Here is a 57671-nt window from a genome sequence, read left to right as displayed (position 1 = left end):
GCTGCATACGGCTAATGGACAAACCCCATTTGTCACTTTTGGCTTTGGTCTTGGTACATCAAAAGAAGCGCGTTTAATTCAACGCTCTATTCTTGAAAACCGTATGGCAGGTTTAGGTAAAAACCGTAAAACGGCTGTTTTCCCTAAACTCGTTTTTGCCATTAAAGATGGCTTAAACCATAAGTTTGGTGATCCTAATTACGATATCAAACAACTTGCTCTTGAATGCGCAAGTAAACGCATGTATCCCGATATCTTAAATTATGATCAAGTTGTGAAAGTGACGGGATCATTTAAAACTCCAATGGGTTGCCGTAGTTTCTTAGGTGTTTACGAAGAAAATGGCGAAATGATCCACGAGGGTCGTAATAACTTAGGCGTTATCAGCCTGAACTTACCGCGTATTGCTATTGAAGCTCAAGGTGATGAAGCGACATTCTGGTCACTGCTTGATGACCGCCTTGAATTAGCGAAAAAAGCACTGATGACACGTATTGCTCGTTTAGAAAACGTCAAAGCGCGTGTTGCCCCTATCCTTTATATGGAAGGTGCTTGCGGTGTTCGCTTGAAAGCAGATGATAATGTGGCTGAAATCTTTAAAAATGGCAGAGCCTCGATTTCATTAGGTTATATCGGTGTACATGAAACGATTAATGCACTGTTTGGTACTCAAAAACACGTTTTTGACGACGAAACCTTAAGAGAAAAAGCAGTGGCGATTATTAATCGTCTACGTGAAGCCACAGATCAATGGAAAGCTGAAACAGGTTATGGCTTTAGCCTTTATAGCACACCAAGCGAAAACTTATGTGACCGTTTCTGTCGTTTAGATGCCGCAGAATTCGGTATTCTTCCTGGTGTTACCGACAAAGGTTATTACACCAACAGCTTCCACTTAGATGTTGAGAAAAAAGTAAACCCATACGATAAACTGGATTTTGAAGCGCCTTATCCTCCATTAGCAAGTGGCGGTTTTATCTGCTATGGCGAATATCCAAACTTACAGCATAACCTTAAAGCGTTAGAGGATGTGTGGGACTATAGCTATACCCGAGTTCCTTACTATGGAACAAACACTCCAATAGACGAATGTTACGACTGTGGTTATACCGGTGAATTCTCTTGCACCAGTAAAGGCTTTACTTGCCCGCGTTGTGGTAATCACAACCCTGCTAGAGTCTCTGTTATTCGCCGTGTGTGTGGATATTTAGGTAGCCCCGATTCACGTCCATTTAATGCGGGTAAACAGGAAGAAGTTAAACGTCGAGTTAAACATCTGGCAAATGGTCAGTTAGGCTAACAGAGTGAATTATCATCAATATTATCCTGTTGATGTGGTAAATGGTCCTGGTACTCGTTGCACCCTGTTTGTTGCAGGGTGCATACACCAATGCCGCGGCTGTTATAACAAATCAACCTGGTCATTAACGTCCGGCAAGCTATTTACACAAGAATTGGAAGATCAGATCATTGCTGATCTCCAAGACAGTCGGATTAAACGACAAGGATTATCACTTTCAGGTGGCGATCCACTACACCCTCAAAATCTTTCTGCTATATTAAAATTGGTAAAACGCGTTAAAACGGAATGCCCTGAGAAAGATATTTGGGTTTGGACTGGCTACTTACTGGCTGACTTAACCCCAGAGCAGCAAGAAGTCGTTAACTTTATTAACGTACTGATTGATGGGAAGTTCGTACAAGAACTTTATGATCCCGCATTACTGTGGCGTGGTAGTAGTAATCAGGTGATCCATAAATTGAAGTAATACACATTGAATTAACTGGAGGATGTATGCCTTTAAGTGATAATAAATATGTAAGCTTTTCTGAAGATCATGAACTGAACTACCATTTAAAAAAATGGGGTAAAAAGCAGTCTAAAGCGAATCGAGAACAACTCGTGAAGCTAGGCACCGAATTGAAAAAGAAACTCGGTGCTAAACATCTCCAGCATACTGAAATAGATGCTGAGATAGAAAAAAATCTTTCATCATTTGAGTGATCCCTAAAAGCCCATTTATATAATGGGCTTTTTTCTTACCATTCTTACTTAATCACACCTGTTATCAAATGCGAATCATTTTCAAAAAAGATGGTCAAAGTGATTAGTTTTGTTTTATTATTAACGCCCTTAACTATTCTTTTTATGATGATATTTGATATGAAATTAGCACTCTTCCCTTTATTTTCAATGATTTTACTTTCAGGTTGCAGTAGTACTTGGGAACCCAAAGGTGCATCAGATTACACATTACAAGAAGCAAAGCTAATTTGCGATCTCGATGCCAATACTCGTTACCCTATCCGCAAAGAAGTGCTACAACGTACTGTTTATCGTGATGTGCAAAAGACGTGTCGTAAAGATGATAAAGACCATTGTGGTGATAAAAAAACCTACACTGAACGCGTACCAATGACAGAAAGTTATGTTGAGGACATTAATCAAGAAGACAGAAGAACTTTCTATACTTCATGTATGTCTTTAAAAGGGTGGGAACAGAAAAATCATTATTTTTGGGAATAAAAGGAATTTGAGAAAAAATAACCAGCTTAATCACGCTGCCAATACAGCTTAGTCCCAAAACCTAACTGATTATTGACCATCTTAATTTCTTGTAATTGTAATTCCCATAAAGGCACATGGATGGCGGCTAATGCGACAGGAAAGCGTAAACAATAATGTTTTCTTGCGTTGATGTCGTCCTGACCTGCCAGTAAAGCAACAGAACCCGTGAATTGAATACCTTGTAGATCGGATACTGCAATTTCTTGCGTACTAATACCTCCTGCAACTAATAAATTTTCCTGCATCATTTGGGCATGACGCGTTTTCTTTTCAGAAAGAAAAACAAGCCTCATCTGGCTTTCATCGAACCAATAAAAACAATTTGCACACCAAACATCACCTAATGAACGAGTTGTACATAAGGTAAACACATGGTTGTTTCGAATGTATTGTTTAATTATTTTGATCGAGTCTAAAGAAGACATAATACACCTGTATAGATACAAAAAGAGACGCTGTTTAGCTGATAATTATATCATCAAAACGAGCGTCTTACCGCGTGTCTCTTATTACAGGTTATTTATCGAAAATAATTAAAATTAACGATAAATTTCAGCATTTACAGTGAGGTAATCGTCACCTGTTGCGCCAACAACTTTAAAACCTTTTGCACCTTCATCTTTTGCGATTTGGGCAATCTTAGTGGTTAAACCATCTAAAGTATCGCTACCTGTGATTGTGATATACTCACCATTAACAGAAGGGCTTTTTGATACGCTATCAGATGCGATTGAACCGAATGAAATAGCACTTAAAGCTAATGTTGCAGCGATTAATGTAGATTTTTTCATAATAAACTCCAATTAAATTCTAATTTTGTTAGGTATCGCGGAGTGTGTCTCTGTGATATGGATCATACTATGCGCTTTAATTTAACTTTAAAATTAGCAATAATTGCTGTTCATTTTCAAAAAAATTGAATGTTATTTTATAAATAACAAAGCTTTCTGTCACAAATATTTCACAACATATTGATATATCTAATAGATTTCATTTTGATAAAGCGATAAATTACTCAATTCAAAAATTGAGAAATATTATTTATCAAAAGAAAAAGTAGCACGAAAAGGAAAAAGTGATGGCTGATACAGTGTGGTCACTCTATATTGTCAGAAATCGTCTTGGCTATCTTTATACAGGGATAACGACAAACGTTGAGCGACGCTTTACTCAACACCAGAATGGAACCGGCGCTAAAGCACTGAAAGGAAAAGGACCTTTATTATTAGAGTTTCATTGCCAAATAGGCTCTCGGCAACGTGCTTCTCAACTTGAATACCAATTAAAACAATTGAAGAAAACGCAAAAAGAAAAGCTGATCAAAGACCAGCCTTCAGACATTGCGTTGTATTTAACACGATAGACAATCTGTTCGATTAAACCTCATCAAATAATGGCGAGAAATTCACTAAACCATGAATATTTTCAACATTACCATTATCGAGAGCATAGAACTGAAATGCCTCTTCGGTGTCAGGCCATTTGCAATGTAACCCTTGTGATTTTGCAGGAATAAAGCCTGACTTTTGATAGTACTCTGGCTCACCTAATACCACCACAGCGCCATAACCAAATTCATTTAGGCTATCTAATCCTTCATTAATCAGTTGGCGTCCAATACCTTGGCGCTGGAAATCAGGTGCAACAGCAAGAGGCGCAAGCCCTACCCATTGGCAATCGACACCATCAACATCAACTGGTGTAAAGCCAATGTAACCCATAACGTGGCCTTCATCATCGACTGCGACCATACCTAATGTCAGCAGTCCCTCTTCTCGTAAATGTCCCACTAAATCAGCTTCTGCACCTGTAGGAAACGCTTGACGTAAAAGGTTATCAATAGCTGGAATATCAACGGGAATTTCAACACGTATTAGCATGAAGTTGAGCTCAGTTCATGGCTGTGTAGAGTGTCTTCGGTTTCTTCTTGAAGCCCACTTTTTACAAACTCAGCCAGTTGTAATAAACCAAAACGCAACACAGATGGCATTGAGTCTAATTCAATTGCGTCCATCAGGTTCTTAACATATAACCCGAGTTCTGTATCACCCTCAATTTGTAGACGGCGTTGGAAAAATAAGGTGTCAGGATCTTCTTTGCGCGCAGCAATTAAAATAAGATCATTTGCATTTCCACTAAAGCTGACATCTTCTTTTTCTAAGCGACTGACCACTAATTTATCATCACAAACACTGATAAACCACTGTAAATGTAAGTCTCTTATCTCAACTTTTAGCCATTTATTTTCTAGAAAGTGTAAATCGCCTTCCGCTAACGATTCACGAAATTGCCAGCTTAAAAACTGTTCTAAAATATCGCGTTGCAGAGCAAATGGGGTAACTTGTAAAGGGTAACGTAAAAAACGAGGTCCCTCTTTAACCAAATGGGTACGAATTTTGTTAAACACGTTCGGACTCCTATAAATAAAATTACGGGCTATTGTGCCAGATATAGACAGATATTCTGCGATCCTATATCAATATTCGGTTAATCCGTTGCTCACATTTTGTGTTCTTTGATTTTACTTAAGCAAAAAACGAAGTTCTCTGCCCTAAATCAAAACCTTTTTTTATCCTGCTTATTACAATTCCTGATCATTCTTAATTTCTAAAGGGAAGTGAAGATGGAATTGCTGTGCCCAGCGGGTAATTTACCTGCCTTAAAAGCGGCCATAGATAATGGTGCGGATGCCGTTTATATCGGCTTAAAAGATGATACTAATGCAAGACATTTTGCTGGTTTAAATTTCACAGAAAAGAAGTTACAAGAAGCGGTTAATTATGTTCATCGCCACCAGCGAAAATTGCATATTGCAATAAACACCTTTGCTCACCCTGATGGATTTGAACGCTGGCAAAAAGCCGTTGATATGGCGGCATCTTTAGGGGCTGATGCTCTTATATTGGCGGATATCGCCATGTTAGAGTACGCTGCAGAGCGTTATCCTCATATTGAACGTCATGTTTCAGTACAAGCCTCAGCAACCAATACACAAGCTATTGAGTTTTATCAACGTAACTTCGATGTGGCTCGTATTGTTCTTCCTCGTGTTCTATCTATTCATCAAGTCAAACAATTAGCACAAACTAGCCCTGTACCTTTAGAAGTTTTTGCCTTTGGCAGTTTATGTATTATGGCTGAAGGTAGATGCTATCTCTCTTCTTATTTAACAGGTGAATCGCCAAATACGGTAGGTGCTTGCTCTCCTGCACGTTTTGTACGTTGGCAACAAACACCACAAGGGATGGAATCTCGCCTTAATGATGTCTTGATAGACCGCTATTCACCTGATGAAAATGCAGGCTACCCAACACTGTGTAAAGGTCGCTATTTTGTTGATGATCACTGTTATCACGCATTAGAAGAGCCGACGAGCCTCAATACTCTTTCACTCTTACCTGAATTAATGGCGATGAATATTGCGTCAGTTAAAATTGAAGGTCGTCAACGTAGCCCTGCCTATGTAACAGAAGTGGCGAGAGTTTGGCGTGCAGCCATTGATCAATGTAAGAAAGATCCTCAAGGTTTTAGTACTAATCCACGTTGGATGAACGCGCTAGGAAAGATTTCAGAAGGAACACAAACAACACTGGGTGCTTATCACCGTAAATGGCAATAATAAGGATACGAAAATGAAATATGCATTAGGATCTGTACTTTATTATTGGCAAAAAGAGACACTTGAAGCGTTCTACGAAAAAGCAAAACAATGCGACGCTGATATTATTTATTTAGGCGAAACAGTTTGCAGTAAACGCCGAGAAACCAAACCTCAAGATTGGATAAACCTCGCCAAAGAAGTCGCTAAAAGTGGCAAACAAGTGGTTCTTTCTACCTTAGCGTTATTACAAGCACCTTCTGAATTGAAAGAAATTGCTAAGCTGGTTGATAACGGTGAGTTTTTAGTTGAAGCACATGATTTTGGCGTGATTAATATGCTTTTCGAGCGCAATCTTCCTTTTGTTGCAGGCCACGGGCTTAACTGCTACAACGCTTATGCACTACGTTTGTTGCATAAACAAGGCATGATGCGTTGGTGTATGCCTGTTGAGCTTTCTCGCGAGTGGTTAAATAATCTTTTAAATCAATGTGAAAAATTAGGCATTCGCAATAAGTTTGAAGTTGAAGTATTGGCTTATGGGCATCTTCCTCTCGCTTATTCAGCACGTTGTTTTACTGCGCGTTCTGAAAATCGCTCTAAAGATGATTGTGAAACCTGTTGTCAAAAATACCCTCAAGGTCGTGAAGTATTATCACAAGAAAATCAGCAAGTATTTGTGCTTAATGGCATTCAAACACAAAGTGGTTATTGTTATAACTTGGGTAACGATCAAGCTTCAATGGCAGGTTTAGTGGATATTATTCGCCTTTCACCTGAATCTGACGCTATTTTTGATACCTTGCAACAATTTCGTCAAAATGAGCAAGGCCAACAACCTCTTACAACGATTCATCATCATGACTGTAATGGTTATTGGCGTAAGTTGGCAGGATTAGAATTGGTGGAGTAAAGATATATGATACACTTAAAAAAATGTTTATAGATAAATTAAATCATTATGGATGCGGTGTAAGCGGTATTATTCCTTGGAGTTACCACGGTCTTTCATTAATAGATATTTCAAAATGGGAACCAAGAAAATTATCAATGGAGTGTTGCCACCACATAGTGAATATTATTAGTAAAGATAAGATCTACAATATTGATAAATAAAAAGCCCTTAAGGGCTCTTTATTTTGACTCTCCACGATGATGTAACCAATGCTTAAACTGATGCGTAATATGTCTTAACTCACCATTACGTAGCATACCCACCAGCACACCTAATACCGTATAAATCACGCCTAAAACGAGCATCATCACGATATCACCCAATATACTTTGGAATGACAGACCCATTTGGTTAATTCCCGCCATGGCGTTTACTGCCCATGTAGAAGGTAATGCGGATGAAATGGCAAAGACCCAGTCAGGCATTGCTTGTAGTGGCCAGATCGTGCCAGAAATATAGAATACCGGCGTTGTCACAAAGGCTAGTGTCAGATAAATCATCTCAACACTGCGTAAGCATTCTGTAATTAACTTACCTAACCCTAAGACCGCCAATAAGAATGGGAAAGTCAGCATCCAAATCTGGTAAAGCGGCGCTTCTTGGCGGTAACCCAATACCCACGGCCACAATGCAAAGAATACCGCAGATAAAAATAACCAAATCGGAATAAGTGCAGATAATGCCCCTAGATAAACCGCTAAAGGTGGCTTTCCTTTCGGGGTACTTCTCACCGCGATACTGACGCGGACACAAGCTATTAAAAGTGAGTGCTGTAATAGCATCACTAATAAGCCAGGGAAAATAATCGCAGCAAAACTTACCCCAGGGTTATACATCGCAATGGTTTCACCCTGAATAGGCTTTAATAGGATTTTTGATTGTTCAACACTAAAGCCTGCATTTCTCAAAATACGTCCATTGTAAGCATCTAATAACTGCTGATAAGCCAACATCAACTCTTGTTGAATTTGCCCGCTAGCCAGACGGTTTGTCGCATCACCAAATACAGGCACAGTAACATCTTTACCATTGAGGAGTTTTTTCTCAAAATCGGTTGGAACAATAATAATGGCAAATAACTCTCGCATAATCATATCGTGACGAGCTTCATCTAAATTATCGTAGTTCTTAATGCTTAATTTAGGTGTCGAGTTTAATGACCGAACAAGTGAATAACTTGCTGGGCTATGATCTTGATTAATCACTGCCACAGGAAGATCCCACAGTACAGGCTTGGCATAAACCAAACTCATAATGCATAGAGAAACAATAAGTAACATCCACATGGGTTTTTCTAACATACCCAATAGAACACGCTTAAAGGTTTGGAAATACATTTGCATCATGCAACACCTACCTGTAATTCCAATCGTTTAAAAATACGTTTACGAACTAAGAAGGCGATAGCAAAAGGATAAATCAGCAAAAGTGAACACACATATAAAATGCCTTGTAGTGATACTTCTCTTAAGAAAATATCAAACATCGCATTTAAGGCGTGCGTTAATGGCTCTAAATTAGAAATAATCCGCGCAGGTAAGATCATCGAAAGTTCAGGTACAGCCATGCCTGAAAATGCCAAGGCAATACTCACCAACATACCTATCATACTGTATGCCGTTATCGCACTATTGGTAAACGCAAAGAGCAGCAATCCCACACTTTGAGCTGCAATAATATAGAAGAATCCCACTAACACCATGTATAGCGGATTACCGTTCACCTTTGCCCCTGAAAAATGCACTAATGCCGCGAGTTCGACAATTAATAAGGTTAAGAAAAACAGTGTATAAGGTGTAAGCTTCCCAATAAGCGCAAAAGTAAAAGGCTTAATATTCAGGAGCATATTCCCTCGTGACAAAGAATAAATAGTACAAGTCACGACGAACAGTTGGAGCATATGGATCGTAGCTGCAAATTGCTGGTAATAAATATAACTCCCGCTGGCATTAAACAAACTGTCATAAGAGAGCGTAACTTTTGCCAATGGTGGAACGGGCTTATTCATCTCTTGCGCTAAAACAGTGCGATATTGCGCATTAAGCTCTGCAATGAGTCCGCTAAAGTCCTGAATCGCATAGCTCCCCGCCGCATAATACAATCCGTTGTAATACATCCGTGTGGTCGGCTGCTTTCCTGCTAATACCTTACTTTCAAAGTGTCGAGGGATGGTCAGTATCGCGTAATCTTTTGCGCTACCTAATCGCTCCATTGCAGTGCGAGGATTACCGTCTAGCGTATTTAATTGCGCATGAGAGCCTGCATTTAGGTCTCTAATCAGGGTTCTTGATAATGGCCTATTGTCATTATTGATCACGGAAACAGGCAAGTTCAGCAATGTGCCTTCAGAAAAGTTAGCACTAATTAACGTAAACAACATCAATGGAAACAGCCAGCTTAGCCAGTGAAAAACGGGGCTACGAACTGCCATATGAGTTTCTCGTGAAAATGCGCTACTAAAGCCACGCCAAGCTGCCTTTACTCTCATTATTCGCCCTTATTTATCCCAGCGCCATAATGCGCTCATACCAGGACGTAGCCCTTCAATTGGCGTAACAGGATACAGTCGGATTTCAAATGTTTTTAAATCGAAATCACCTGTTGCTCTTGTTGCTCTTTTTGTTGCGTAGTCGCCCATTGGGGCGATATAGCGAATTTCAGCTTCTACTTCTTTATTGCCTAATGCGGGAACCGTGATAGTAATGCGATCACCTTTACGAATATCCGCTAAGATATCTTCGCGGAGGTTATAAACAAAATAGGCATCAGGAATTCGGATCAGTGTAGCAAGTGGGCTATTCGCGTTAAAAAGCTCACCAATTTCCGCAGGAATAGGACCAACTTCACCATCAACCGGAGCTTTCACTTGTAAGTCATCTTGCTGAATTTTCAGCTCAATTAATTGTTGTTCTGCTTGTTGCACCGCTGCCGTATATTTGTGGCGTAATTCAATACGATCACCATTTTGGGCTTCATCAAGCTCAGCTTGAGCGGCTCTTACACGTTGTGAAGCAACATCACGGCTACGGCGTGCATTATCAAGTTCTGTCGCTGATACATAGCCTTTATTCGCCACAGCACTGATACGCTGATAATCTCTTGTTGAATTTGCAGCTTCCACTTTTGCTTGAGATAACACGGCTTCTAGGTTACGAATACTCTCTTCTCTTGTGCCATGCAATGACAAATCTAATTGAGCTTGTGCTTGTGCTTTAGCGGCTTCAAGTGCGGCGACTTGTGCGTTGAGTTCAGGGCTTTCTAATGTGATCATCAATTGCCCCGCTTTTACATCATCACCTCGCTCTATATAGCGCTCAATCACACGACCTTTGGCTTTAGAGGCGACAATCACTTCCGGTGCATCCACTTCGCCTTGCAGTAATAAATATTGATTATGCGCGCGGAAAAGTATGGCTAATGCAATTAGTATTAGCATTAATAAAATAAGATAGATGGCTCTTTTTTTCATATAACGATTAGACCTTAATAGTGAAGTAGAACACTCACTGACGGAGTTATATTACACAATAACTCAGAATTTCTTTAAGAATTTTGTGCGCCAGATCACTGACGCAAAGGAATATTTTCTTTGAAAGTGCGATTAAGTTATTCTTATATCAAACTTTATCGCCTCATTAATAGCCCTGTTTTATCTGGTATTTTTATATTTATCAGATAGAAAAGAGAACGGTACTCAATACTTATGTACGAATTTGATCTTATTTTGCTGTTATTACAGCAAATGTGCGTTTATTTAATCATTGCTTGGTTTTTAAGCAAAACACCTTTATTTACGCCACTTCTACAGGTCACGATAAAGCTTCCGCATAAGTTGATGTGCTACGTCATTTTCTCTATTTTCTGCATTATGGGCACCTATTTTGGGCTACATATTAATGATTCTATTGCCAATACGCGCGCCATTGGTTCGGTATTAGGCGGATTACTAGGCGGCCCTTATGTCGGCTTCCTTGTCGGTTTTACGGGAGGCTTACACCGTTATTCTCTGGGCGGTATGACCGCATTTAGCTGTATGGTGTCTACCATTGTCGAGGGATTAATTGGCGGATTAGTTCACCGTTATTACGTCAAACGCGGGCAAATGCACCGCATATTTAATCCATGGACCGCAGCAGCCGTGACTTTCTTTGCCGAAATAATACAGATGAGCATTATCTTATTATTAGCTCGCCCATTTAATGAAGCGCTTGCCTTAGTGAAAGATATTGCTGCCCCAATGATTGTCGCAAATACCGTTGGTGCTGCGATGTTTATTCGAATATTACAAGATAGACGGGCAATATTTGAAAAATATACCAGTGCATTTTCAGCTCAAGCATTAAAAATTGCCGTTTGCACCGAAGGTATTTTGCGTAAAGGGTTTAATCAAGATAATAGCACTCGAGTGGCAAAAGTCATTTATCAAGAACTAAGAGTCAGTGCCGTTGCGATTACAGATAGAGAAAAACTCCTCGCCTTTATTGGTATTGGCGCTGATCATCATTTACCGGGTACACCTATTTCATCAGAACAATCCAAGCAAGCCATCAATAATAATGAAGTTGTTTATGCAGATGGTAATGAAACACCTTACCGTTGCACGCTTTCACCCCATTGCAAACTTGGCTCAACCTTAGTTATTCCATTGAGAGGCGAAAATAACCAAGTCATTGGCACAATAAAACTTTATGAAGCTAAAAATCGCCTATTTAGTTCTATTAACCGAACCCTAGGTGAAGGGATTGCAAGTCTATTATCTGCACAAATTCTGGCTGGACAATATGAGCGAAATAAGCAATCTCTTTTAGAATCAGAGATTAAACTTCTCCATGCGCAAGTGAATCCCCACTTTCTTTTTAATGCATTAAATACACTACAAGCAGTTATTCGACGTGATAGCGAACAAGCAAAGCAATTAGTGCAATTTCTCTCTGCTTTCTTTCGTAAAAATTTAAAAAGGCCTGAAGCAGTTGTGACATTAAGTGATGAAATTGAACATGTGAATGCATATTTGCAAATCGAAAAAGCCCGTTTTCAGGAACGATTACAGATTGATATTCAAATTCCTGAAAGCCTAGCTAATGCCCGTTTGCCTGCTTTTTCGCTTCAACCAATGGTCGAAAATGCAATTAAACATGGAACGTCACAGTTATTAGATACAGGAAAGATTACAATTAGAGCACACCAAGAGCACCATTTAATTATTATTGAAATCTGTGATAATGCGGGGCTTTATCAACCCCAATGCCCTTCTCATGAATTAGGCTTAGGAATGAGGCTGGTGGATAAGCGATTAAAATTACGCTATGGCGAACTTTATGGTGTTTTAGTGGAATGCCAAGCTGATGAATATACAAAGGTGAAAATTTGCTTACCTCTAGAAAAAAGCATGGATAACGTTGCATAACAATGAATATATTAATCGTTGACGATGAGCCGTTGGCTCGTGAAAATTTACGTTGTTTACTTGAAGTTGAAAAGGATATTCATATTGTTGGTGAATGCAGTAATGCAATTGAAGCCATAGGAGAGATACACCGTAAAAAGCCCGATGTTGTCTTTCTTGATATTCAAATGCCGCGCATTACAGGGCTTGAAATGGTCACAATGCTTGATCCTGAACATCGCCCGTATATCGTCTTTTTAACCGCATTTGAAGAGTATGCGATCCAAGCCTTTGAAGAGCACGCCTTTGATTATCTACTCAAACCTTTAGAGCAAGAGCGCCTAACAAAAACATTAAACCGTTTACGCCAAGGTAATAAGCAGAATATTGATCTCTTAACTCCCCCTGAAGAACGTTTAAAATGTATACCTTGTACAGGTCATAGCCGTATTTGGTTAATGCCCATTGATGAAGCGGTATTTGCAACATCAAGGCTCAGTGGGGTTTATGTAACCAATAATCAAGGTCAAGAAGGCTTTACAGAATTAACACTACGCACATTAGAAACACGAACACAACTGGTCCGTTGTCATCGCCAATATTTAGTGAATATGGATTATGTTAATGAGATTGTTTTTGGCGATAATGGGCAAGCAGAATTGATATTACACAATAACAGCCAAATTCCTGTCAGCCGTCGATATTTAAAGCCATTAAAAGAAGCGATTGGCTTAAGCTAATTTATTATAAATTAAAATCTGCACGTAAATCTAAGCGATTTACTTGAATAAGCTTTCCTATTATTTATATTGACAGAAATGTGTCGTAATAAATTTTATATTACTAATCAAATGATAAAAAAAACCAGCCAACTTTCATTGACTGGTTTTATTTTTTTGTCATCAACCCAATTAAAAATTAAGTTAATTACCAATTCTTATTGGTTATGAGAGCTGCTACGGCGGCGTGGTGTACCTTCGTTGTTACGACTGCGGAAGTTACCGCGCTCGCCACCACGATCGTTGCTACGCTCACCACCACGGTCGTTATTACCACGACGTTGTGGTTGATCACCATTGTTAAAACGACGACCACCTTGTGGCTGACCATCACGACGGCTGTTATTACGACGCTCACGGAAAGGCTGAGATTGAGCATCACCCACTAATTGCATATTCAGTGGTTTGTTCATAATACGCGTACGTGTGAAATGGCTTAATAAATCTGTTGGCATACCTTTTGGTAATTCGATGGTTGAGTGAGAACCATACAGTTTGATATTACCAATGTAACGGCTGCTGATATCGCCTTCGTTAGCAATCGCACCAACGATATGACGCACTTCAACACCATCATCACGACCCACTTCGATACGGTATAAATCCATCTCGCCAGCATCACGACGTTCACGACGAGGAGAACGCTCGCGATCGTTATCACCGCGACGGCGATCATCACCACGACGATCGTCACGATCGTTAAATTCACGACGAGGACGACGAACTGGATCTGGTGGCAGAATAAGTGCACGCTCACCTTGAGCTATTTTCAGTAATACCGCAGCCAGTGTTTCCATATCCAGCGCTTCTTCATCTTGTGGAGCTAATTTAGGTAACAGAGCACGGTATTGGTCAAGGTTGCTAGTTTCTAATTGTTGTGCGATTTGCTGTGCAAATTTTTCCTGACGACGTTGGCTGATAAGCTCTGCATTTGGCAGTTCTACTTCAGGAATAGTCATCTTCATTGTACGTTCGATATTGCGCAGTAAACGACGCTCACGGTTATCAACGAATAAAATTGCACGGCCAGCACGACCCGCACGACCAGTACGACCAATACGGTGAACATAAGATTCTGAATCCATTGGGATATCATAGTTCACAACAAGGCTGATACGGTCAACGTCAAGACCACGAGCAGCAACGTCAGTTGCAATTAAAATATCTAAACGACCATTTTTCAGACGCTCTAATGTTTGCTCACGCAGTGATTGGTTCATATCACCATTTAACGCTGCGCTGTTATAGCCGTTACGCTCTAAAGCTTCAGCAACTTCTAATGTTGCGTTTTTAGTACGAACGAAAATAATTGCCGCATCAAAATCTTCAGCTTCTAAGAAACGAATTAACGCTTCATTTTTACGTGCGCCGAATGTCATCCAATAGCTTTGGCTAATGTCTGGACGTGTCGTTACGCTACTTTGAATGCGCACTTCTTTAGGATCATTCATAAAGCGACGTGTAATACGACGAATTGCTTCTGGCATTGTTGCAGAGAACAGTGCAGTTTGGTGTTCTGCTGGGATCTTACTTAAAATGTTTTCAACATCTTCAATAAAGCCCATACGTAACATTTCATCAGCTTCATCTAATACTAAGCCCTTCAGTTTAGATAAATCTAATGTGCCACGGTTTAAATGGTCTAATAAACGACCTGGTGTACCCACAACAACTTGTGGACCTTGACGTAACGCGCGTAATTGCACGTCGTAACGCTGACCACCATACAGTGCAACAACATTTACTTTTGGTAAGTGTTTAGAAAAATCTTCAATTGCTTCAGCAACCTGAACCGCAAGTTCACGAGTAGGTGCTAAAACTAAAATTTGTGGTGCTTTTAATGATTCATCAAGATTGTGTAATAAAGGCAGGCTAAATGCGGCAGTTTTACCACTACCTGTCTGTGCCATACCTAAAACATCATTGCCGTTTAAAAGGAAAGGAATACATTGTTGCTGAATTGGAGAAGGCTTCTCGTAGCCTAAGTCATTCAGTGCAGTCAAAATAGGTGCTGATAAACCTAGATCAGCAAAAGTCATATCGGTTTCAGTAGTCATGTCACTGTGCCTCATTCATTATGGCAGCCAGTTGACATAACATACCGCATGGTTTGTCGGTCTTTATCATCTAAAATGTGAACTGGCTCAAATTATATTATTAAACGAACAAACAAGCCCTCATCCTATGTAGATGATGGCTTTCAAACTGATCAGAGAAATGTTCGTCAGCTATTGCTGGTCCGATTCCGCTAGGTCTTCTTGTTGGCCTAACAGTGCTAATTCCAACAATGCGTAGCGGTGCTCAACAAAGTTATGTGCGTTGTTGGCAACCGTCAGCTTGAATAACGCTTCTGCGCTATCCATGTCCCCCAGACTTAGGTAATACTTACCTAAATAGAAGTTAGTTTCACTAAGATGCTCAGCGAGCGAAGTGTTATCGGTTGAAGCCTCATTTAGTTTCAACATTAATGTTTTCTCATTAATATCGCCTAAATAAAACTCAACTATATTCCATCCCCATTGCCCCGTTTTATCCGCCTGCTGGTATCGCTGTTTTAGCTGTTGTTTAGCCAAATCAGTGTTTATCTCTTTTTCTACAAGATATAACCAAAGCGAACGAATGGGATCATTTGGATCGACCTGATAAAACGCCTGCAGATCATCCTGCGCCAATTTCAATCGGCCACCGTAGTACGAAGCGATACCACGATTAAAACGCGCATTATTGTAAGTTGGATCAAGCTCTAAAACAGAATCAAACGCTTCATAAGCAGCATCGTAATTCGCTGCCTGCGTAAAATAGATACCTAGAAAATTAAAAATTTCTAGCATATCTGGTCGTATTGATAGCGCCATTGAAAAATCATTGCGCGCTAAAGCTCGTAAACCGAGACTATCATACAGCACACCACGCTCATATAAAAGCTGTGCGTATTCATCTTCAGTTAATGAGCGGCTCGCTAAGATTTGTTCTATACGAGCCAATATCACTTCTTGTTGTAAAGAAGGCTGCAATGGTGTGGCAAAAATCGCATTCTGACGCCACTCTGGACTAGTGCTGCATCCGGAAATAAAGATGAAAACAGCAATAGAACAACTGCGCAGAAATGTTTTCATTTCTCACTCCCAAAGTCAGACCTTTCAACAAAAAGCGTTCTAGACGTCCTACTTGTCAATCATAATAAGTCTCTACCGATACCTATGTCTAGATATCGGTAGTAGAATATCATTAATTCGCAGAATCTTCAGAAGAAGTTTCTGTTGCTTCCTGCTGATTAGCTTGAGCTTCTTTCATGCTTAAGCGAATACGGCCTTGACGGTCAATTTCCAGTACTTTAACTGGAACTTCTTGACCCATTTCCAAGTAGTCACTCACTTTCTCAACGCGTTTGTCTGCGATTTGAGAAATATGAACCAGACCTTCTTTGCCGCCACCGATAGCAACGAATGCACCGAAATCTACAATACGAGTTACTTTACCGTTGTAGATACGACCCACTTCAACTTCAGCAGTAATTTCTTCGATACGAGCGATAGCTTGTTTTGCTTGATCGCCACTTGTTGCAGCAATCTTCACTGTACCATCATCTTCGATTTCGATAGTTGTGCCAGTTTCTTCCGTTAATGCACGGATAACAGAACCGCCTTTACCGATAACGTCTTTGATCTTGTCTGGATTAATTTTGATAGTGTGAATGCGCGGTGCGAATTCAGAAATATCAGCACGAGGCTGGCTAATTGCATCTTCCATTACGCCTAAAATGTGTAGACGTGCGCTTTTCGCTTGGTTTAATGCAACTTGCATGATTTCACGAGTGATACCTTCGATTTTGATATCCATCTGTAATGCGCTGACACCGTTACGGCTACCCGCAACTTTAAAGTCCATATCGCCTAAATGGTCTTCATCACCCAGAATATCGGAAAGAACAACAAAGTTGTCGCCTTCTTTTACTAGACCCATTGCAATACCTGCAACAGATTCTTTAATTGGTACACCTGCATCCATCAGTGCTAAAGAAGCACCACAAACAGATGCCATTGAAGATGAACCATTTGATTCAGTGATTTCAGAAACCACACGAACGGTATATGGGAATTCTTCAATTGTTGGCATTACTGCTAACACACCACGTTTTGCTAAACGGCCATGACCGATTTCGCGACGTTTTGGTGAACCCATCATGCCTGTTTCACCAACAGAGTATGGAGGGAAGTTATAGTGCAGTAAGAATGTATCAGTGTGCTCACCCATGATGTCATCAATAGTTTGAGCATCACGCGCAGTACCTAATGTTGCAGTTACCAGAGCCTGAGTTTCACCACGAGTAAACAGTGCTGAACCGTGAGTACGTGGTAATAAGCCAGTGCGAATGTCTAATGCACGTACCATGTCTTTTTCACGGCCATCAATACGTGGTTCGCCAGCTAATACGCGAGCACGAACGATGTTTTTCTCAAGACCAGAGAAGATTTCGCTGATTTCAGCTTCATCTAAAGTTTCATCTTCAGCTACTAACGTCGCAATAACTTCATCACGGATAGCTTCGATTTGTTCATAACGCTCTTGTTTCTCAGTGATACGGTAAGCATCACCAATACGAGCTTGTGCTAATTGTGCAATACGGTCATGTAAAGTTTGGTTGATGGCTTCTGGCGCCCAATCCCATTTCTCTTTACCCACTTCTGCAACTAATGCATTGATGTTTTCGATCACAACTTGTTGTTGATCATGACCAAATACTACTGCACCTAACATTTCTTCTTCTGATAATAAATCAGCTTCTGATTCTACCATCAGTACCGCACCCGCAGTACCTGCAACCACTAAGTCTAATTTGCTAACTTTCAGCTCATCAACAGTTGGGTTTAGAACATATTGTCCATCGATAAAACCAACACGCGCACCACCGATAGGACCATTAAACGGAACACCTGACAGCGCTAATACCGCAGAAGCACCAATCATTGCAACGATATCTGGGTTAACTTGTGGGTTAACTGAAACAACGGTAGCAACGATTTGAATTTCGTTTAAGAAACCTTCTGGGAATAATGGGCGTAAAGGGCGGTCAATTAAACGTGCAATCAACGTTTCGCCTTCACCAGGACGACCTTCACGACGGAAGAAGCTACCAGGGATACGACCAGCAGCGTATGAACGCTCTTGGTAGTTAACAGTTAATGGGAAGAAATCTTGTCCAGCTTTAACTTTTTTCTTTGCAACAACGGTGACAAAAACAGCAGTGCCGTCCATGTCAACCATAACAGCGGCTGTTGCTTGACGAGCCATCATGCCTGTTTCTAACGAAACAGTATGTTGACCGTATTGAAATTTACGAACTGTAGGATTCAGCAAAATAATATCCTTTATCTTATTGTCGCCAGATGTTTAGCGACGATGAATGATCTTTTCTCCGCTACGTCCCCTCGCGACTAATGAAAATATTGACCATTGAGTGATAAATACTTTCATTAGCCGCGCGAATTGTCGTAACTAGAGAGACTAAATAACAATCACCACATTAAAACATAACGACTAATATTAAAAATAGCACTTTTTAGTAGAAAAGGGGCCAACAGGCCCCTTTCCACTGAAACTCGCTTGATTAGCGACGCAGACCTAAACGTTCAATCAGTGCAGAGTAACGAGCAACATCTTTACGTTTCAGGTAGTCCAGCAGATTACGACGGCTGGAAACTTTACGCAGCAGACCACGACGGCTGTGGTGATCTTTTTTGTGCTCTGAAAAGTGACCTTGCAGGTGGTTGATTTCTGCAGTCAGCAGTGCAATCTGAACTTCGCTTGAGCCAGTATCGTTAGCATCACGACCAAATTCAGCAACGATTTGTGCTTTCGCTTCAGTACTTAGAGACATAATAAACTCCAAATTAAGTAAAATTTTCAGATAGCCAATCTCTAATTCAGCTATCCAACTCAGCCACCTAAACAGATAGCCGCATTATTCTACGCTTCAAACACTTTTAGCGCAAGATTGCTATTAAGTGTTATCTTGTGCGCTATAGTCTACAACCACTCTTTTCGGAGCAACGAGGCCATCTTTAATGATAGCAAGGCCAATGAATTTTTTTTCATCGCCTTCAGTTACTCTTACCCATTCGCCTTCATTAATGTCATGATTAACACGAACAGGTTGCCCCAACTTGAGATAGCTCGCAATAATCGTGGTCAAATTCACAACAGGAAAATGTGCAACAGCGGTATCCATAGGCAATAACAGTGCATCAAGCGCTAAGAAAGGATCTTCTTGCGCAGTTTGTGCATTCTCTATCATCGCGCTTAATTGCGCTAACGTTACCATTCGTTCTTTAGGATAATCTGCGACTTCTAATCGACGTAAGAAAATAACGTGAGCGCCACATTGTAATTTCTCACCAAGATCATCAATAATTGTTCGAATGTAAGTACCTTTAGAACAATGAATTTCCAGCTCTAGCTCATCACCTTCCCAGCGAATAAACTGAAGTTCATAAACCGTGATAGGTCTTGCTTCACGCTCAACTTCAATACCTTGTCGGGCATATTCGTAAAGCGGTTTACCTTGATGTTTTAAAGCGGAGTACATTGAAGGGACTTGCAATGTTTCGCCGCGAAAACTATCTAGGGCATCATCTAAAGCCTGTTGTGTAAATTGTACTGGGCGCTCTTGAATAACCTCACCATGTGCATCAGAGGTATCTGTTCGTTGCCCTAAACGTGCAATAACACGATAACGCTTATCAGAATCCAATAGAAACTGTGAAAATTTTGTTGCTTCACCTAAACAAATAGGGAGCATACCTGTTGCTAAAGGATCCAATGCCCCAGTATGCCCTGCCTTACTGGCATTAAACATACGGCGGACTTTTTGGAGTGCATCGTTAGAGGAAATATCTTGGGGTTTATCGAGTAGCAATACGCCGTTAATCTCACGCCCCTTACGACGACGCCCCATTATTTATCCTCTTTATGACGACGCTCTTCATCGCTTTTAACGACGTTAGAAACTAAGTTAGACATACGCATACCTTCAACTAATGAGTTGTCATAAGCAAATGTCAGTTCAGGCACAATACGTAAACGCATCGCTTTACCTAATAAAGAACGAATAAAACCAGCGGCTTCATTAAGTGCAGTTAAACCATCTGCAACCATCTCTTCTTCGCTTTTTTCACCACCTGATAAGTTTAAAAAGGTGACAAATACTTTGGCATAAGCCAAATCACGAGAAATTTCAACGCCAGAAACCGTTGCCATTCCAATACGGGGATCTTTGACTTCGCGTTGTAAAATGATAGCGATTTCTTTTTGCATTTCCTGAGAAACACGCTGACTACGGCTAAAATCTCTTGCCATTTTATCTCTCCCTGACAATAGGGTATCGCCCTGATTGTCATTATTAATTCAAATCTAAAATCAATGATATCTAAAGAGTATACATGAAGTGATATTTAACAACCGCTTTCTCTGATTTCTTTCTTTAGAAATAAAATGTTTCTTTGGTGCTATTTTACCCTGTTATTTCACTTTCATAAATTACTGAAAGGCAATCTATTTCGGTTATGTTGAAAAATGGAGAGGAAATAAGAGGAGAATACAGCAAAGACAGGAATAAGAAGGGAGCCCTTGAGCTCCCTTTTAAAACAAGACGGACTAAATTAATCAATAGAACGTTTGATTTCGATAACTTGGAAGACTTCAATCATGTCGCCAACACGAACATCGTTGTAGTTTTTCACACCGATACCACATTCCATGCCGTTACGTACTTCGTTGACGTCATCTTTAAAGCGACGCAGTGACTCCAGCTCGCCTTCATAGATAACCACGTTATCACGTAGAACACGAATTGGGTTATTACGTTTGATGTTACCTTCAACCACCATACAGCCCGCAATCGCGCCAAATTTAGGTGATTTAAACACATCACGGACTTCTGCAAGACCCATGATTTCTTGTTTATATTCAGGTGCCAACATACCGCTCATTGCCAGTTTGATTTCGTCAATCAGGCTATAGATAACGGAGTAGTAACGTAAATCAACGCTTTCTTGTTCAATGATACGGCGAGCAGATGCATCAGCACGAACGTTAAAGCCAAGAATGATTGCGTTAGAAGCCGCTGCTAATGTTGCGTCAGTTTCGGTGATACCACCTACGCCTGAACCGATGATTTTCAGTTTAACTTCATTAGTAGACAGTTTAACCAAGGCATCAGTAATCGCTTCACAAGTACCTTGAACGTCTGTTTTCAGAACGATGTTCAGTTCAGAAGTTTTACCTTCTTCCATGTTAGCGAACATGTTTTCCAGTTTAGATTTCTGCTGACGAGCCAGTTTAACATCGCGGAATTTACCTTGACGGTATAATGCAACTTCACGCGCTTTCTTCTCGTCACGAACAACCGTTGCTTCATCACCCGCAGAAGGAACGTTAGACAGACCTAAGATCTCAACTGGCATTGATGGACCAGCAGATTGAACGTCTTGACCTAATTCGTTACGCATCGCACGAATACGACCGTATTCGAAACCACACAGAACGATGTCACCCTTATTCAGTGTACCTTCACGGACAAGAATAGTTGCAACTGGGCCACGGCCTTTATCAAGGTAAGATTCGATAACAACCCCGCTTGCCATACCTTCTTTAACTGCTTTCAGTTCAAGAACTTCAGCTTGTAAAAGAATAGCATCCAGCAGTTCGTCAATACCTAAACCTTGTTTTGCAGATACGTGCATAAACTGAGTTTCGCCGCCCCACTCTTCTGGCAAGATGCCATATTGAGACAGTTCAGTTTTAACGCGATCTGGATCAGCTTCGTGTTTATCAATTTTGTTCACTGCAACAACAACGGGTACGTTTGCAGCTTTTGCGTGTTGGATTGCTTCGATAGTTTGTGGCATTACACCATCATCTGCCGCAACAACCAGAACAACGATATCCGTTACCTGAGCACCACGAGCACGCATTGAAGTAAACGCGGCGTGACCTGGAGTATCTAGGAAGGTGATTTCACCTTTGTCAGTCTTAACGTGGTAAGCACCGATATGCTGGGTGATACCACCCGCTTCGCCTGATGCTACTTTCGTTGAACGAATGTAGTCCAGTAATGATGTTTTACCGTGGTCAACGTGACCCATGATAGTTACAACTGGTGCACGAGATACTGCGCTTTCTTCGCCAGTATCACGATCGCTCATGACTTGTTCTTCTAACTCGTTTTCACGACGTAAGATAACTTTATGACCCATTTCTTCAGCAACAAGCTGTGCAGTTTCTTGGTCTAAAACCTGATTAATGGTCGCCATAGCACCCATTTTCATCATAGTTTTGATAACTTCAGATCCTTTTACTGCCATTTTGTTAGCAAGTTCGGCAACAGAAATAGTCTCACCGATGATAACATCACGGTTTACAACAGCAGCTGGCTTATTGAAGCCTTGCTGTAATGAGCTACCTTTACGTTTACCTTTCTTGTTAGTACGGCCAGCAGCACGTGCTTCTTCACGATCTGCTTTTTCAGAATGGCGGTTGTTTTTCTTAGGACGAGGAGCCTTAGCGTTGCGACCACGACCGCGGCCACCTTCAACCTCAGCATCACTTTCATCTTCTGCATCACGAGCATAACGTGATGTTGTTACATGATAGTCTGAGCCTTCAGTTTCTGGCGCTTTAGGTTCAGCAGTCCATTTTTCAGCATTTTCTTCAGCTAAACGACGTGCTTTTTCTGCTGCAACTCGTGCTTCTTCTTCCGCTTTACGGCGCTGTGTTTCTTCCGTTTTACGCTTCAGTTCAGCCTGTTCAGCATTGCGACGTGCTTTTTCCTGATCTGCTGCTTTATCAGCTTTTGGTTTATCGTTTTGTTTCACTTTATCTTTTTCCGCTGCTTCGCGCTTAGCTAATTCCGCTGCTTCACGTTTTGCTTCTTCAGCTTCACGTTTCGCTTTTTCTTCGGCGTCTTTCTTTGCCTTTTCAGCTTCACGTTTTGCTTTTTCTTCAGCTTCGCGCTGTGCTTTCTCTTGTGCTTCGCGCTGTGCTTTTTCTTCGGCTTCGCGATGCGCCTTTTCTTCCGCTTCACGCTGAGCTTGCTCATCCGCTTGCGCTTTTTCAATGGCGTCACGGTTCACATAAGTGCGTTTTTTGCGGACTTCGATGGCTACTGATTTACTTTTGCCACCTGTACCAGGAACACTTAACGTACTACGCACTTTGCGTTGTAACGTTAATTTTTCTGGTTGGTTGGTTGATACGTCTTTATCACGATTCAACCAAGCCAGTAAGGTTTCTTTCTCTTTTTGGGAGACAGAATCAGAGACGGTCTTCTTAATACCGGCATCAGCAAACTGCTGTACCAAACGTTCAACCGGTGTCTGAATCTCTTCTGCCAGTGATTTTACTGTTTCATCTGTCATTCTGTTCCTTCCTGCTCAGTTGTTACGCATCATTCCCAAACCAGCAGATATTACGTGCGGCCATAATGAGTTCGCCTGCGCGCTCACTATTTAAACCTTCAATATCAGTTAGGTCGTCGATACCCTGTTCGGCAAGATCTTCCAGTGTGCAGATACCACGGGCAGCTAGATCAAATGCTAAAGAGCGCTCCAATCCTTCGAGAGCTAATAAGTCCTCGGCTGGCTGGTTATCGCCTAGGCTTTCTTTTTGAGCCAACTCAATCGTTGTTAGTGCAGCTTTTGCTCTTTCACGTAGAGCTTCAACGGTATCTTCATCTAATCCGTCAATAGCCAGCAGTTCACTGATTGGCACATAAACTAACTCTTCAAGGGTAGAGAAACCTTCTTCAACTAAAACAGTTGCGAAGTCTTCATCAATGTCGAGATGCTTAGTAAATATTTCAATGGCTGCGTTTGCTTCTGCCTGATGTTTTGCATTCAGCTCATCAGCAGTCATGACGTTTAATTCCCACTTGTCATCACCACGATGTTTTTTCAGTAACTGTGCTGCCAGACGAACGTTTTGACCATTACGGCCGATTGCCTGTGCAAGGTTACTGCTTTCAACTGCAACATCCATTGTACATTTGTCTTCATCGACAACAATAGAAGCAACATCTGCCGGAGCCATTGCATTAATGACGAATTGTGCAGGATTATCATCCCACAGAACAATATCAATTCGCTCGCCGCCCAATTCGCTGGAAACGGCTTGTACACGCGCACCACGCATACCAACACAAGCACCCACAGGGTCAATACGCTTGTCGTTAGTTTTTACTGCGATTTTGGCACGAGAACCTGGATCACGCGCTGCAGCTTTAATTTCAATGATTTCTTCGCCAATTTCTGGTACTTCAATACGGAAAAGTTCAACCAGCATTTCAGGGCGAGAGCGTGTCACGAAAAGTTGTGCACCACGGGTTTCTGTACGTACGTCGTATAAAACACCACGTAAACGGTCACCTGGACGGAAGTTTTCACGCGGTAACATATCTTCACGTAAAATAACCGCTTCAGCGTTGTTGCCTAAGTCTAAAGTGATATTTTCACGGTTCACTTTCTTCACAACACCCGTGATAATTTCGCCGAGTTGTTCGCGGAATTGATCAACAACCATTGCTCTTTCAGCTTCACGTACTTTTTGTACGATAACTTGTTTAGCGGTTTGTGTTGTAATACGGTCGAAAGTGACAGATTCAATCTGATCTTCAATATAACCACCTAGTTCAATACTAGGATCTTCATATTGAGCAGCTTCAAGTGTAATTTCACGAGTAGGTTGAGTGACTTCATCAACGGCAACCCAACGACGGAATGTATCAAAGTCACCCGTTTTACGGTCGATACATACACGAACGTCAATTTCTTGCTCGTATTTTTTCTTAGTTGCTGTCGCTAGTGCGGTTTCCAGTGCTTCAAAAATCTTTTCACGAGGAAGAGATTTTTCGTTAGAGACCGCTTCCACAACAGCCAGAATCTCTTTGTTCATCCTAGTTGCCTCTTCAAAACTTAAAAGTGGGGTACCAGGTTAGCTTTCTGGATGTTGCTCAGTGCGAACACTTCGTCTTTACCATCCACAGTAACCGTGATCATTTCGCCAGCGACAGACTTAATAATGCCCTGCCATTTACGGCGGTTTTGCATTGCAATTCGTAATACGATAGCGGCTTCTTCGCCGATAAATTGCTCATAATGCGTTGCAGTGAATAAAGGTCGTTCTAAACCAGGAGAAGAAATCTCAAGGTTATAAACTGTTTGAATTGGATCTTCAACATCCAGCACAGCACTGACCTGGTGGCTAACATCAGCACAATCATCAACAGTGATACCGTCTTCACTATCAATATAGATGCGCAATGTTGATTCTCGGCCACGAATAAACTCAAGACCGACAAATTCAAAGCCTAATGCTTCTACTGGTGCTGAAACCATCGCTGTTAATTTTTGCTCTAATGTGGACAAACCCACCCCCAAGGCATAAAAAAAGGGCCTATAGCCCAGTATTCTATTCTCTGATAACAAAAAACCCCGAAATTCGGGGCTTTATGCAACTGGACCCTGTAACTTGCCATTCGAGAATAACCTCTTCTTACGGCACATTCCACTCAGGATCATAATCGGTTCAACAAGATGATTAATGAGAAAAGTGCTGTATTGTTAGAAGTGGTTGCGGGGGCCGGATTTGAACCGACGACCTTCGGGTTATGAGCCCGACGAGCTACCAAGCTGCTCCACCCCGCGTTCGAAAAACGTGGCAAATTTTACGCTGATAACAAGCAAAACGCAAGCTATCTGGAATAATGGTGCCGAGAACGGGACTTGAACCCGTACGCCCGTTTTATAGGCACTACCACCTCAAGGTAGCGTGTATACCAATTTCACCACCTCGGCACTTAATGAGACTGTTACTGCGTAAAAATTAACAATCTCATTTAAATCTTTACTTAGTTTACTGCGGAATATCTGTATTTGCTGGCGCTACAGGCGCTGCTAATTGCTCAGCTTTTTTAGCTTCTTCTGTAGTCTGCTCGATAGACATCCATTTGCTGTCTTCACGCACAGTTTTATTGGCACTTAGATTACCTAAAATAAGGGCAAGTACAATAAAAGCTGTCGCTAAAACAGCGGTCATACGGGTCATAAAGTTAGCTGAACCGCTTGAACCAAATACTGTACCGGAAGCACCTGCACCAAAAGAAGCGCCCATATCAGCACCTTTACCCTGCTGTAACAGGATCAGACCAACTAGCCCTGTTGCTACAATGATAAGAATAACAATGAGTGCCGTATACATTTGCGTTACCTTTTCTATGGAACTTATCGTCTTAACGATAACCTTCGATTGCTTCACCCGCTTTAGTTCAAGACCTTACTAAGCGGGTGTGAATACTAACCAAAGCTGAACTGACAAGCAAGGTTATTTTTCTACAAAGTGATTGATTGAAGAAAAAAGCATCAATTAACCAACGTGCTTCACAGCGTCAGCAATACGATTTGCCATCGCAGTGACTTGCTCTTCATTTTCACCTTCAACCATGACACGAATTAAAGGTTCTGTTCCTGATTTACGCAGCAATACACGACCTTTACCAGCCAGTTCTTCTTCAACCGCTTTAGCGACTTTCTGAACTTCAGGTGTTTGTAGCGGATCGTGGCTACCGGTAAAGCGAACATTCACTAAAATTTGTGGTAATAGTTTCATGCCACTACATAGATCATGCAGACTCATATGGTTACGCACCATTGCACTTAAAACTTGTAAACCTGCAACAATACCATCACCTGTAGTCGTTTTATCTAATAAAATAATGTGGCCTGAGTTTTCAGCACCTAAACGCCAGCCTTTCTCTTGTAATTTTTCAAGCACATAGCGGTCGCCCACTTTTGCTCTTACAAAAGGAATACCCAGTTGTTTAAGTGCAATCTCTAATCCCATATTGCTCATTAGAGTCCCAACTGCACCACCGCGTAATTGACCTTGGCGTAACGCTTCTCTCGCAATAATGTAGAGAATTTGGTCACCATCAACTTTTAGGCCTTGATGGTCAACCATGATGATACGGTCGCCGTCACCATCAAAAGCTAAACCAACATCAGCGCCTTCTTCTAATACGCGTTTTTGCAACATACGAACATCTGTTGCGCCACACTCTTCGTTGATATTGATACCCGTTGGATCACAGCCAATAGTGATCACTTCAGCACCTAATTCACGAAATACGTTTGGTGCAATATGGTATGTTGCACCATGAGCACAATCGACAACCACTTTTAGACCATTAAGATTGTTTTCATTTGGGAAAGTCCCTTTACAGAATTCAATATAACGACCTGCCGCATCCACGATACGATTTGCACGACCAAGCTCTGCTGATTCAACACAGGTAATTGGCTTTTCCATTTCAGCTTCAATGGCTTCTTCTACTTCATCTGGTAATTTTGTACCATCAATAGAGAAGAATTTGATCCCGTTATCGTAATAAGGGTTATGAGAGGCTGAAATAACAATCCCAGCTTCAGCACGGAATGTACGCGTTAAATAAGCAACAGCAGGTGTTGGCATGGGCCCTGTAAATGAGGCGGATAAACCTGCCGCTGCTAAACCAGCTTCTAATGCAGATTCCAGCATATAGCCTGAGATACGTGTATCTTTACCAATAATGATTTTACGAGAGCCATGACGTGCTAATACTTTGCCCGCAGCCCAACCCAGCTTTAATACAAAATCAGGTGTAATTGGACTGTCACCTACTTTTCCACGGATACCATCTGTTCCAAAGTATTTACGTTCGCTCATTCATTATTTTCCTTTGCAGAAAGAGTCGCTTGTACGATTTTCATCGCATCAACCGTCTCTTTAACATCGTGTACACGAATAATTTGTGCGCCTTGCATCGCTGCAATAACTGCGCATGCCACGCTACCAGCAACACGCTCTTGTGGTGGTACATTCAATAGTTGTCCAACCATTGATTTGCGTGACATTCCGGCAAGTATGGGTAAACCAAAGTGATGAAGTTCACTTAGGTGTGCTAATAATTGGTAATTATGCGCTAAATTTTTACCAAAGCCGAATCCTGGATCAAGAATAATTTGATTTTTTTCGATCCCAGCATCAACACAGCGTTGAATATTTTCTTGTAAAAAACGCTCAACATCCATCATCACATTCTCATAATGTGGTGACTGTTGCATGGTTTTAGGGTCACCCTGCATATGCATAATACACACTGGCAAACCTGTTTTAGCGGCTGCTTCAAGTGCTCCCGGCTCTTGTAAGGAGCGAATATCATTGATAATTGAAGCACCTACATTTGCTGATTCAGTAATGACTTGAGCTTTAGATGTATCAACGGAGATCCAAACATCAAAACGCTGACGAATAGCCTCAACAACAGGAACAACACGCTGTAACTCTTCATCAATAGAGACGTCACTTGCACCAGGTCTGGTAGACTCGCCACCAATATCGATGATAGAAGCCCCTTCGGCGATTAATTTTGCTGCATGATCAACTGCATCATTAAGTGAATTATGAGTGCCTCCATCAGAGAAAGAGTCTGGAGTGACATTCAAAATCCCCATAACTTGAGGTGTTGATAAGTTAAGTTCTGTTCCTCTAGCCATTAATTTCATTTCATTGATACCTTCATAAAAAAACCCCAGAAGCCTGGGGTTTGTATTTATAGCTTACTCAATATGCGTAACCCGATAAGGATTAATGAGTATTGTTATCAGAAGGTGTATCACTTTCTGACTCAGGCTTGTCTTTTGGCTCACTCGCTACATTCGTTTGTGCTGGCTGAGCAGTAGTCGTTGCACCACTATTGCCATTATTGCCTTCCCAACCCGCAGGTGGACGAACATCACGACGATTCATTAAATCATCAATTTGAGGCGCATCGATAGTTTCATAAGTCATCAGTGCATCTTTCATTGAGTGCAGAATATCAAGGTTGTCCATTAAGATCTGACGAGCACGAACATAGTTACGATCAACGATAGCTTTAATTTCTTCGTCAATTGTACGAGCTGTTTCATCAGACATATGTTGCGCTTTAGCAACAGAACGACCTAAGAACACTTCACCTTCTTCTTCTGCGTACAGCAATGGCCCTAATTTTTCAGAGAAGCCCCACTGTGTCACCATGTTACGTGCAATATTGGTTGCAACTTTGATGTCATTAGAAGCACCCGTAGAAACATGCTCTACACCATAGATAATTTCTTCAGCTAAACGGCCACCGTAAAGTGTTGAAATTTGGCTCTCTAACTTCTGACGGCTCGCACTAATTTGGTCGCCCTCAGGTAAGAAGAAAGTCACACCTAATGCACGTCCACGAGGAATAATCGTCACTTTATGCACAGGATCATGTTCAGGTACTAAACGACCAATAATTGCGTGACCAGCTTCATGATAAGCGGTTGATGCTTTTTGTTCTTCAGTCATCACCATTGAACGGCGCTCTGCGCCCATCATTATCTTATCTTTCGCTTTCTCAAACTCGACCATTGAGACAACACGTTTATTACCACGAGCAGCAAATAAAGCCGCTTCGTTAACTAAGTTAGCTAAGTCAGCACCAGAGAAACCTGGAGTACCACGCGCTAAAATTGCTGGATCAACATCTGGTGATAAAGGTACGCGACGCATATGGACTTTAAGTATTTGCTCACGTCCACGCACATCAGGTAAACCAACAACCACTTGACGGTCAAAACGACCTGGGCGAAGTAATGCTGGGTCTAACACATCTGGACGGTTAGTTGCCGCGATAACGATAATTCCTTCATTACCTTCAAAACCATCCATTTCAACTAGCATTTGGTTCAGTGTTTGTTCACGTTCATCATGACCACCGCCTAAACCAGCACCACGTTGACGACCAACCGCATCGATTTCATCGATAAAGATGATACAAGGTGCTGCTTTTTTAGCTTGTTCAAACATATCACGAACACGAGAAGCACCCACACCCACGAACATTTCAACGAAATCAGAACCTGAAATGGTAAAGAATGGGACTTTAGCTTCACCCGCGATGGCTTTTGCTAATAATGTTTTACCTGTACCTGGAGGTCCTACCATCAGAATACCTTTAGGGATTTTACCCCCTAACTTCTGGAAACGACCTGGATCACGTAAATACTCAACTAATTCGCTTACTTCTTCTTTCGCTTCATCACAACCCGCTACATCAGCAAAGGTTGTTTTGATTTGGTCTTCTGTCAACATGCGCGCCTTGCTTTTACCGAAAGACATCGCACCTTTACCGCCACCACCTTGCATTTGGCGCATAAAGAAAATCCAAAGACCAATCAGTAATAGCATTGGGAACCAAGACACAAAAATTTGAGTCAGAAGGCTTTGGCCTTCAAGTGGTTCGCCCGTTACTTTTACATTACGGTTCATTAAAGTGGTCAGCAGGTTATCATCACGCATAGGCATATACGTGCTGTACTTTGAGTTATCTGTTTTAGTTACATTAATATCATAACCACTTATGCTGACCTCGCGTAATTGGTTATTAGTTAACTCATTGATAAAGGTAGAGTAATCCACCTTACGACTATTCGAATCGCTGGGTCCGAAGCTCTGGAATAATGACATCAAAACGACTGCAATAACTAGCCAGAGGATCAGGTTTTTCGCCATGTCACTCAAGGGATTAACCTCATATTACAACTGTGTTAACAAATAGCTTTAGGGTACTAAAGTTTACGCCCTGTGGCTACAATATATACCTCACGAGAACGAGACCGCGAAGCGTCTGGTTTACGAACTTTCACTTTCGTAAACAGGGAGCGTATTTGCCCCAGGTATTCATCAAAGCCTTCTCCCTGAAACACTTTGACAATAAAACTTCCCCCGGGAGCCAGTACATCACGACACATATCAAGCGCTAACTCTACTAAATACATGGATCGAGGGATATCGACCGCGGGTGTACCGCTCATGTTTGGAGCCATGTCAGACATGACAACCTGGACTTTGTTTTCACCTACTCTATCAAGCAACGCCTTCAACACAAGTTCATCACGAAAATCGCCTTGAAGGAAATCGACTCCAACAATAGGATCCATAGGTAAAAGGTCACATGCGATAATTCGACCTTTGCTTCCTAACTGCTGTACAACATATTGAGACCACCCACCTGGGGCTGCTCCTAAATCGACAACGGTCATACCTGGTTTAAAGATATTGTCGCTTTGCTGAATTTCTTCCAGTTTAAACCAAGCACGAGAGCGAAACCCTTTTTTCTTTGCTTGCTGAACATATTTATCACTAAAATGTTCTTGTAACCAGCGGCTAGAGCTTGCCGAACGTTTCTTATTGGCCATTGCGTTTTCCAACTATCATACACTTAGCTATCAAAATTTTTACTCTTTCACTCATTTAACCTCGTCTTAACGACATTTTATGGTGATAAGTGAGAGATGGCGTTAGAATAGATCGTTTTCAATCCCAACAAAGCAAAAATTAATGATGACTCTTAACAAAAAACAAATTCAACACCTGAAAGGGCTCGCTCATCACCTGAATCCAGTCGTTATGATTGGTAACAACGGGCTGACTGAAGGCGTTCTTGCAGAAATTGAACTCGCTCTGGCACACCATGAGCTTATCAAAGTCAAAATCGCAGGCGAAGATCGAGATGTTAAAAACTTGATCGTAGCAGCGATTGTACGCGAAAGCGGTGCACAGAATGTACAAGTTATCGGAAAAATTCTTGTTCTTTATCGTCCTTCAGAAGCACGTAAGATCATTTTACCGAAATAAAACTTGTATCTTTATATAAAAATGCCATAAGTAACTCTATGGCAAAAAAGGCCTTTTAAGGCCTTTTTTATATTACCACAGGATAACAGTCTAGTTTTCTATAGAAACGTAAATTACAAATTAAATATATTCTACGTTTAAAATTTCATACTCGACTTGTCCACCAGGTGTTGTGATAACCACGACATCATCTAACTCTTTACCAATTAACCCACGCGCAATCGGTGAGTTAACAGAGATTAAGTTTTCTTTAATGTTCGCTTCATCATCACCCACAATGCGGTAAGTTTGCTCTTCTTCAGTCTCAACATTTAATAGTGTCACTGTTGAACCAAAAATAATACGACCATTGTTATTCATCTTTGTAATATCAATGACTTGAGCATTTGATAATTTTGCTTCAATTTCTTGTATGCGTCCTTCACAGAAACCTTGTTGCTCTCTTGCAGCATGATATTCCGCGTTTTCTTTTAAGTCTCCATGTTCACGAGCTTCAGCGATAGCAGCAATAATCTCGGGACGACGAACACCTTTTAAATATTCCAGCTCTTCGCGTAATTTTTCTGCACCTAGAACTGTCATAGGGATCTGATTCATGTGTTAATACCTCAATACTATTCCTAATAAAAAATAGGTATCATCCTGATTTTTTATACTAACAACACAGAGAAAAGGATCTATTTACTCTTCTCAAGACAAAAAAAGACACAGGCAGCCTTAAATTGGGCCTGTCTCTACATATATTCGGTAAATGAGGGGACGCTATTATATTCCCAACTCATGCTATTGGGACGTAAACTAAACCTCCCATACTTAAAACTAAATCTAACACAACAGACGCATTGCTTCACGCCTTATCTCTCTTTATAAAGAGATAAACAGACTTTTTCCGATAATGAGCTAATCCTGCTTGTTACCGTTTACTTTTGCCCTCATTGCCCTTTAGTATTAGCCTCTGGCAATCAATACTGTAACGTTACACGCTATAGTCACGGATAGAGAAATTATGCACTTACTATCAACATTTCGACGGATACTTTACACATTAAGTATCATTAGTTTTTCAACCCAAGCAATACCTGTTGAAAACTACACATCCCTTCTTCCTGAAGGAACACAAGTAGGTTTAATAACTCAACCCGTTGGCGCTGCTTCTCCTAATCTTAACTATCATGCCGAGCAATTAGCACTTCCAGCAAGTACTCAGAAAGTGGTGACTGCACTTACTGCATTACTTCAATTAGGTGGAAATTATCAATTCACCACAACAATGGAAACAGAAGGCAAGATAAAAGACAATCAGCTTCATGGTGATTTGATCTTTCGTTTTACTGGCGATCCTACATTAACCCGTCAGCAATTAAGAGCAATGGTTGCCATATTAAAGCAATCAGGTGTTACAAAAGTGCATGGTGATTTGCTTATTGATACTTCTGCTTTTTCAAGCCACGACAAAGCCCCAGGTTGGGTTTGGAATGATCTGACACAATGCTTTAGTGCCCCTCCTAGTGCTGCAATTGTTGATAAGAACTGCTTTTCCGTCTTACTGCAAAGTGGCAAAAAAGAAGGTGATATTGCCACAATACGTAAAGCTTCTTTCTATCCTGTCACTGTTTTAAGTGAAGTTGAAACCTATGAGAAAGGATCAACTCGTACCCGTTTTTGTGAATTAGATGTCACAGTTCGTGACTTAAATACCTATGTAATCACAGGTTGTATTCCTAAACGTGACGATGCAGTACCTTTAATGTTTTCTATTCAAGATGGTGCTCATTGGGCGGGTACAATTTTAAAAGAAGAGTTACAACGCGCCAATATTGAACTTGATGGATATATCAAACGTCGATCTCAATTAAAAGCGCCTGTTACTGTACTGGCACAGACACAATCAAAACCGTTACATAGCTTACTGACGACCATGCTAAAAGAGTCTGACAATATGATTGCAGATACCGTATTTAGAACTATTGGTCGAGAGTATTATGGCGTTGCAGGTACTTGGCGCTCTGGCGCAGAAGCAACCCGCGCTATTTTAAAACAAAAAGCCGGAATTGATTTAGCAAATACCGTTATAGTTGATGGCTCTGGTCTTTCTCGCCATAACCTCATTTCACCTGCAACCATGATGCAAATCCTTCAATATATTGGACTACATGAAAGTGAATTAAACTTTATCACTATGCTTCCCCTTGCAGGACATGACGGTACATTACAATATCGAGGCGGTTTTCATGAAGCGGGTGTGGATGGCAAGGTTTCTGCCAAAACGGGATCATTAAAAGGGGTTTATAATCTAGCGGGCTTTATGACCACGGCAAATGGGCAAAAAGTTGCGTTTGTACAATACGTTTCGGCGTATTCACCTCCTACACAGAATCGCAATGCTGGACGTGCTTATTTAGTGCGTTTTGAAACTAATCTGTATAAAGATATGTACAACAACCGCTAGATTTACACTCAGTAAATGTAGTTAATGTATATGAAAAACGCCTGATTAATCAGGCGTTTTTATTTTATCACGATGAAAATAATGATTAACGTTGGTAGATAAACTCGATACCGTCGTCATCCTCTTCATCCCAATCATCATCGTCATCTTCTTCGAAATCAGGATTTTCTAGTTGTTCTTTATGGTAATCATCCCACATAAAGTCAACTTTTCCTGGCTCTGCTTTTGTTGCAACAATATCTTGCTCACGCGGAGTAACATTCAGGAATTCCATGATATTCCAGCAAAGTTTTTTCACACCTTCTTGGTTGATTGCCGCTATCATGTAATAGTTTTCATCCCAACCTAGCGCTTCAACAATTGCTTTTGCCTTCTCTTTTGCTTCTTCAGCATCAAGAAGATCAACTTTATTGAACACTAACCAACGTGGTTTTTGTGCTAATTTTTCGCTGTATTTCTCTAATTCGGAGATAATAATTTTTGCATTTTCCACAGGATCCGATCCATCAATAGGATCAATGTCGATCAAGTGTAATAACACACGACAGCGTTCTAAGTGTTTTAAAAATTGGATCCCAAGACCTGCACCATCAGCAGCGCCTTCGATTAATCCGGGAATATCTGCAACCACAAAGCTTTGGTGATTATCCATACGCACCACACCTAGGCTTGGTACTAATGTTGTAAATGGATAATCAGCAACTTTAGGTTTTGCTGCTGATACTGCACGAATAAATGTAGATTTGCCCGCATTTGGCATACCAAGCATACCCACATCAGCTAATAACATTAGCTCTAATAGGACTTCGCGAGATTCACCTGGCGTTCCCATTGTACGTTGACGTGGAGCACGGTTCACCGACGATTTAAAACGAGTATTACCTAAACCGTGGAAACCACCTTTAGCAACCATTTGCTTTTGACCGTGAGCAGTCAAGTCAGCAATGACTTCATTTGTTGCTAAATCACGGACACGCGTTCCGACAGGAACACTGATAGTAATATCTTGACCACGCTTACCGGTGCAATCACGACTGTGGCCATTTTCACCACGTTCTGCACGATAAGATTTAGTAAAACGGTAATCAATTAAGGTGTTAAGGTTTTCGTCTGCAATCATGTAGACATCACCACCATCACCACCATCACCACCGTCTGGTCCCCCGTTAGGGATATATTTTTCGCGACGAAAGCTTACACAGCCGTTACCACCATCGCCCGCGACGATTAGGATCTTGGCCTCATCAACAAATTTCATGATTTTACTCCGTATAGTAGCCATTAACGTGCTGGATGGCCGAAATTACCCAGAGATGGCCTTTTTTAAATATAAAAAGCCCCGCAACAGATTTGCAGGGCTTTTGACTCGGTGCTTAAAGGACCAGTAATTATTCAGCTTCGATGCTGATAAATTTACGGTTGTTTGGACCTTTAACTTCGAACTTAATTTTTCCGTCAGCTAATGCAAACAGGGTGTGGTCACGACCACAACCAACGTTAGTACCTGCATGGAACTTAGTACCACGTTGACGAACGATGATGCTACCTGCTAATACAGCTTCACCACCGAAACGTTTAACACCCAGACGTTTTGCTTCGGAATCACGACCGTTACGAGTCGAGCCGCCAGCCTTTTTATGTGCCATTGAACTACTCTCCTAAACCTTAAGCGATACCAGTGATTTTAACATCAGTAAACCACTGACGGTGGCCCTGTTGTTTACGGCTGTGTTTACGACGACGGAACTTAACAATCTTAACTTTATCGCCGCGACCGTGAGCAACCACTTCCGCTTTAACTTTAACGCCCGCAAGGATTGGAGCGCCAATTTGAATGTCATCGCCATTAGCGACCATCATTACAGTATCAAACTCGATTGTTTCGCCAGTAGCTACTTCCAGCTTCTCTAAACGAATAGTTTGACCTTCGCTGACTCGGTGTTGTTTACCACCACTTTGGAAAACCGCGTACATATAAACTCCGCTTTCCGCACACTCCCAATATGTATAATTTGAGTGCACAATTAAAATATTCACATAGGGCGCGAATTCTACGCAAATTTAGTGCCGATGACAAGTACAGATCGCAAACTAGCGTTAAAAAAAAGAGTTTTTTACACGATATTTATTTCAGCCATTTTTAAAGTACAATCTAAATTATAAGAGAGTAAAATCTATGGCATGATCATTTTTTATTAATAATAACGCGCTCATTGGCGAGCCAAAGTCGAAAAAACATGAATTTAGAATCTATTATAAAACTAACATCCGCTGATATGACTGCGGTAAATGAGGCAATCCTTTACCAGCTTAATTCAGATGTTTCTTTGATAAACCAACTTGGTTACTACATCATTAGTGGTGGTGGTAAAAGGATCCGACCAATGATCGCAGTGCTCACTGGACGAGCATTGGACTATCAAGGTGACAAACATATCTCGGTCGCAGCACTTATCGAATTTATTCATACTGCAACGTTGTTACATGATGATGTTGTTGATGAATCTGATATGCGCAGAGGAAAACAAACGGCAAATGCTGTCTTTGGAAATGCTGCCAGTGTACTTGTTGGCGACTTTATTTATACACGATCCTTTCAGATGATGACGGATCTTGATTCGATGCGTGTATTAAAATTAATGTCTAGCGCCACCAATGTGATCGCTGAAGGTGAAGTTTTACAATTAATGAATTGTAACGATCCCGACATTTCTGAAGATGACTATATGCAAGTTATCTACAGCAAAACAGCTCGTCTCTTTGAAGCTGCTTCTCATGCATCAGCGATCCTTTCAGGTGCGACGCCTGAGCAAGAAAAAGCATTCCAAGATTATGGTCGTTATCTTGGGACTGCTTTCCAGCTCATTGACGATTTACTTGATTATGATGCAGATAACAACCAGTTAGGTAAAAACACTGGTGATGATCTTGATGAAGGTAAACCAACGTTGCCATTACTTCATGCTATGCATAACGGCAATGAAGAAGAATCCCAATTAATTCGCCAAGCCATTGAACAAGGTAATGGCCGCCATTTATTGGATACTGTTTTAAATACTATGAAACAGTGTGGCTCTTTGGAATATACCCGCCAAAAAGCAGAAGAAGAAGCAGACAAAGCGATTGAAGCTTTATCAATTATACCTGACTCACCGTATAAAGATGCGCTTATTGGGCTTGCTCACGTCGCTGTACAACGTCAATCATAACTTTGATATATAATCCCTATTAGTTATGTAAAGAAGCCCGCTAGAGCAACTACGTCGACTCTGGTGGGCTTTTTAATTTATTGAGAACTTCTTCGTTTTCTCGTTCAATAGCATCTTGATTATCTGCATCAATATAACTAATGAGCTTTGCTAATCCTTCACGGAGCACAAATTTTACAATTTTCTCTCGTTCTGATTTAGTCAGTTGATAATAGGCTTCAACCCAAATCAAAAAGGCATCCTGACGTTTCGATAAATACTCAGCCGGAGGTTCATGTGCAGCGAGCACACTGATCACCTCATCAGGCAGACTTTTTACAGAATACTCAACAGCTTTTCCCTGCACGCCACGTTTACGACGGTTTTCCCATCCTTCACGACGCGCCATCAAGTTAACTCCCTGCGGTGAGTTAGGTAACCCCGCAAGCCCCACTAATTCTTTCGCTGTATACCATTCTTTTTTCATGATCTCATCTCACATTCAACTAAGAGGTTAGTCAGATAGATATCTGTTGCGGATAACGCAATAATAGATTCTTTAAAATCGCTTAATCATTGACGACTTTTTCTAAAAAACTTCTAATACCATCCCGCAATATCAGCTCTGTTAAGGTTTTTTGTTCACCATCATTTAGTTGTTGGAATGCTTTCACCCAGATAACGAGTGGCTCCTCTTTTTTATTTAATTTGTAATGTGCTAATGGCTCATAAAGTTCTAGAGCAATTAAAGTTTCTTCTGGTAAACAAGAATAATGATATTCAACACCATTACCTTGCTTATTTTTTACATTCTGTTTTTGCCAAGATTCGCGTCTTGCTTTTGAATTTATACCTTGTGGTGATTTAGGTAATCCACCTATACCCGTCAATTCCTTTGCCGTATACCACTCTTTTTTCATTATGTTTCTCTAAAATTGTTATCAACTTCAAAAAAGAAATTATTAAGAAAAAAATCAGAAATCTTTTTAGAAAAATAATGTTATTTTATTTTCTAAATAATCAGTTTAAATGCTTTAGGACATTTCTAATAAACTGTTATTTATACCACTAACACAGCAATTAATTTTATAGAAAAAGGATTAAAAATGATTTCAAGGAAATCTGATTGGCATCCTGCCGATATTATTGCCGCACTTAGAAAACGAGGAACAACACTTGCTGCCATCTCTCGCCAAGCAGGGTTAAGCTCTTCAACACTCGCTAATGCGCTATCACGCCCTTGGCCTAAAGGAGAAAAAATCATTGCTGATTATCTTGGTGTCTCCCCCTCTGAAATTTGGCCTAGTCGTTATTTTCATCCTGAAACAGGAGAATTACTTGAGCGAAAGATTCGTACCAAAACTAATAATTAACTAATAATTACAGACATTATAATTAATAAAAAAAACCGCTGATATAGTATCAGCGGTTTTTATTTAAATTTGCATTATTTTTATAGCAAAAAAAGTATTTCTTTATTTATTAATAAATTCTTCACCAAGAATTATATCTTTTTTCAATACATCTAACATGCCATTAAGAGATTGCTTTTCAAAATCACTTAATTTACCAATAGATAAATATTCCTCTACACCGTTTTTACCTAAAAGAATAGGTTGTGCAAAGAAACGGGCATATTCTCCGTCACCTTCTGTATAGGTACATTCAATAACATTTTTCTCGCCATTTAGAGCGCGAATTAATGAAAGACCAAAACGAGCCGCTGCTTGGCCCATTGATAATGTAGCTGATCCGCCACCGGCTTTTGCTTCTACTACCTCAGTACCTGCATTTTGAATGCGTTTAGTCAGTGCAGCAATTTCATCATCAGTAAATGAAACGCCATCAACTTGGGATAATAGAGGAAGGATAGTCACACCAGAGTGTCCGCCGATTACAGGAACATTGGTTTTTTGTGGATCTTTACCTTTTAGTTCAGCGACAAAGGTATTGGCGCGAATAATGTCGAGTGTAGTAATTCCGAAGAGACGTTTTTTATCATAAACGCCTGCTTTTTTGAGTACTTCAGCGGCAATAGCAACCGTTGTATTCACTGGATTAGTAATGATACCGATAAGTGCTTTAGGGCAGTTTTGTGCAACCTTTTCAATTAAGTTACGCACAATACCCGCGTTAACATTGAAAAGATCTGAACGATCCATGCCTGGCTTACGGGCAACACCCGCAGAAATCAGAACAACATCAGTGCCTTTTAGTGCAGGGGAAGGATCTTCACCCGCAAAACCTTTTACAGTAACTTGAGTCGGGATATGGCTTAAGTCAGCTGCGACACCCGGCGTGACGGGAGCGATATCATATAAAGAGAGTTCACTACCAGCAGGAAGCTGGTTTTTAAGAAGAAGTGCCAGTGCCTGACCAATACCACCTGCTGCACCGAGAACTGCTACTTTCATTCTGATACTCCTTAGTTTACAAGATAGTGGAACGCCTTAGAGATATTCACTATTACGCAATTCACCTTGTAAAAAACAATTATTTAACAGCAATATTGCATAATAAGGCATTTACAGTGAAAAATAATACTTTGGTTATTCTAAACAAATTGCTTATCTGTTAATGAGATAGTGGACACTCTTTTGATAAATAATTTCAATAAACATGACAAAGTGTTAAGTACACCATCATCCTTATGATAATCATTTAAGCTTATCATTTATTTAACAAATGTTTTACTTTCCTTAAATTATCACATTCACACGCCGTAAATAAATTTTTTTTGCAGTACATTCTACTTTACAATTTTGAGGAGGCTATCACGCGCCTTTCTTCGTCTTTTGTTGCATAAAAATTCACTTCTCTGCATAATGCACAGGTTATTGATAACTCACTAAAGGTGAACTATGCGCGTTCCTTCTAAGCAAGAAGACTTGGTTAAAGCGTTTAAAGCCCTGCTGAAAGAAGAAAAATTCAGTTCACAAGGCGAGATTGTGGCTGCATTACAAGAGGCTGGATTTGATAATATTAATCAGTCCAAAATCTCTCGTATGCTAACAAAATTTGGTGCAGTAAGAACCCGTAACGCCAAAATGGAAATGGTTTATTGTCTTCCTACTGAGCTTGGCGTACCAACAGCAAGCAGCCCACTAAAAAATCTGGTACTCGATATCGATCATAACCATTCTGTTGTGGTGATAAGAACAAGTCCGGGTGCGGCACAACTTATTGCACGTTTATTAGATTCATTAGGCAAAGCAGAAGGGATCCTTGGCAGTATTGCGGGTGATGACACCATTTTTTCAACACCAGCACCAGGATTTTCCACAGAAGAATTACGAGACGCTATTCTGAATCTTTTTGATCAGGAATTATAATTAGCCTTTCTACAGCTTCAAAAAATAAGCCACTGAATTTTCAGTGGCTTATTTATTTTTAATACTGGCTATCAAGATCTTTAGGCTGTGCTAATTTTGCGAGCAGTTTTTCGTGAATACCACCAAAACCGCCATTACTCATAATCAAAATATGATCGCCCGCTTGAGCTTCTTTCGCAATCATATCGACTAATGTATCAAGATCCGTACTCCAACGAGCAGGTTGTACACAATGCTCTGCAATGTCACTCACTAACCACTGAATATTAGGTGGCTGGAATAAAAAGACTTCATCAGCACGACCTAATGCAGGTGCGATATCATCCTTGCTAATTCCCATTTTCATGGTATTTGAACGAGGCTCTAACACCGCAATAATACGAGCAGTTCCACCGACTTTACTGCGTAACGCTTCAAGCGTTGCCAGAATCGCTGTGGGATGATGTGCAAAGTCATCATAAACACTTATTTGGTTAACCTCACCACGTAGCTCTAAGCGACGACGCGCATTAATAAACTTATCTAACGCTTCACAAGCATCAGCAGGTAAAACACCAACATGATGCGCTGCAACAATCGCCATTAAGCCATTTTGCATGTTATGTTCACCAGAAAGTCCCCAACACACTTCACCAACTCGCTCACCTTTGTGAAATACCTCAAAATGACTACTGTCATTACTGAGTTTTTTAGCTTGCCAATCTCCTGTTTCACCTGTGAATTCTTGTTCACTCCAGCATCCCATACCAATGGTCTGTTTTAGATTCATATCGCTATCAGGCATGATGATTTTTCCTGTGCCTGGGACGATACGAACTAAATGATGGAATTGTTTTTGAATTGCCGCCAAATCATCAAAAATATCGGCATGATCGAATTCAAGATTATTTAAAATCAGTGTGCGTGGAGAATAATGAACAAATTTAGAGCGTTTATCAAAGAAAGCACTATCATATTCATCAGCTTCAATCACAAAGAAAGGGCTTTCGCCTAACTGTGCAGATACTTGGAAATTACCCGGTACACCACCAATTAAAAAACCAGGTTTATAACCACAGTCTTCTAAAACCCAAGCCAGCATACCTGCTGTTGTGGTTTTACCGTGGGTTCCAGCAACGGCTAACACCCAACGTTCAGGTAAAATATAATCATGTAACCACTGAGGGCCTGAGGTATAAGGTAAACCTTTTTCAAGTACAGCTTCAACACAAGGATTTCCTCGTGTCATCGCATTACCAATAATCACCATGTCAGGGGCAGGTTCTAATTGTTTTGGGTCATATCCCTCAATCAGTTCGATTCCCTGATTTTCTAATAAAGTACTCATGGGTGGATAGACATTAGCATCTGAGCCTGTGACTTTATGTCCCTTCGCTCTAGCTAAAATGGCAAGACTTCCCATAAAGGTGCCACAAATACCAAGAATATGAATGTGCATGAATTTCTGTCCAATAGCATGAAGTTGGTCACTATTCTAACGATCAAAAAGCAGATAAGGAACGGATTAACCTTTGAATCGTGCGATTCTTTGGCTAAACTTGCCACCACCAAGGAGATTTTCCTCCTTTTTTACTTTACCCACTCACATTCAGGACCTGCGTCATGAAAACATTAGGCGAATTTATCGTCGAGAAACAACAAGATTTTCCCCATGCAACTGGCGAACTTACTGCATTACTTTCGGCGATTAAGCTTGGGGCTAAAATTATCCACCGTGATATTAACAAAGCAGGGTTAGTCGATATTCTTGGTACTAACGGTGTTTCTAATGTTCAAGGTGAAGCCCAGATGAAACTGGATCTTTACGCGAATGAGAAACTAAAAGCTGCATTAAAAGCGCGTGGTGAAGTTGCGGGTATCGGATCAGAAGAAGAAGATGATATTGTTATCTTTGAAGGTGATCGTGCTGAAAATGCTAAGTATGTTGTACTAATGGATCCTTTAGACGGTTCGTCGAATATTGATGTAAACGTTTCCGTCGGAACAATTTTCTCTATTTACCACCGTATTACGCCTATTGGCCAATCTGTCACTTTAGATGACTTCTTACAACCAGGTCATCGCCAAGTAGCCGCGGGCTATGTCGTTTATGGCTCATCAACCATGTTAGTTTATACAACAGGTTGTGGTGTTCATGCCTTTACTTACGATCCATCTTTAGGTGTATTCTGTTTATCTCATGAAAGCGTACATTTCCCACCAACAGGAAACATGTACTCAATCAACGAAGGTAACTACATCAAATTCCCATTAGGTGTAAAAAAATACATTAAGTATTGCCAAGAACAAGACGCAGCAACAAATCGCCCTTATACCACACGTTATATTGGCTCTTTAGTTGCTGATTTCCACCGCAACTTACTGAAGGGCGGTATTTATATTTACCCAAGTACTGCAAGCCACCCTACTGGTAAATTACGTTTACTCTATGAATGCAATCCAATGGCGTTCTTAGCCGAACAAGCTGGCGGTAAAGCAAGCAACGGTAAAGAGCGTATTCTTGATATCGAACCAAAAGAACTTCACCAACGTATGCCTTTCTTTGTAGGGACTAAATCGATGGTTGAACAAGCTGAAAGCTTTATGGCGCAATATCCAGACGAAGAATAATCCATTCGTTTAGCACTAACATAGATAAACCGGACTTCTTATTCGTCCGGTTTTTTCATCTTTGAAAATAGCTCTTCCTTTTATTTGCTGCTTATTTTTACGTCAGAACGCAACATGTTCGGCAAAAAACGGGTATTGTTAAAAACTTTTCGCTATACTAAAGCCCACGTAAAATTAATTTTTTTATAGGAAATTTTTTATGAGCCTGAATCATGTTCCTGCTGGTAAAGAACTACCAGAAGATATCTATGTTGTTATTGAAATCCCAGCAAACGCTGATCCTATCAAATACGAAGTTGATAAAGAAAGTGGCGCACTGTTCGTTGACCGTTTTATGTCAACTGCAATGTTCTACCCATGCAACTACGGTTACATCAACAACACGTTATCTTTAGATGGTGACCCAGTAGACGTTCTGGTTCCAACTCCATATCCATTACAACCAGGTTCAGTTATTCGTTGCCGTCCTGTTGGCGTACTGAAAATGACTGACGAATCAGGTGAAGATGCGAAACTGGTTGCAGTTCCTCACACTAAACTGAGCAAAGAATACGATCACATTAAAGATGTGACTGATCTGCCAGAGCTTTTAAAAGCACAGATCAAACATTTCTTTGAACACTACAAAGATTTAGAAGCGGGCAAATGGGTTAAAGTTGACGGTTGGGAAGGCGTAGAAGCAGCTAAAGCTGAAATTCTGTCTTCTTTCGAACGCGCTAAAAAATAATTCTGACCCACTCAGAATAACTAAGTGAATTATGACTTAATAATTTACTGATAAATAAGCTCTTCATTTTATTGAAGGGCTTTTTTTATGATAACGACGTCTCTTTTTTAAGCGTATTACAAGCAATCCACCACTTATCAATGTTATTCCTATAGCAATAACCATCAGTGTATAAATAGTGGTGACCTCCCCTGTAGAGAAAAATAAAAGCCCCCCAACAATGGGTAATATCATCTGATTTAATAAAATAATCAGTGATGAAATGCTAGCGAGCTGATTTATGGGAATAATTTCCATTCTTAATATTCTCAATACATTACCTGAAAAGACTTTTCCAATAATTGAAACCGCATAGCAAATAATAAATATAATTATTGAGCTTTGAAAAAATACAAGCAAAGAAGAACTTATAGTAATAGTAGCAATTGAAATAATAGTTAACCAAACTCTACTTGTGTACTGATTTAAATAACTATATAAATATGTTCCTAATACACCGAAGATACCCGCAACAATATCAATAAAACCATAGTATTTAATCGGTAAATTCATAACCTGATCAATTAACGCCGTTCCACTGGATTCAATTAAACCATCAAACATATTATTACCAATAGCAATAAAAACAGAAAATAACAGTATGGGTGAGGAAAAAATATAAATAAATTTTTTAGTAAAAAAGATTTTCTCTTCCGAGTTATTTATATTTTCAGTGTTAATCTCTTTTCTTGCATAAAAGAATAAAAAGAAAATAGCATTAATAAAATAGAATAGACACGGTATAACAAGTAAATACTTGTAGCCAAAATCAATAAGAACAATCCCCAATAATGGTCCAATGACCATACCTAAGAAATCCATTCTAGACATTAGATTAATATGATGCTCTTTATGATGACTTATCAACGCAATAATTTTTTCATAAGAAATCAATGTTTGTGAATTTCCAATAGAAATTAAACTACCAATCAAACCAAAACTTATCGCTATCATCAAATCAGATGTAAAATGAGTAAGTAATAAAAATAAACACCCTACTATTTTACAAGCATCAGAAACAACAGCGATAGGCCGAATACCTAGACCATCAATATATTTACCAATAAGTGGTATTAAAAAAAGTCGAGGTAGCCACCATAATGCGTATGTTAATCCTGAATATTCAATACTTGTTGTTAACTGATAAACAATAACGGGTGTAAGAAATACCATTAATCCATCAGCTGTTAAAACAAAAAAAAGCATATAAAAAAAGATAATACGCATAATAATAACTAAACCTTTTCTTTAATTAAGACTTTAATCGGTTTATTATTCTTGCCATATATAATAATTGATTTTGGTGTATGATGGGTAGGTTTCTGTTTAATTATCTCTTTTTGTTTAGAGACAATAAATTGATAATAACCTAAGTCAGCCTCTATTTTATTAGTGCAATATGCTTGATAATTTTTATTAGCAATTTCCCAGTCGATAACATCATGCCCCGGAATATACTCTTTTTCTTCATCTAAATATATAACAGGCCGATTAACTGTAATAATATTAGCCATATTAAACAACGCATGAGCTACCCCACAGGGGATCACTAATTCCATATTAGGTAAAGGCTTGAACGTTATTTCATCTTCACAAAATAGAGTGGCGGAGCCTTCTCGCATGTCGACAAGTTTTAATGTTATCTCACTAGAAGCATCCCCTAAAAAAGTTAAATGGTCTTCTTGCCCTAGGTGTAAGCCATAAGAGTCAAAGTTGTAATCTTCATTACCATGTTCAACAAGATACATAGGCGATTTTCGTGTTAACGGAACGATGCCACTCTCTTTGCCTGTTTGCATGGTAGGTATGTCACGAAACGCCACACCTAAAATTGTTGATATAGGTAATTGCCGTTTCTGATTTTCTGTTATTTTTTCTCTGAATCTTAAATTAACTTCATCGCCATCATCTAAACGAATTTTTCGTGTTTCTGAATGCAAAAAAGCATGTTGGCTCAATATCCCATGTTGTATATCTGCTATTCGATGGTAGACCAGATCAGAGGCTTCCTCTGTCATAGGTTCATAACCATCAATATCGTCAATATCAATATCTTCAGGAAGATTAATAACATCATTATTTGGTGACCACATCAGTGCTTTACTGGCTAATTTATCTATCGTAGGTAAAAATAAAGTGTAATTATTTAAAGTAAATATATTTTCTAAGTGATGAAAAGTATGAGCAACACCAGGAGGAATAATCAACGTTCTTGCCGATGAGGGAGTAATATAAAAACTTAATCTTGATTTGAAAGTTGGTGAATTTTTACGACAATCGATAAACTTAGCGAGTATTTTTTTATTTTTATCACCTAAAAAAGTTAATGTATCTTGTTGCCCTAGATGAATACCATATTGTCCATATTTAAATTCATTTTCACCATGATAAATAATATTAATCGGATAAGTTGTCGCGAAAGGAATAACATAAGAATCCTTTTTTCCATTATTAACTCGCCACCGAGAAACCCAATGTAATCCTACTATGTTAATATTTTTATTTAGCTCAATAATATCCTTATTCATTATTTTTTCCTTAAGTTAATAAAGCAGCCTTCTGGCTGCTTTATTTTTATTAAACATTGACTATTTCGATGTCATAACCTAATAAATTTGCGCTTTCTAGAAGTGAATCCAGATTAGATGTATTCAATTTTGAATATTTATCATCAGAGGGTGCATTTTTAATGCCCGCAAGATAAGCCAATTTATCAATTGCATCTTTTGCAGTTACTTTTGTTTGTAAAATCATATCAGTAAAGTGATGATTTTCTATATTTTGATTTTGCTTTACTTCTTTGGGAGGGGTTTTATAAAGGCGAGAAATCTCATTTGATTCATTCATAAAATTACCTTATTAAATTTTGATTAATTATTCGTATACCATAGAAATACTCTTCATTATTTTGCTCCAAACTCAATTGACGTTTTAACATTAAATTATTTTTATTGTCAATTAGCCACACCATTAATAAAATTCATATTCATATAGATAAAAAACAAAGTATTTATTTTAATTTCAATTTTTGAAAGTAATTATCACGAATGGTTTTTATAAAATAAATATAATTAAAAATATTATTTAATTAAAAAAACACTGCCTATTCCATCAATAAAAACGGCTCGATATCACTATCGAGCCGTTTTCAGACATCTTTCAGTAAAAGGTGGATCTGACCAATTACTCTTCTTCGTGACGTTTTAGCCAGTCACCGCTTTTTATTTCACGTAAACCATCAACAGGTTTTTGATAAAGATAGATCCAAGCACTGCCATAAGGCGTTGAAATCAGTTGGCGCTTGTAATCTTGATCGTTCTTTTTCAATTCATCAAGCTCTGTCAAAATAGAGGGCGTTATCCGATAAACTTCGCACTCTATTTCGCCATCACCTTCAACCACAGCAGGATAAAACCCTAAATCATAAAGTTTATATCCCACTAATTTATGCTCGCCTAATAGCTGCGCATAGGTCATCCAGTGATGATTACCTTGGTTTTGCCGTAAACTACCATAAACAATAATTCGCATATAATTTAAAACTCAAATTGATAAAGCAGATCTATTGCCTGATTCATACCAGACACTGCTTGTAAATACAACCTGGGCATCAAGCGATAACGTAAAGTTAACGTCGCTAGCGAATCAAATATACCCACTCCATATTTTACTTGTAGATCGTTGGTTATCTTGCCACTGACCACAACTTGTGAGCTATCACCCACACCTTGCGTATCCAATGCTAAATCTGAAACACCGAAGGTTTCACCAATACGCCCTACAAGCTGACCACTTTGACCAACACCTAATCCTATCAGCATTGCCGTCATTTGTGATGAGTCTGCATCACCACTTTTATCTAATCCTTCCCCTCTTAACAAGTAAGATAACGCTTCTTGCTGAGTAAATGCAGGCTCAGAGAAAATTTCGACTTTCGGCTTATCTGCAAGCCCCGTCACTCGTACACCCGCAATAACATTATTTGCTGTATTTTCAGGATTACGGATCGCTTCAATATTTAAGTAAGGCTGATCAACAGGCCCAGAGAACAAGATTTGTCCTTTACGCACTTGTAAGTCTTGTCCATAGGCTTTGAATTCCCCTTTAGGAATATCAATTTGACCATTTAAACCAAGCCCTTGTTTATTCTGATTGACTTTCAGCATGCCCGTCAATCTTGCTTTAAGCCCAAATGCGTCCAGTGTCACATCATTGCCAATATTAATCGCTAAATTGCTTTGAATTGGAATGGATGTCTCTTTTGGCGCAATAGGTTGCAAGTTTTTATCCAGCATCACTTCATCAGAAGACGCTGATACCGCAGATTCTGGTAAATCTTGCACCACAATACGCGCCCAAGGAATATCAATGCGACCGTCTAATTTCAGTAAATGCGGGCTTGCTTCAAACACCAAATCAGGATTGACATCGATACGCACCATTGGCGGTAGTGCCACTCGTAACTTATTACCATTTGCAGCCACAACAGCGCGCCATTCATCTAATTTACGCCAATCTGCATTACCCGTAAGATTTAAATAACCTTCTGGCGTTTCGATTCTGCCACTTAAGTCAGAGGTTGCACCATTAAAGCTAATATCAACATTTCCTTTGGTGATATCAAATGGGATCCAGTGTCCAACCACTTTTAATTGATTAATACCGAATTGACCAAATAGCAGTGGTGATTGCGCATTTCCCCCTAAACGTAATTGAGCACCCACGCTTCCTTGAGCTATTTCACCTTTCCCTAAGAACGGTTTGATTAAATCTAATGTCAGATTATCAATATCAACCGTACCAGACAGTTGGCGTTTTTTCTCAAGATCAGCAACATGCACATTACCTTTGAAGTCACCATTGCCTGCAATACTAATCAGCCATTGCAATGTAGCTTTGCCATTATTTACGCCAGCATTTAAAGTAATTGTATCAAAATCAATCGGTAAAACAGTTCCATCAATATTCTGTTTTACGCCAACACCTTGCCCTTTAAGGTTTACAGATGCTTTCGGTAATCCGCCTTTTGAATTCCACGTCGCAGTTGCATCACCCGTAAATACACCTCTAACTGACGTTTCAGGCGGTAAGAAAGGTTTGATCATCGCTAAATCAAAATGCGTCAGCGTGATAGCGGCACTGCCACTTTCGCCAACCGTTATCGCTTTTGGCACACAAACTTGTGCATTTGGATTTATCCAACAATGAGCGCCAATGGTGACTTCTTGCTTCTCAGCCAATAAATTCAATGCAATAGCTTTATTTAAACGCCACTCCCCTACAGGAGTATCAAATGCTGTATTATTCAGCGTTCCTTTCCATTGCTGTTTTTCTTTATCAAATGAACCTGCTAATGTCAGTCCACCAGAAACAGGCTCCCCCTCCATTTTTAACGTCAGTTTATGCTGTTTTTCTGTACCAGCTGCATCCAGCGTTAAATTACGAATAACTAAATCGGCTTGTTTTAACTGACGAGCAGTAATCGCTAGCTTACCGCCAATTTCTTTGTCCGATTGAACATCACCTTTAATAGTGATGGATTCAACACTAACTTGATCTTGCCATTTAATACCATGAGCATTGATATCAGCAATAATCTTAGGTGTATTAATATCACCTCGAATATTCACTTTGCCCTTAATCACACCAGCTAATCCTGGTACTAAACCATTTAAACCGGGAGCATTGATATTGGCATCTAATGCCCACTTGTCACCTAAATGTCCTTCAATATCGAGATTATTTTTACCTAGAATGAGCTTTAGTTGCGGGATATTCCATTGACCAGAATCGTTGCCATACGCGTTCCCTCTCGCCTTAATCAAATTATTTTTGAAATTACCATCTAAGGTGATTTCAGGAACACGTAATTGCCAACTACCACCATACAAACTGCCCGTTGTAGCAATGCGCCCATCTAATTTCGCGGGCATATCTGGATATTGTTTAACGGTATTAATACCTGAAATGGTTAATAACGCATTCCAGCTAATTGCTTTACTCCAATCGGCAACCCCCGTGATATCCGCATGGCCTTGTAATGCAGCTAAACGCAGACGTGTTAATTCAATTTTTTCTTCATTACCTTTTGCATCCAGCATTAATTTCGCAGGTGGGATCTCCTGACCTTCAATATCTGAGCGTAATGAAAGATCGTAGTTATCTGTCTGACCATTTAAACGCAACCGAGTATCATTGAGTTGATACTGCACATCCCCCGTTAACGGCCAGCGGACTTTTTGACTCTCTAAGGTTAATTTTAATGGAAGGTGTGGTTTTGCCAGTTCAGCTTGAGCGTCTAAAGTTGCTGTAACCGTTCCTGTTAAAGAGAGTGCTAATTTAAGCTCTTCAAGTAATGCGCCTTGCAAAGAAAGCGTCGCTTTTTGATCTTTAAAATCTTCAAGCCCTGCAACATCACGAATAGTCGCATTCACATCTAAATTAACAGGCCATTGTTTATCTAGGGTAATTCCCCCATTTAAACTAACTTCACCTTCTGGTGCATCAACAGTTAATTTAGTGAGATTAACTTGCTTACCTTTCGTATTGGCTTCAAAAGATAATTGGTTAATCGTAACAGGTGTATCCCCTGTTATTTGTAACTGCTTACCTTCAATACCTTCAACATTCACATCAACAGGAATAATAATTTCGGGTAAATCAGCTAACAGAGGTTTAGCAAAAATCGCTTTAATTGTGTCGGCTAATGCCTGTTCTTTTTCTTCTGGTGTTGTGGGTTCAGCTTGAGGTTTTGCCATAGCAACTTCTTTTACATCTTGAGCCGTTGCTTCAACACTTCCTTCTTCTGGTGTCTTTGGTAATGCCACCAGCAAATCATTAATGAGTGTTGGATTTAATGTAACTTGACGACCTTCCCACTGTGCGCCTGTTTTAAATTCACCAAGTGAGATCGCCATATCGTCAATCTTCACATGCGTATTTTCCAATGAAAGTGAATTTAAATAGATAGGTAATGGTGCATTAAGCTCAGTTAAAGGCTCTGAAGGTGGCGTTTCTTCAGAAGGAGGGAAAGCGCTAGTATCAATATTAACAACAACATCTCGTGTGCCTAATGTATCGACACAAACTTGTTTATCAGTCAGGCACGCTAAACGTAATCCTAATGACAATTCACCCACATTAACGTCAACACCAGGCATTTGATATTCAACACCGGTTAAACGTAGATCTTGCCAGCCTCCGTTAACCTCTTTAATGGCTAAGCCGGGAACCCAACGCGCTGCGCTGTTAATGGCAAAATGTAAACCAGATTGAGTTCCTAAAACCCAAGCTACAGTACCGAAAGTAAGCAAAATAAGGATAAGGAGGGTAAGTGCAATCCATTTCAACCACTTCTTCATAACTCTGCTCCTAACCCGATATAAAACTGGAGTCTACGTTTATCTACATCACTAACAGGTAATGCTAAATCAAATTTAACTGGACCAACAGGTGATGCCCAACGTACACCTGCACCTGCACCTGTTTTAAAATCACTTCGAGTAAAATCATTGACTGCTTCACCGCTATCAATAAAGACTGCACCCCACCAGTTTCCTGTCACGTTATATTGGTATTCGGCTGAACCAACTAACATTCTTGAGGCACCCGTTAAGTTACCTTTGCTATCTTCAGGTGAAATGCTTTGGTATTTAAAACCACGAACACTTCTATCACCACCCGCAAAGAAACGAAGTTCAGGTGGCACTTGCCCAAAAGCATTGGTTTCAATCCAACCAAAATTACCTCTGACAACAAAACGATGTCCTTCCCAAGGCGTGCGTATCCACACTTGTTGAGCATTAAAAGCTAAGAACTCAACATCAGAACCCCAAATTTTATTTGAGTAATTTATAGAGTAACGTTGGCTATCTCCCCAATAAGGCATCATGCCACCGCGTTGACGAACCCGACTCGCATTAACCCCTGGATATAACAACATGGTGGTATAAGTGTCTTGCCCTTGAGTAAAGTGGCTAAGGCTCCAGCGGGTATTTACGCTATATTGCCAACCTGTAGACATATCCCAATTTCGAGAAAGATTCAGCGTTGTAGTATCAGAACGCGTGTCATTATAGTCTGTTCTCTTAAAACCACCATCTACCGCATAATATTGCTCTAATGGATTAATTTTTAATGGGATTTTGTATTTTGCACCAATAGATTGTTCGGGTTGAGAAATACTAAGATCTGACGTCAGGCTATGACCACGAGAATTCATCCAAGGTTTATTCCACTGCATATTCAACCTAGGCCCTACATCAGTTGCATAACCGCCCCCTAATTCAACGTAGTTACGAGAGCGAGGAGTGACAACCGCATCCATAGGTAGCAAATAAGAATGTTCACTGCGTGCTTTTGCGATATCAGGCGTCACAAGTGCTGAGTTAAACCAACCTGTTGCCGCTAAACGTCGATTAAATTCAGCAAGCTCTTCTGAGGAGTAATATTGCCCTTCTTTAAAAGGAACAATATTTTGTAGATAGTCTTCACGAATTTGAGAGCCAGTATAATTCACCTTACCAAAACGGTAACGTTCACCACTATTAAAGACAAAATCCCAATAAGAGGCGTGATTATCTAAAGAAACACCAAGCTGGCTTTTTTCCATTTCAGCATCAAAGTAGCCACGGCGAACAGCAAGCCCAGTTAGCGAACCTTTGAGCTTTTCATAATCACCATGATTTAACACGCTATCAAGTGGCGGGGTATTCTCTTTAATGACCTTAGCATATTGCTCATCGGTTTTAGCGCCACCTTCAAGAACAATATCCACACCTTTGAGTAAAATAGGAATACCCGGCTCTACTTTTGCCGTTAATATCGAACGTGCTGGCGGTGTATTTTCTTGATAAGAGAATGTCACCGTAGGCTGATAATAGCCTAATGGGCGAAGTCCTTCTTGAATTGCCTTTTCAACACGCGCACGAAAACGCCCGTCAGGTGCAACTTCTTCTGTTGTAATGTTTGATAGCTGGACTCGCACATTTTTTTCGAGTTGCCCTTCTAAACCTTCTACTTTTAAACGCAAATTTGCCCCATAGGCAACAGGTGCGATAAAAGACAGACAGAGAACGTAGATAACGGAGTATCTCGGCACGTTTTCTCCTCAATATAATTTAATCCATGTGATGAATTGACGACAAACTGTTTTAAGCTTTATTGTAGATTTAGTTTATAACAATATTAAGCCTTTACCATAGTAAAGCGTTTACAAATATAAAAACTGGAGTCTACCTTGCAACATAAAGCTTACCAACCAGAGAATGCCTTAAGGGGTACTTCGATACCATTAGAAATATCTGCTAATCATGCAGTAAATGGGCATTCTATTAATGACATTCCTGAAAAGATGAGTATCGCTTATTTTGCGATGGGCTGTTTTTGGGGGGTTGAACGTCTGTTTTGGCAACAACAGGGCGTTTACTCAACAAGTGCGGGTTATAGCGGTGGTGTAACAGAAAACCCAACCTATCAACAAGTTTGCCAAGGATTAACAGGTCATAGTGAAGTCGTGAGAGTGGTTTTTGATCCCTCAGTGATTAGCTATTCACAACTTTTGGCTCTTTTTTGGGAAAATCACAATCCATCACAAGGTATGCGTCAAGGTAACGATATTGGCAGCCAATATCGCTCGGCAATTTACACGGTTAATGCAGATCAATATGCGCAAGCTATTGAGTCCAAAAAACACTATCAACAAGCTATGAATACTCAAGGTGCTACTGAAGTAATCACCACAGAAATTCAGCCAGCGGGCCCTTTTTATTTTGCTGAAGATTATCACCAACAATATCTCTATAAAAACCCACAAGGTTATTGTGGATTAGGTGGGATAGGTATCTGTTATCCTCCTGAAAAGTAAAACTAGCAGAAAATAGCAGGGCGATGATATAATTGCGCCCTCTTATCTTTCTTTGTGAATAATTTCATCACAATATATTGATTTATCTTCTATTTTTAACACTCTAGTATTACCCTTTGGACTAAATACTTGGGGTGGTGTGAGCCTTATATGCTTAATAGTTTACTCATTGTGCTTTTGCTCTGTGCTATCAGCGCCTTTTTTTCGCTGTCTGAAATCTCTCTTGCTGCTTCTCGTCGAATTAAGCTCAAACAACTTGTTGATGAGGGCAATATCAACGCTGCTCGTGTATTAAAAATGCAAGAAATGCCGGGCATGTTTTTTACCGTCGTGCAAATTGGATTAAACGCTGTCGCTATCTTAGCGGGTATTGTTGGTGAATCTGCATTTTCGCCTTCATTAAAAAGCTTTTTCCTACAATTTTTTGATGAAGCACTCTCACAACAATTAGGATCGATTTGCTCTTTTATTATTGTCACATCAATGTTTATTTTACTGGCTGACTTAACGCCAAAACGCATTGGTATGATAAAACCAGAAGCTATCGCATTAAGAATTGTGAACCCAATGCGTTTCTGCCTTGCCTTCTTTCGCCCTCTGGTTTGGTTATTCAATGGTATGGCTGATCTTATCTTCAAATTATTTAAAATCCCGATGGTGAGAAATGAAGATATTACTTCTGATGATATTTTTGCCATTGTTGAAGCAGGCGCTGTTGCCGGTGTTTTACGTAAACAAGAACATGAACTGATTGAAAACGTCTTTGAGTTAGAGTCACGCACTGTCCCTTCGGCTATGACACCACGAGAAGATGTGGTCTATTTTGATCGTGAAGAAACAGAAAGTGATATCAAAGAAAAAATTGCCACACAGCCTCACTCTAAATTCTTGGTTTGTGAAGGCGATATCGACCATATTATTGGTTATGTTGATTCTAAAGAGCTTCTTAATCGCGTTATTAACGGACAAAGCTTAAACCTCAATGAAGGTGTTCATATCCGTAAAGCGCTGATTATTCCTGATACATTAACGCTTTCAGATATGTTGGAAAGCTTTAAAACATCTGGTGAAGACTTTGCCATCATCCTTAATGAATACGCGATGGTGATGGGTGTGATTACGTTAAACGATGTAATGACAACCTTGATGGGGGATTTAATTGGACCAGGGCAAGAAGAACAAATTGTTAGCCGTGATGAGCACTCATGGCTAGTTGAAGGCGGTACGCCAATTGATGATGTAATGCGCGTTCTTGATATTGATGATTTCCCCGATTCAAGTAACTACGAAACCATTGCGGGCTTTATGATGTACCGTTTACGTAAAATTCCAAAACGTACTGATTATGTGAAGTTCTCAGGGTATAAATTTGAAGTTGTCGATATTGATAATTACAAAATAGATCAATTACTCGTAACTAAAGTTGATGATATTCCACCGGTTAAACCTGTTTTGCAAGAACACGTTCCTGTTGTACAGACAACAACCGAAGTCGATATAAAAGTAGATGAAAATAAAACGACAAGTTAACTAGTAACAAATTGAAATTAATAACTGAGTCTTATCGAAAGTTTTCACGAGAAAGACTCAGTTATCTATCAGATAAAAGTTAGCCCAGTTCTGCTTTCAGTAAAACCACCTGCTGGTTCACTTCACTCATCACATTAAAATGTAGCTTATCTTTTATTTTAGGCAGTAGTATTTTGCCATAATCGAATTCAAATGCACCCATTCCTTTGATGTAAAACCGTCCACGAAATAATGTCTTAACGTAGAGAGCAATTTTTTCAGGGTTATAGCGATTGAAGATTTTCATCTTTCAGTTAGTCTCCCATGCTCGTTGTTGAGTTAAATAAGTCATAAAGACTTATCTTTATATATCAAATTTAAAGACCTAATTATAAGTACTAGGTTCAACTTATTTGATTTTCTTATCTGTTTTTACATTTATTGACAGTAAAAAATATAAATAAAGATAGTGTGTGCGTTATTTTACCCACTCAATGTTAAATAAATGTATCAGTGATGAGGTATTATTCTTCACTAGCTTCTATGCTTAGATAGAATCTAACGTCGATTTCAATAATAGGACAATGGCTATGCACAAAATAACCTTAGCTGCTCTTTTACTCAGCACATCCACATGGGCGTTTGCACATAACATCACTGAAAATACAGTACTTCCTGCTGTCACAATCAATGACAAAGGTGAGCTACTTTATGACACAACCAAAGATAAGTTTAGCTACCAAAATTGGAATAGTGGTCTGCTCAGTGGAAAAGTACGTACTGTTCAGCATATAGCAGGACGTAGCAAGGCTAAGGAGATGAATGCACCATTTATTGAAGCCGTAAAACTGGCTAAATTCCCACATACCAGTTATCAAACTACAACGATTATTAATACTGATGATGCAGTCTTTGGCACAGGTCCATTTGTTCGTAGTAGTGTTGAAGACAGTAAAAAAGAATTTCCTTGGTCACAGTTTATTGTTGATGCTGATGGCATAGCATTAAAAGGCTGGGGATTAGAAAAAGAGAGTTCAGCTATTGTTGTTTTAGATAAGCAAGGTAAGGTTCGTTTCGTCAAAGAAGGTGTATTAAGCGGTGCAGAGATTACGACGGCAATCAACCTTATCAACGATTTAATTAAAGAATAGTTTACCATGTCAGAGCCCTTTCACATCAAGGGCTCCAACTTCATCTGGTTTATTTAAAAAATAGAAACTCTAAATCCTGGGTTTATCAGCGATTCTTTAGGGGAATAATCTAACGTGATCCCTTTCCAATCGGTGACATGCGCACCAGCTGCAATCGCAATAGCATGACCTGCTGCAGTATCCCATGTATGTGTTGGTCCAAAACGAGGATAAAGTTGCGCTTTACCTTCCGCCACAAGGCAAAATTTTAAAGAAGAGCCAACGGCAACCGTTTGATGTTCACCAAGTTGAGATAAATACTCTTTTAATTCATCATCTTGATGAGAACGACTAATCACAATCACTGGAGGTTCAGCACGGCTAGCATGAATAGGTAATTTCCGACCACACATTTCTTTCCATGCTTGTTTATTGGCAGCCGCATATAACACATTTTGAACCGGTGCATAAACAACGCCTAAAACAGGAATACCTTTTTCAATTAAGGCGATATTCACCGTAAACTCACCATTTTTGCTAATAAATTCTTTAGTTCCATCTAGAGGATCAATCAACCAATAGCGATCCCAATAACGGCGAACGTCCCATTCAGGGGGATCTTCTTCAGATAATTGAGGTATATCAGGGGCAATAGAAGCAAGTCCTTGTTTGATAATTTGGTGAGCGGCCAAATCAGCCTCTGTGACAGGTGAATTATCACTTTTTTCCTGTACTTGGATAGGCTCTGATTGCTGGTAGATTTGCATTATCGCCATACCTGCTTGGCGGGCTAATTT

56 protein-coding genes and 2 tRNA genes (2 of these 58 running past the window's edge) are annotated in these 57671 nt (G+C 40.0%); 19 read left to right on the top strand and 39 right to left on the bottom strand.

What is annotated here, in order from left to right; all coding sequences use genetic code 11:
• The 4 genes from nrdD to ACWPWK_RS11700 all read left to right on the top strand — a co-directional run.
• On the top strand, positions 1-1300 hold the 3' portion of the coding sequence (gene nrdD, locus ACWPWK_RS11715; protein WP_109372665.1) for an anaerobic ribonucleoside-triphosphate reductase. It extends 839 nt beyond the left edge of the window; the window shows 1300 of its 2139 coding nt (coding positions 840-2139); its start codon lies off the left edge, out of view; it ends in the stop codon at positions 1298-1300.
• Between the two features lie 4 nt (positions 1301-1304).
• Entirely contained in the window at positions 1305-1769 is a 465-nt protein-coding gene (gene nrdG / locus ACWPWK_RS11710; protein WP_109372666.1) for an anaerobic ribonucleoside-triphosphate reductase-activating protein, read from the top strand.
• A gap of 26 nt (positions 1770-1795) precedes the next feature.
• Positions 1796-2005: a hypothetical protein gene (locus ACWPWK_RS11705; protein WP_023583554.1), complete on the top strand. Its 210-nt coding sequence runs from the start codon at positions 1796-1798 to the stop codon at positions 2003-2005.
• 159 nt (positions 2006-2164) lie between these two features.
• On the top strand, positions 2165-2527 hold the full coding sequence (locus ACWPWK_RS11700; protein ID WP_244185031.1) for a hypothetical protein: 363 nt from the start codon (positions 2165-2167) through the stop codon (positions 2525-2527).
• A 26-nt stretch (positions 2528-2553) separates the two neighbouring features.
• Here ACWPWK_RS11700 and ACWPWK_RS11695 read toward each other — a convergent pair whose 3' ends face one another.
• Positions 2554-2994 (bottom strand): YhbP family protein, encoded by a 441-nt coding sequence (locus ACWPWK_RS11695; RefSeq protein ID WP_109372667.1) that lies wholly within the window; start codon positions 2992-2994, stop codon positions 2554-2556.
• A gap of 114 nt (positions 2995-3108) precedes the next feature.
• Positions 3109-3360, bottom strand: a complete 252-nt coding sequence (locus ACWPWK_RS11690) for a YdgH/BhsA/McbA-like domain containing protein (protein WP_075673608.1) — start codon at positions 3358-3360, stop codon at positions 3109-3111.
• 287 nt (positions 3361-3647) lie between these two features.
• On the opposite strand from ACWPWK_RS11690, the gene ACWPWK_RS11685 reads away from it, so the two are divergent.
• Entirely contained in the window at positions 3648-3932 is a 285-nt protein-coding gene (locus tag ACWPWK_RS11685; RefSeq protein WP_109372668.1) for a GIY-YIG nuclease family protein, read from the top strand.
• Between the two features lie 13 nt (positions 3933-3945).
• Here the strand turns inward: ACWPWK_RS11685 and ACWPWK_RS11680 are convergent, their stop codons facing one another.
• Positions 3946-4449 carry a GNAT family N-acetyltransferase gene (locus ACWPWK_RS11680; RefSeq protein ID WP_109372669.1) on the bottom strand — a complete coding sequence of 168 codons (504 nt, stop codon included), beginning with the start codon at positions 4447-4449 and terminating at the stop codon, positions 3946-3948.
• Positions 4443-4976 (bottom strand): ubiquinone anaerobic biosynthesis accessory factor UbiT, encoded by a 534-nt coding sequence (gene ubiT / locus ACWPWK_RS11675; protein ID WP_109372670.1) that lies wholly within the window; start codon positions 4974-4976, stop codon positions 4443-4445. Before ubiT ends, ACWPWK_RS11680 begins: the two co-directional genes overlap by 7 nt.
• 216 nt (positions 4977-5192) lie before the next feature.
• On the opposite strand from ubiT, the gene ubiU reads away from it, so the two are divergent.
• Both ubiU and ACWPWK_RS11665 read left to right on the top strand, forming a co-directional pair.
• A complete protein-coding gene (gene ubiU / locus ACWPWK_RS11670; RefSeq protein ID WP_088493968.1) occupies positions 5193-6188 on the top strand; it encodes a ubiquinone anaerobic biosynthesis protein UbiU in 996 nt (331 codons plus the stop codon).
• Positions 6189-6201: 13 nt separating this feature from the next.
• The gene (locus ACWPWK_RS11665) at positions 6202-7080 is read left to right on the top strand and encodes a U32 family peptidase (RefSeq protein ID WP_109372671.1); all 879 of its coding nucleotides are present in this window, start codon (positions 6202-6204) and stop codon (positions 7078-7080) included.
• 221 nt (positions 7081-7301) lie between these two features.
• Here the strand turns inward: ACWPWK_RS11665 and ACWPWK_RS11660 are convergent, their stop codons facing one another.
• From ACWPWK_RS11660 to ACWPWK_RS11650, 3 genes are read right to left on the bottom strand one after another with little or no spacing between them, the layout of a single operon-like run.
• Positions 7302-8465: an ABC transporter permease gene (locus ACWPWK_RS11660; RefSeq protein ID WP_109372672.1), complete on the bottom strand. Its 1164-nt coding sequence runs from the start codon at positions 8463-8465 to the stop codon at positions 7302-7304.
• Complete coding sequence (locus ACWPWK_RS11655; protein WP_109372673.1) at positions 8465-9610, bottom strand: ABC transporter permease; 1146 nt, start codon at positions 9608-9610, stop codon at positions 8465-8467. The genes ACWPWK_RS11660 and ACWPWK_RS11655 overlap by 1 nt, the downstream gene beginning before the upstream one ends.
• 9 nt (positions 9611-9619) lie before the next feature.
• Positions 9620-10591 carry an HlyD family secretion protein gene (locus tag ACWPWK_RS11650; protein WP_109372674.1) on the bottom strand — a complete coding sequence of 324 codons (972 nt, stop codon included), beginning with the start codon at positions 10589-10591 and terminating at the stop codon, positions 9620-9622.
• Between the two features lie 234 nt (positions 10592-10825).
• On the opposite strand from ACWPWK_RS11650, the gene ACWPWK_RS11645 reads away from it, so the two are divergent.
• Entirely contained in the window at positions 10826-12529 is a 1704-nt protein-coding gene (locus ACWPWK_RS11645) for a sensor histidine kinase (protein ID WP_109372675.1), read from the top strand.
• A 2-nt stretch (positions 12530-12531) separates the two neighbouring features.
• Positions 12532-13248 carry a two-component system response regulator BtsR gene (gene btsR, locus ACWPWK_RS11640; protein WP_109372676.1) on the top strand — a complete coding sequence of 239 codons (717 nt, stop codon included), beginning with the start codon at positions 12532-12534 and terminating at the stop codon, positions 13246-13248.
• A 197-nt stretch (positions 13249-13445) separates the two neighbouring features.
• Here btsR and ACWPWK_RS11635 read toward each other — a convergent pair whose 3' ends face one another.
• The 16 genes from ACWPWK_RS11635 to rlmE all read right to left on the bottom strand — a co-directional run bounded on the left by ACWPWK_RS11635 (position 13446) and on the right by rlmE (position 31586).
• The gene (locus ACWPWK_RS11635; RefSeq protein ID WP_454208914.1) at positions 13446-15344 is read right to left on the bottom strand and encodes a DEAD/DEAH family ATP-dependent RNA helicase; all 1899 of its coding nucleotides are present in this window, start codon (positions 15342-15344) and stop codon (positions 13446-13448) included.
• A 171-nt stretch (positions 15345-15515) separates the two neighbouring features.
• Positions 15516-16403, bottom strand: a complete 888-nt coding sequence (nlpI, locus tag ACWPWK_RS11630) for a lipoprotein NlpI (RefSeq protein WP_098941350.1) — start codon at positions 16401-16403, stop codon at positions 15516-15518.
• 112 nt (positions 16404-16515) lie between these two features.
• Complete coding sequence (pnp, locus tag ACWPWK_RS11625) at positions 16516-18645, bottom strand: polyribonucleotide nucleotidyltransferase (RefSeq protein WP_098941351.1); 2130 nt, start codon at positions 18643-18645, stop codon at positions 16516-16518.
• A gap of 250 nt (positions 18646-18895) precedes the next feature.
• A complete protein-coding gene (gene rpsO, locus ACWPWK_RS11620) occupies positions 18896-19165 on the bottom strand; it encodes a 30S ribosomal protein S15 (protein ID WP_023583571.1) in 270 nt (89 codons plus the stop codon).
• 123 nt (positions 19166-19288) lie between these two features.
• The gene (truB, locus tag ACWPWK_RS11615) at positions 19289-20242 is read right to left on the bottom strand and encodes a tRNA pseudouridine(55) synthase TruB (RefSeq protein WP_109372678.1); all 954 of its coding nucleotides are present in this window, start codon (positions 20240-20242) and stop codon (positions 19289-19291) included.
• Positions 20242-20643: a 30S ribosome-binding factor RbfA gene (gene rbfA / locus ACWPWK_RS11610; RefSeq protein WP_099073997.1), complete on the bottom strand. Its 402-nt coding sequence runs from the start codon at positions 20641-20643 to the stop codon at positions 20242-20244. The genes truB and rbfA overlap by 1 nt, the downstream gene beginning before the upstream one ends.
• Positions 20644-20945: 302 nt before the next feature.
• Positions 20946-23702 carry a translation initiation factor IF-2 gene (infB, locus tag ACWPWK_RS11605; protein WP_109372679.1) on the bottom strand — a complete coding sequence of 919 codons (2757 nt, stop codon included), beginning with the start codon at positions 23700-23702 and terminating at the stop codon, positions 20946-20948.
• A 22-nt stretch (positions 23703-23724) separates the two neighbouring features.
• The gene (gene nusA, locus ACWPWK_RS11600) at positions 23725-25233 is read right to left on the bottom strand and encodes a transcription termination factor NusA (protein WP_006535691.1); all 1509 of its coding nucleotides are present in this window, start codon (positions 25231-25233) and stop codon (positions 23725-23727) included.
• Positions 25234-25253: 20 nt separating this feature from the next.
• Positions 25254-25706 (bottom strand): ribosome maturation factor RimP, encoded by a 453-nt coding sequence (rimP, locus tag ACWPWK_RS11595; protein WP_036914691.1) that lies wholly within the window; start codon positions 25704-25706, stop codon positions 25254-25256.
• Positions 25707-25908: 202 nt separating this feature from the next.
• Positions 25909-25985 (bottom strand) — tRNA-Met (locus tag ACWPWK_RS11590).
• Positions 25986-26045: 60 nt separating this feature from the next.
• Positions 26046-26135, bottom strand: a tRNA-Leu gene (locus tag ACWPWK_RS11585).
• Between the two features lie 58 nt (positions 26136-26193).
• Entirely contained in the window at positions 26194-26538 is a 345-nt protein-coding gene (gene secG / locus ACWPWK_RS11580) for a preprotein translocase subunit SecG (RefSeq protein WP_036914692.1), read from the bottom strand.
• 165 nt (positions 26539-26703) lie between these two features.
• Positions 26704-28041 (bottom strand): phosphoglucosamine mutase, encoded by a 1338-nt coding sequence (glmM, locus tag ACWPWK_RS11575; RefSeq protein ID WP_088493982.1) that lies wholly within the window; start codon positions 28039-28041, stop codon positions 26704-26706.
• Entirely contained in the window at positions 28038-28880 is an 843-nt protein-coding gene (folP, locus tag ACWPWK_RS11570) for a dihydropteroate synthase (protein ID WP_109372680.1), read from the bottom strand. Before folP ends, glmM begins: the two co-directional genes overlap by 4 nt.
• Positions 28881-28962: 82 nt before the next feature.
• The gene (ftsH, locus tag ACWPWK_RS11565) at positions 28963-30909 is read right to left on the bottom strand and encodes an ATP-dependent zinc metalloprotease FtsH (protein WP_109372681.1); all 1947 of its coding nucleotides are present in this window, start codon (positions 30907-30909) and stop codon (positions 28963-28965) included.
• A gap of 47 nt (positions 30910-30956) precedes the next feature.
• Positions 30957-31586, bottom strand: coding sequence for a 23S rRNA (uridine(2552)-2'-O)-methyltransferase RlmE (rlmE, locus tag ACWPWK_RS11560; protein WP_036939360.1), 630 nt, complete (start codon positions 31584-31586; stop codon positions 30957-30959).
• 145 nt (positions 31587-31731) lie between these two features.
• Between rlmE and yhbY the strand changes: the two genes are divergently transcribed.
• Positions 31732-32025 (top strand): ribosome assembly RNA-binding protein YhbY, encoded by a 294-nt coding sequence (gene yhbY, locus ACWPWK_RS11555; RefSeq protein WP_036914752.1) that lies wholly within the window; start codon positions 31732-31734, stop codon positions 32023-32025.
• A gap of 120 nt (positions 32026-32145) precedes the next feature.
• Here the strand turns inward: yhbY and greA are convergent, their stop codons facing one another.
• The gene (gene greA, locus ACWPWK_RS11550) at positions 32146-32622 is read right to left on the bottom strand and encodes a transcription elongation factor GreA (protein ID WP_109372682.1); all 477 of its coding nucleotides are present in this window, start codon (positions 32620-32622) and stop codon (positions 32146-32148) included.
• A gap of 409 nt (positions 32623-33031) precedes the next feature.
• Between greA and dacB the strand changes: the two genes are divergently transcribed.
• Positions 33032-34474: a serine-type D-Ala-D-Ala carboxypeptidase gene (dacB, locus tag ACWPWK_RS11545; protein ID WP_109372683.1), complete on the top strand. Its 1443-nt coding sequence runs from the start codon at positions 33032-33034 to the stop codon at positions 34472-34474.
• An 85-nt stretch (positions 34475-34559) separates the two neighbouring features.
• On the opposite strand, the gene cgtA is transcribed toward dacB, so the two are convergent.
• The 3 genes from cgtA to rplU all read right to left on the bottom strand — a co-directional run bounded on the left by cgtA (position 34560) and on the right by rplU (position 36448).
• Positions 34560-35732 carry an Obg family GTPase CgtA gene (gene cgtA, locus ACWPWK_RS11540; protein WP_036914694.1) on the bottom strand — a complete coding sequence of 391 codons (1173 nt, stop codon included), beginning with the start codon at positions 35730-35732 and terminating at the stop codon, positions 34560-34562.
• 130 nt (positions 35733-35862) lie between these two features.
• Positions 35863-36120, bottom strand: a complete 258-nt coding sequence (rpmA, locus tag ACWPWK_RS11535; protein ID WP_006535706.1) for a 50S ribosomal protein L27 — start codon at positions 36118-36120, stop codon at positions 35863-35865.
• A 19-nt stretch (positions 36121-36139) separates the two neighbouring features.
• A complete protein-coding gene (rplU, locus tag ACWPWK_RS11530) occupies positions 36140-36448 on the bottom strand; it encodes a 50S ribosomal protein L21 (protein ID WP_006535707.1) in 309 nt (102 codons plus the stop codon).
• Positions 36449-36711: 263 nt separating this feature from the next.
• Between rplU and ispB the strand changes: the two genes are divergently transcribed.
• Positions 36712-37683, top strand: a complete 972-nt coding sequence (gene ispB, locus ACWPWK_RS11525; RefSeq protein ID WP_088493986.1) for an octaprenyl diphosphate synthase — start codon at positions 36712-36714, stop codon at positions 37681-37683.
• 49 nt (positions 37684-37732) lie between these two features.
• Here the strand turns inward: ispB and ACWPWK_RS11520 are convergent, their stop codons facing one another.
• Complete coding sequence (locus ACWPWK_RS11520; RefSeq protein ID WP_023583583.1) at positions 37733-38149, bottom strand: DNA-binding protein; 417 nt, start codon at positions 38147-38149, stop codon at positions 37733-37735.
• An 82-nt stretch (positions 38150-38231) separates the two neighbouring features.
• Entirely contained in the window at positions 38232-38582 is a 351-nt protein-coding gene (locus tag ACWPWK_RS11515; protein WP_109372684.1) for a DNA-binding protein, read from the bottom strand.
• 186 nt (positions 38583-38768) lie between these two features.
• Between ACWPWK_RS11515 and ACWPWK_RS11510 the strand changes: the two genes are divergently transcribed.
• The gene (locus tag ACWPWK_RS11510; RefSeq protein ID WP_109372685.1) at positions 38769-39035 is read left to right on the top strand and encodes a helix-turn-helix domain-containing protein; all 267 of its coding nucleotides are present in this window, start codon (positions 38769-38771) and stop codon (positions 39033-39035) included.
• A 102-nt stretch (positions 39036-39137) separates the two neighbouring features.
• Here the strand turns inward: ACWPWK_RS11510 and mdh are convergent, their stop codons facing one another.
• A complete protein-coding gene (gene mdh / locus ACWPWK_RS11505; protein ID WP_109372686.1) occupies positions 39138-40076 on the bottom strand; it encodes a malate dehydrogenase in 939 nt (312 codons plus the stop codon).
• A 447-nt stretch (positions 40077-40523) separates the two neighbouring features.
• Here mdh and argR point away from each other — a divergent pair, with 447 nt between their 5' ends.
• Positions 40524-40994, top strand: a complete 471-nt coding sequence (argR, locus tag ACWPWK_RS11500) for a transcriptional regulator ArgR (protein WP_109372687.1) — start codon at positions 40524-40526, stop codon at positions 40992-40994.
• A gap of 58 nt (positions 40995-41052) precedes the next feature.
• On the opposite strand, the gene mpl is transcribed toward argR, so the two are convergent.
• A complete protein-coding gene (gene mpl / locus ACWPWK_RS11495; RefSeq protein ID WP_109372688.1) occupies positions 41053-42432 on the bottom strand; it encodes a UDP-N-acetylmuramate:L-alanyl-gamma-D-glutamyl-meso-diaminopimelate ligase in 1380 nt (459 codons plus the stop codon).
• A 164-nt stretch (positions 42433-42596) separates the two neighbouring features.
• Here mpl and fbp point away from each other — a divergent pair, with 164 nt between their 5' ends.
• Together fbp and ppa are read left to right on the top strand one after the other, a co-directional pair.
• Entirely contained in the window at positions 42597-43604 is a 1008-nt protein-coding gene (gene fbp / locus ACWPWK_RS11490; RefSeq protein ID WP_023583589.1) for a class 1 fructose-bisphosphatase, read from the top strand.
• 199 nt (positions 43605-43803) lie between these two features.
• Positions 43804-44331, top strand: a complete 528-nt coding sequence (ppa, locus tag ACWPWK_RS11485; RefSeq protein ID WP_072069581.1) for an inorganic diphosphatase — start codon at positions 43804-43806, stop codon at positions 44329-44331.
• Between the two features lie 63 nt (positions 44332-44394).
• On the opposite strand, the gene ACWPWK_RS11480 is transcribed toward ppa, so the two are convergent.
• From ACWPWK_RS11480 to tamA, 6 genes are all read right to left on the bottom strand, one after another.
• Positions 44395-45597: an MFS transporter gene (locus ACWPWK_RS11480; protein ID WP_109372689.1), complete on the bottom strand. Its 1203-nt coding sequence runs from the start codon at positions 45595-45597 to the stop codon at positions 44395-44397.
• Positions 45598-45605: 8 nt separating this feature from the next.
• Positions 45606-46898, bottom strand: coding sequence for a dTDP-4-dehydrorhamnose 3,5-epimerase family protein (locus ACWPWK_RS11475; protein WP_109372690.1), 1293 nt, complete (start codon positions 46896-46898; stop codon positions 45606-45608).
• A gap of 49 nt (positions 46899-46947) precedes the next feature.
• Positions 46948-47217, bottom strand: a complete 270-nt coding sequence (locus ACWPWK_RS11470; RefSeq protein WP_109372691.1) for an XRE family transcriptional regulator — start codon at positions 47215-47217, stop codon at positions 46948-46950.
• 336 nt (positions 47218-47553) lie between these two features.
• Positions 47554-47901, bottom strand: coding sequence for a gamma-glutamylcyclotransferase family protein (locus ACWPWK_RS11465; RefSeq protein WP_109372692.1), 348 nt, complete (start codon positions 47899-47901; stop codon positions 47554-47556).
• Between the two features lie 5 nt (positions 47902-47906).
• Positions 47907-51731, bottom strand: a complete 3825-nt coding sequence (gene tamB, locus ACWPWK_RS11460; protein WP_109372693.1) for an autotransporter assembly complex protein TamB — start codon at positions 51729-51731, stop codon at positions 47907-47909.
• A complete protein-coding gene (gene tamA, locus ACWPWK_RS11455) occupies positions 51728-53470 on the bottom strand; it encodes an autotransporter assembly complex protein TamA (protein WP_109372694.1) in 1743 nt (580 codons plus the stop codon). Before tamA ends, tamB begins: the two co-directional genes overlap by 4 nt.
• Positions 53471-53608: 138 nt before the next feature.
• On the opposite strand from tamA, the gene msrA reads away from it, so the two are divergent.
• Together msrA and ACWPWK_RS11445 are read left to right on the top strand one after the other, a co-directional pair.
• A complete protein-coding gene (gene msrA / locus ACWPWK_RS11450) occupies positions 53609-54235 on the top strand; it encodes a peptide-methionine (S)-S-oxide reductase MsrA (RefSeq protein WP_244185032.1) in 627 nt (208 codons plus the stop codon).
• 150 nt (positions 54236-54385) lie between these two features.
• A complete protein-coding gene (locus ACWPWK_RS11445) occupies positions 54386-55765 on the top strand; it encodes a hemolysin family protein (RefSeq protein ID WP_109372696.1) in 1380 nt (459 codons plus the stop codon).
• 79 nt (positions 55766-55844) lie between these two features.
• On the opposite strand, the gene ACWPWK_RS11440 is transcribed toward ACWPWK_RS11445, so the two are convergent.
• Positions 55845-56051 carry a DUF1107 domain-containing protein gene (locus ACWPWK_RS11440; RefSeq protein ID WP_100159789.1) on the bottom strand — a complete coding sequence of 69 codons (207 nt, stop codon included), beginning with the start codon at positions 56049-56051 and terminating at the stop codon, positions 55845-55847.
• Positions 56052-56334: 283 nt separating this feature from the next.
• On the opposite strand from ACWPWK_RS11440, the gene ACWPWK_RS11435 reads away from it, so the two are divergent.
• Entirely contained in the window at positions 56335-56895 is a 561-nt protein-coding gene (locus ACWPWK_RS11435) for a YtfJ family protein (protein ID WP_109372697.1), read from the top strand.
• Positions 56896-56948: 53 nt separating this feature from the next.
• On the opposite strand, the gene cysQ is transcribed toward ACWPWK_RS11435, so the two are convergent.
• Positions 56949-57671: the 3' portion of a 3'(2'),5'-bisphosphate nucleotidase CysQ gene (gene cysQ / locus ACWPWK_RS11430; RefSeq protein ID WP_109372760.1), read on the bottom strand. 18 nt of this gene lie beyond the right edge of the window; 723 of the gene's 741 nt are visible here — the last part of the coding sequence; its start codon lies off the right edge, out of view — the gene reads right to left on this strand; it ends in the stop codon at positions 56949-56951.

The organism is Proteus sp. Marseille-Q3619, assembly GCF_965283115.1.
The sequence above is the reverse complement of the archived record's forward strand: the minus strand, read 5'-3'. Positions and strand labels throughout refer to the sequence as shown.

Excerpts from the sequence above, each read along its gene's own strand:
- ACWPWK_RS11705 (WP_023583554.1), top strand. The coding sequence starts at position 1,796 with ATGCCTTTAAGTGATAATAAATATGTAAGCTTTTCTGAAGATCATGAA.
- ACWPWK_RS11700 (WP_244185031.1), top strand. The coding sequence starts at position 2,165 with ATGAAATTAGCACTCTTCCCTTTATTTTCAATGATTTTACTTTCAGGT.
- ACWPWK_RS11695 (WP_109372667.1), bottom strand. The coding sequence starts at position 2,994 with ATGTCTTCTTTAGACTCGATCAAAATAATTAAACAATACATTCGAAAC.
- ACWPWK_RS11690 (WP_075673608.1), bottom strand. The coding sequence starts at position 3,360 with ATGAAAAAATCTACATTAATCGCTGCAACATTAGCTTTAAGTGCTATT.
- ACWPWK_RS11685 (WP_109372668.1), top strand. The coding sequence starts at position 3,648 with ATGGCTGATACAGTGTGGTCACTCTATATTGTCAGAAATCGTCTTGGC.
- ACWPWK_RS11680 (WP_109372669.1), bottom strand. The coding sequence starts at position 4,449 with ATGCTAATACGTGTTGAAATTCCCGTTGATATTCCAGCTATTGATAAC.
- ubiU (WP_088493968.1), top strand. The coding sequence starts at position 5,193 with ATGGAATTGCTGTGCCCAGCGGGTAATTTACCTGCCTTAAAAGCGGCC.
- ACWPWK_RS11665 (WP_109372671.1), top strand. The coding sequence starts at position 6,202 with ATGAAATATGCATTAGGATCTGTACTTTATTATTGGCAAAAAGAGACA.
- ACWPWK_RS11660 (WP_109372672.1), bottom strand. The coding sequence starts at position 8,465 with ATGCAAATGTATTTCCAAACCTTTAAGCGTGTTCTATTGGGTATGTTA.
- ACWPWK_RS11655 (WP_109372673.1), bottom strand. The coding sequence starts at position 9,610 with ATGAGAGTAAAGGCAGCTTGGCGTGGCTTTAGTAGCGCATTTTCACGA.
- ACWPWK_RS11650 (WP_109372674.1), bottom strand. The coding sequence starts at position 10,591 with ATGAAAAAAAGAGCCATCTATCTTATTTTATTAATGCTAATACTAATT.
- ACWPWK_RS11645 (WP_109372675.1), top strand. The coding sequence starts at position 10,826 with ATGTACGAATTTGATCTTATTTTGCTGTTATTACAGCAAATGTGCGTT.
- btsR (WP_109372676.1), top strand. The coding sequence starts at position 12,532 with ATGAATATATTAATCGTTGACGATGAGCCGTTGGCTCGTGAAAATTTA.
- ACWPWK_RS11635 (WP_454208914.1), bottom strand. The coding sequence starts at position 15,344 with ATGACTACTGAAACCGATATGACTTTTGCTGATCTAGGTTTATCAGCA.
- nlpI (WP_098941350.1), bottom strand. The coding sequence starts at position 16,403 with ATGAAAACATTTCTGCGCAGTTGTTCTATTGCTGTTTTCATCTTTATT.
- rpsO (WP_023583571.1), bottom strand. The coding sequence starts at position 19,165 with ATGTCTCTAAGTACTGAAGCGAAAGCACAAATCGTTGCTGAATTTGGT.
- truB (WP_109372678.1), bottom strand. The coding sequence starts at position 20,242 with ATGGGGCGTCGTCGTAAGGGGCGTGAGATTAACGGCGTATTGCTACTC.
- rbfA (WP_099073997.1), bottom strand. The coding sequence starts at position 20,643 with ATGGCAAGAGATTTTAGCCGTAGTCAGCGTGTTTCTCAGGAAATGCAA.
- infB (WP_109372679.1), bottom strand. The coding sequence starts at position 23,702 with ATGACAGATGAAACAGTAAAATCACTGGCAGAAGAGATTCAGACACCG.
- nusA (WP_006535691.1), bottom strand. The coding sequence starts at position 25,233 with ATGAACAAAGAGATTCTGGCTGTTGTGGAAGCGGTCTCTAACGAAAAA.
- secG (WP_036914692.1), bottom strand. The coding sequence starts at position 26,538 with ATGTATACGGCACTCATTGTTATTCTTATCATTGTAGCAACAGGGCTA.
- glmM (WP_088493982.1), bottom strand. The coding sequence starts at position 28,041 with ATGAGCGAACGTAAATACTTTGGAACAGATGGTATCCGTGGAAAAGTA.
- folP (WP_109372680.1), bottom strand. The coding sequence starts at position 28,880 with ATGAAATTAATGGCTAGAGGAACAGAACTTAACTTATCAACACCTCAA.
- rlmE (WP_036939360.1), bottom strand. The coding sequence starts at position 31,586 with ATGGCCAATAAGAAACGTTCGGCAAGCTCTAGCCGCTGGTTACAAGAA.
- yhbY (WP_036914752.1), top strand. The coding sequence starts at position 31,732 with ATGACTCTTAACAAAAAACAAATTCAACACCTGAAAGGGCTCGCTCAT.
- greA (WP_109372682.1), bottom strand. The coding sequence starts at position 32,622 with ATGAATCAGATCCCTATGACAGTTCTAGGTGCAGAAAAATTACGCGAA.
- dacB (WP_109372683.1), top strand. The coding sequence starts at position 33,032 with ATGCACTTACTATCAACATTTCGACGGATACTTTACACATTAAGTATC.
- cgtA (WP_036914694.1), bottom strand. The coding sequence starts at position 35,732 with ATGAAATTTGTTGATGAGGCCAAGATCCTAATCGTCGCGGGCGATGGT.
- rpmA (WP_006535706.1), bottom strand. The coding sequence starts at position 36,120 with ATGGCACATAAAAAGGCTGGCGGCTCGACTCGTAACGGTCGTGATTCC.
- rplU (WP_006535707.1), bottom strand. The coding sequence starts at position 36,448 with ATGTACGCGGTTTTCCAAAGTGGTGGTAAACAACACCGAGTCAGCGAA.
- ispB (WP_088493986.1), top strand. The coding sequence starts at position 36,712 with ATGAATTTAGAATCTATTATAAAACTAACATCCGCTGATATGACTGCG.
- ACWPWK_RS11520 (WP_023583583.1), bottom strand. The coding sequence starts at position 38,149 with ATGAAAAAAGAATGGTATACAGCGAAAGAATTAGTGGGGCTTGCGGGG.
- ACWPWK_RS11515 (WP_109372684.1), bottom strand. The coding sequence starts at position 38,582 with ATGAAAAAAGAGTGGTATACGGCAAAGGAATTGACGGGTATAGGTGGA.
- ACWPWK_RS11510 (WP_109372685.1), top strand. The coding sequence starts at position 38,769 with ATGATTTCAAGGAAATCTGATTGGCATCCTGCCGATATTATTGCCGCA.
- mdh (WP_109372686.1), bottom strand. The coding sequence starts at position 40,076 with ATGAAAGTAGCAGTTCTCGGTGCAGCAGGTGGTATTGGTCAGGCACTG.
- argR (WP_109372687.1), top strand. The coding sequence starts at position 40,524 with ATGCGCGTTCCTTCTAAGCAAGAAGACTTGGTTAAAGCGTTTAAAGCC.
- mpl (WP_109372688.1), bottom strand. The coding sequence starts at position 42,432 with ATGCACATTCATATTCTTGGTATTTGTGGCACCTTTATGGGAAGTCTT.
- fbp (WP_023583589.1), top strand. The coding sequence starts at position 42,597 with ATGAAAACATTAGGCGAATTTATCGTCGAGAAACAACAAGATTTTCCC.
- ppa (WP_072069581.1), top strand. The coding sequence starts at position 43,804 with ATGAGCCTGAATCATGTTCCTGCTGGTAAAGAACTACCAGAAGATATC.
- ACWPWK_RS11480 (WP_109372689.1), bottom strand. The coding sequence starts at position 45,597 with ATGCGTATTATCTTTTTTTATATGCTTTTTTTTGTTTTAACAGCTGAT.
- ACWPWK_RS11475 (WP_109372690.1), bottom strand. The coding sequence starts at position 46,898 with ATGAATAAGGATATTATTGAGCTAAATAAAAATATTAACATAGTAGGA.
- ACWPWK_RS11470 (WP_109372691.1), bottom strand. The coding sequence starts at position 47,217 with ATGAATGAATCAAATGAGATTTCTCGCCTTTATAAAACCCCTCCCAAA.
- ACWPWK_RS11465 (WP_109372692.1), bottom strand. The coding sequence starts at position 47,901 with ATGCGAATTATTGTTTATGGTAGTTTACGGCAAAACCAAGGTAATCAT.
- tamB (WP_109372693.1), bottom strand. The coding sequence starts at position 51,731 with ATGAAGAAGTGGTTGAAATGGATTGCACTTACCCTCCTTATCCTTATT.
- ACWPWK_RS11445 (WP_109372696.1), top strand. The coding sequence starts at position 54,386 with ATGCTTAATAGTTTACTCATTGTGCTTTTGCTCTGTGCTATCAGCGCC.
- ACWPWK_RS11440 (WP_100159789.1), bottom strand. The coding sequence starts at position 56,051 with ATGAAAATCTTCAATCGCTATAACCCTGAAAAAATTGCTCTCTACGTT.
- ACWPWK_RS11435 (WP_109372697.1), top strand. The coding sequence starts at position 56,335 with ATGCACAAAATAACCTTAGCTGCTCTTTTACTCAGCACATCCACATGG.